Source organism: Tistrella bauzanensis (assembly GCF_014636235.1).
Classification (GTDB): Bacteria; Pseudomonadota; Alphaproteobacteria; order Tistrellales; family Tistrellaceae; genus Tistrella; species Tistrella bauzanensis.
This window is the reverse complement of sequence record NZ_BMDZ01000027.1, coordinates 1-57671: the sequence shown is the minus strand read 5'-3', so window position 1 is coordinate 57671 and position 57671 is coordinate 1. Positions and strand designations below refer to the sequence as shown.

Annotated in this window: 38 protein-coding genes and 2 pseudogenes (1 of these 40 running past the window's edge); 11 read left to right on the top strand and 29 right to left on the bottom strand. The window is 66.7% G+C overall.

Annotation, left to right across the window (positions count from 1 at the left end; genetic code table 11):
* Positions 1 to 1073 carry the 3' portion of a M20 family metallo-hydrolase gene (locus tag IEW15_RS12470; RefSeq protein ID WP_229708055.1) on the top strand. 310 nt of this gene lie to the left of the window's left edge, so only the last 1073 of its 1383 coding nucleotides appear in the window; its start codon lies beyond the left edge, outside the window; it ends in the stop codon at positions 1071 to 1073.
* A 36-nt stretch (positions 1074 to 1109) separates the two neighbouring features.
* Here the strand turns inward: IEW15_RS12470 and IEW15_RS12465 are convergent, their stop codons facing one another.
* The 10 genes and pseudogenes from IEW15_RS12465 to IEW15_RS12420 form a co-directional block, all read right to left on the bottom strand.
* A complete protein-coding gene (locus IEW15_RS12465) occupies positions 1110 to 1253 on the bottom strand; it encodes a hypothetical protein (protein WP_188578313.1) in 144 nt (47 codons plus the stop codon).
* Positions 1253 to 2260 carry a cytochrome d ubiquinol oxidase subunit II gene (gene cydB, locus IEW15_RS12460; protein ID WP_188578311.1) on the bottom strand — a complete coding sequence of 336 codons (1008 nt, stop codon included), beginning with the start codon at positions 2258 to 2260 and terminating at the stop codon, positions 1253 to 1255. Before cydB ends, IEW15_RS12465 begins: the two co-directional genes overlap by 1 nt.
* Positions 2257 to 3714 carry a cytochrome ubiquinol oxidase subunit I gene (locus tag IEW15_RS12455; protein ID WP_188578309.1) on the bottom strand — a complete coding sequence of 486 codons (1458 nt, stop codon included), beginning with the start codon at positions 3712 to 3714 and terminating at the stop codon, positions 2257 to 2259. The genes cydB and IEW15_RS12455 overlap by 4 nt, the downstream gene beginning before the upstream one ends.
* 501 nt (positions 3715 to 4215) lie before the next feature.
* Positions 4216 to 4565: pseudogene (locus IEW15_RS12450) on the bottom strand (YnfA family protein).
* On the bottom strand, positions 4562 to 5620 hold the full coding sequence (locus tag IEW15_RS12445; protein ID WP_188578307.1) for an AraC family transcriptional regulator: 1059 nt from the start codon (positions 5618 to 5620) through the stop codon (positions 4562 to 4564). The pseudogene IEW15_RS12450 and the gene IEW15_RS12445 overlap by 4 nt, the downstream one beginning before the upstream one ends.
* A gap of 196 nt (positions 5621 to 5816) precedes the next feature.
* The gene (gene fhuF, locus IEW15_RS12440; protein WP_188578305.1) at positions 5817 to 6572 is read right to left on the bottom strand and encodes a siderophore-iron reductase FhuF; all 756 of its coding nucleotides are present in this window, start codon (positions 6570 to 6572) and stop codon (positions 5817 to 5819) included.
* A gap of 107 nt (positions 6573 to 6679) precedes the next feature.
* Entirely contained in the window at positions 6680 to 7114 is a 435-nt protein-coding gene (locus tag IEW15_RS12435; protein WP_188578343.1) for a DUF427 domain-containing protein, read from the bottom strand.
* Positions 7115 to 7158: 44 nt separating this feature from the next.
* Positions 7159 to 8595: pseudogene (locus IEW15_RS12430) on the bottom strand (NAD-dependent succinate-semialdehyde dehydrogenase).
* Positions 8596 to 8660: 65 nt separating this feature from the next.
* Positions 8661 to 10115 carry a diguanylate cyclase gene (locus IEW15_RS12425; RefSeq protein ID WP_229708053.1) on the bottom strand — a complete coding sequence of 485 codons (1455 nt, stop codon included), beginning with the start codon at positions 10113 to 10115 and terminating at the stop codon, positions 8661 to 8663.
* A 138-nt stretch (positions 10116 to 10253) separates the two neighbouring features.
* Positions 10254 to 10940, bottom strand: a complete 687-nt coding sequence (locus IEW15_RS12420; RefSeq protein ID WP_188578301.1) for an FMN-dependent NADH-azoreductase — start codon at positions 10938 to 10940, stop codon at positions 10254 to 10256.
* A gap of 154 nt (positions 10941 to 11094) precedes the next feature.
* Here IEW15_RS12420 and IEW15_RS12415 point away from each other — a divergent pair, with 154 nt between their 5' ends.
* Positions 11095 to 12015, top strand: a complete 921-nt coding sequence (locus IEW15_RS12415; protein ID WP_229708052.1) for a LysR substrate-binding domain-containing protein — start codon at positions 11095 to 11097, stop codon at positions 12013 to 12015.
* A 30-nt stretch (positions 12016 to 12045) separates the two neighbouring features.
* Here the strand turns inward: IEW15_RS12415 and IEW15_RS12410 are convergent, their stop codons facing one another.
* On the bottom strand, positions 12046 to 12261 hold the full coding sequence (locus IEW15_RS12410) for a hypothetical protein (RefSeq protein WP_188578298.1): 216 nt from the start codon (positions 12259 to 12261) through the stop codon (positions 12046 to 12048).
* A 297-nt stretch (positions 12262 to 12558) separates the two neighbouring features.
* On the opposite strand from IEW15_RS12410, the gene IEW15_RS12405 reads away from it, so the two are divergent.
* A complete protein-coding gene (locus IEW15_RS12405) occupies positions 12559 to 13104 on the top strand; it encodes a B12-binding domain-containing radical SAM protein (RefSeq protein WP_188578296.1) in 546 nt (181 codons plus the stop codon).
* Between the two features lie 41 nt (positions 13105 to 13145).
* Positions 13146 to 14126: a B12-binding domain-containing radical SAM protein gene (locus tag IEW15_RS12400; RefSeq protein WP_188578294.1), complete on the top strand. Its 981-nt coding sequence runs from the start codon at positions 13146 to 13148 to the stop codon at positions 14124 to 14126.
* 18 nt (positions 14127 to 14144) lie between these two features.
* On the opposite strand, the gene IEW15_RS12395 is transcribed toward IEW15_RS12400, so the two are convergent.
* Entirely contained in the window at positions 14145 to 16097 is a 1953-nt protein-coding gene (locus tag IEW15_RS12395) for an HAD-IIIC family phosphatase (protein ID WP_188578292.1), read from the bottom strand.
* 110 nt (positions 16098 to 16207) lie between these two features.
* Between IEW15_RS12395 and IEW15_RS12390 the strand changes: the two genes are divergently transcribed.
* Positions 16208 to 17155, top strand: coding sequence for a class I SAM-dependent methyltransferase (locus tag IEW15_RS12390; RefSeq protein ID WP_229708051.1), 948 nt, complete (start codon positions 16208 to 16210; stop codon positions 17153 to 17155).
* Positions 17156 to 17208: 53 nt separating this feature from the next.
* Here IEW15_RS12390 and IEW15_RS12385 read toward each other — a convergent pair whose 3' ends face one another.
* The gene (locus tag IEW15_RS12385; RefSeq protein ID WP_229708050.1) at positions 17209 to 17484 is read right to left on the bottom strand and encodes an acyl carrier protein; all 276 of its coding nucleotides are present in this window, start codon (positions 17482 to 17484) and stop codon (positions 17209 to 17211) included.
* 68 nt (positions 17485 to 17552) lie between these two features.
* Here IEW15_RS12385 and IEW15_RS12380 point away from each other — a divergent pair, with 68 nt between their 5' ends.
* The 6 genes from IEW15_RS12380 to IEW15_RS12355 all read left to right on the top strand — a co-directional run bounded on the left by IEW15_RS12380 (position 17553) and on the right by IEW15_RS12355 (position 21701).
* The gene (locus IEW15_RS12380; RefSeq protein WP_188578290.1) at positions 17553 to 19022 is read left to right on the top strand and encodes an MBOAT family O-acyltransferase; all 1470 of its coding nucleotides are present in this window, start codon (positions 17553 to 17555) and stop codon (positions 19020 to 19022) included.
* Positions 19009 to 19557, top strand: coding sequence for a hypothetical protein (locus IEW15_RS12375; protein WP_188578349.1), 549 nt, complete (start codon positions 19009 to 19011; stop codon positions 19555 to 19557). The genes IEW15_RS12380 and IEW15_RS12375 overlap by 14 nt, the downstream gene beginning before the upstream one ends.
* Positions 19554 to 20360, top strand: coding sequence for a response regulator (locus tag IEW15_RS12370; RefSeq protein WP_229708049.1), 807 nt, complete (start codon positions 19554 to 19556; stop codon positions 20358 to 20360). The genes IEW15_RS12375 and IEW15_RS12370 overlap by 4 nt, the downstream gene beginning before the upstream one ends.
* A 266-nt stretch (positions 20361 to 20626) precedes the next feature.
* Positions 20627 to 20809: a CsbD family protein gene (locus IEW15_RS12365; protein ID WP_188578288.1), complete on the top strand. Its 183-nt coding sequence runs from the start codon at positions 20627 to 20629 to the stop codon at positions 20807 to 20809.
* Between the two features lie 144 nt (positions 20810 to 20953).
* Positions 20954 to 21427, top strand: coding sequence for an SRPBCC family protein (locus IEW15_RS12360; RefSeq protein ID WP_229708048.1), 474 nt, complete (start codon positions 20954 to 20956; stop codon positions 21425 to 21427).
* A 121-nt stretch (positions 21428 to 21548) separates the two neighbouring features.
* Positions 21549 to 21701: a hypothetical protein gene (locus IEW15_RS12355; protein ID WP_188578286.1), complete on the top strand. Its 153-nt coding sequence runs from the start codon at positions 21549 to 21551 to the stop codon at positions 21699 to 21701.
* A 125-nt stretch (positions 21702 to 21826) separates the two neighbouring features.
* Here the strand turns inward: IEW15_RS12355 and IEW15_RS12350 are convergent, their stop codons facing one another.
* The 16 genes from IEW15_RS12350 to IEW15_RS12280 all read right to left on the bottom strand — a co-directional run bounded on the left by IEW15_RS12350 (position 21827) and on the right by IEW15_RS12280 (position 57224).
* Complete coding sequence (locus IEW15_RS12350; protein WP_188578283.1) at positions 21827 to 23011, bottom strand: GIY-YIG nuclease family protein; 1185 nt, start codon at positions 23009 to 23011, stop codon at positions 21827 to 21829.
* Positions 23004 to 25130 (bottom strand): DEAD/DEAH box helicase, encoded by a 2127-nt coding sequence (locus tag IEW15_RS12345; protein ID WP_188578281.1) that lies wholly within the window; start codon positions 25128 to 25130, stop codon positions 23004 to 23006. The genes IEW15_RS12350 and IEW15_RS12345 overlap by 8 nt, the downstream gene beginning before the upstream one ends.
* On the bottom strand, positions 25127 to 27889 hold the full coding sequence (locus tag IEW15_RS12340; protein WP_188578279.1) for a class I SAM-dependent DNA methyltransferase: 2763 nt from the start codon (positions 27887 to 27889) through the stop codon (positions 25127 to 25129). Before IEW15_RS12340 ends, IEW15_RS12345 begins: the two co-directional genes overlap by 4 nt.
* 173 nt (positions 27890 to 28062) lie before the next feature.
* Positions 28063 to 28374, bottom strand: a complete 312-nt coding sequence (locus tag IEW15_RS12335) for a type II toxin-antitoxin system RelE/ParE family toxin (RefSeq protein WP_188578277.1) — start codon at positions 28372 to 28374, stop codon at positions 28063 to 28065.
* On the bottom strand, positions 28371 to 28631 hold the full coding sequence (locus IEW15_RS12330) for a ribbon-helix-helix domain-containing protein (protein WP_188578275.1): 261 nt from the start codon (positions 28629 to 28631) through the stop codon (positions 28371 to 28373). The genes IEW15_RS12335 and IEW15_RS12330 overlap by 4 nt, the downstream gene beginning before the upstream one ends.
* 172 nt (positions 28632 to 28803) lie before the next feature.
* Positions 28804 to 33324: a hypothetical protein gene (locus IEW15_RS12325; RefSeq protein ID WP_188578273.1), complete on the bottom strand. Its 4521-nt coding sequence runs from the start codon at positions 33322 to 33324 to the stop codon at positions 28804 to 28806.
* Complete coding sequence (locus IEW15_RS12320; protein ID WP_188578271.1) at positions 33324 to 40970, bottom strand: tail protein X; 7647 nt, start codon at positions 40968 to 40970, stop codon at positions 33324 to 33326. Before IEW15_RS12320 ends, IEW15_RS12325 begins: the two co-directional genes overlap by 1 nt.
* A gap of 21 nt (positions 40971 to 40991) precedes the next feature.
* On the bottom strand, positions 40992 to 42350 hold the full coding sequence (locus tag IEW15_RS12315; RefSeq protein WP_188578269.1) for an MBL fold metallo-hydrolase: 1359 nt from the start codon (positions 42348 to 42350) through the stop codon (positions 40992 to 40994).
* Positions 42347 to 43801 (bottom strand): ComEC/Rec2 family competence protein, encoded by a 1455-nt coding sequence (locus tag IEW15_RS12310; RefSeq protein WP_188578267.1) that lies wholly within the window; start codon positions 43799 to 43801, stop codon positions 42347 to 42349. The genes IEW15_RS12315 and IEW15_RS12310 overlap by 4 nt, the downstream gene beginning before the upstream one ends.
* On the bottom strand, positions 43777 to 45126 hold the full coding sequence (locus tag IEW15_RS12305; protein WP_188578265.1) for a ComEC/Rec2 family competence protein: 1350 nt from the start codon (positions 45124 to 45126) through the stop codon (positions 43777 to 43779). Before IEW15_RS12305 ends, IEW15_RS12310 begins: the two co-directional genes overlap by 25 nt.
* A gap of 50 nt (positions 45127 to 45176) precedes the next feature.
* A complete protein-coding gene (locus tag IEW15_RS26350; RefSeq protein WP_268237160.1) occupies positions 45177 to 45305 on the bottom strand; it encodes a hypothetical protein in 129 nt (42 codons plus the stop codon).
* Positions 45302 to 46768: a ComEC/Rec2 family competence protein gene (locus IEW15_RS12300; protein WP_188578263.1), complete on the bottom strand. Its 1467-nt coding sequence runs from the start codon at positions 46766 to 46768 to the stop codon at positions 45302 to 45304. The genes IEW15_RS26350 and IEW15_RS12300 overlap by 4 nt, the downstream gene beginning before the upstream one ends.
* On the bottom strand, positions 46768 to 50697 hold the full coding sequence (locus IEW15_RS12295; RefSeq protein WP_188578261.1) for a hemagglutinin protein: 3930 nt from the start codon (positions 50695 to 50697) through the stop codon (positions 46768 to 46770). The genes IEW15_RS12300 and IEW15_RS12295 overlap by 1 nt, the downstream gene beginning before the upstream one ends.
* Positions 50694 to 53852, bottom strand: a complete 3159-nt coding sequence (locus IEW15_RS12290) for a hypothetical protein (RefSeq protein WP_188578259.1) — start codon at positions 53850 to 53852, stop codon at positions 50694 to 50696. The genes IEW15_RS12295 and IEW15_RS12290 overlap by 4 nt, the downstream gene beginning before the upstream one ends.
* A 188-nt stretch (positions 53853 to 54040) precedes the next feature.
* Positions 54041 to 55777 carry a Hint domain-containing protein gene (locus tag IEW15_RS12285; protein WP_229708047.1) on the bottom strand — a complete coding sequence of 579 codons (1737 nt, stop codon included), beginning with the start codon at positions 55775 to 55777 and terminating at the stop codon, positions 54041 to 54043.
* 292 nt (positions 55778 to 56069) lie between these two features.
* Positions 56070 to 57224, bottom strand: coding sequence for an MFS transporter (locus IEW15_RS12280; protein WP_229708046.1), 1155 nt, complete (start codon positions 57222 to 57224; stop codon positions 56070 to 56072).
* Between the last annotated feature and the right edge of the window lie 447 nt (positions 57225 to 57671).

Sequence of the window (57671 nt, the reverse complement as noted above, 5' to 3'; positions counted from 1 at the left end):
TGGGCGTCGCGACCGATCCGGCCGGCAATCTGTTTATTCGGCTGGCGGGCCGCGAACCGCATCTGCCGCCGGTTCTGTCGGGCTCGCATATCGACAGCCAGCCCACCGGCGGCCGGTTCGACGGCATCTTCGGCGTGCTGGCGGCCCTGGAGGTTCTGGAAGCGCTCCGCGACAGCGGCCATCAGCCCCGGCGCAGCATCGAGGCGGTGGCCTGGATGAACGAGGAAGGCTCGCGCTTCGCCCCGGGCATGATGGGCTCGGAAGCCTTTGCCGGCGTGCGACCGCTGGACGAAATTCTGGCAGTGGCTGATGCCGATGGTTGCAGCGTCGCCGAGGCGCTGGCACAGGTGAACGCGGCCTTCCCCGATGTGCCGGTGCGCGAGCTGGGCATGCCGGTCGAAGCTTATGTCGAAGCCCATATCGAACAGGGGCCGGTGCTGGAGGCGCAAGGCCGCGCCATCGGCGCCGTCACCGGCATTCAGGGCAAGCAGACCTTCCGCGTCACCGTGACCGGAGAGGAGGCCCATGCCGGCACGAAACCCATGGCCGAACGCCGCGATGCGCTGATCGCCGCCAGCGCCATGGTCCAGCGGCTGCACGGCATCGCGCGCGCGGCCGATGATGCGCTGATGTTCACGGTCGGCCGGTTCATCGTCTCACCCAACGCGCCCTCTGTGGTGCCGGCACGGGTGGTGTTCTCGATCGATCTGCGTCATTTCGACAGCGCCGTGGTGCGGCGCTTCGGCGATGCCGTCGCCGGCCTTTGTGCCGAACTGGCCCAGGGCTGTACGGTGCAGGTGGAACGGCTGGTCGATGCGCCGTCGCTGATCTTTCCCGACAGCCTCCGCCGCCGCACCCGCGACATCGCCGCCGTGCTCGGCCATGCCGCCATGGATCTGCCATCGGCGGCGGGGCACGATGCCCGCCATCTGAATGCGGTCGCCCCCTCGGCGATGATCTTCATCCCCTGTCACCAGGGGATCAGCCATCACCCCACCGAGCGGGCGGCGCCGGCGGATATCCACGCCGGCGCCCGGGTGCTGGCGGCCCTGCTGGTGGAGCTTGCAGGGTAGGAGGCAGGAGGCAGGGCGGCGTGGCGGGGCAGGGGATCAGGCCAGCCACGCCTTGATCACCAGCCCCACCGCCATGGTCACACCCACACCGGCGGCCCACAACCCCACGAACCACATCCATTGCCGTGCGCGGGGCCATTGCCGCGCATGTGGCCAGTGGCGCGTTTTCCTGTCGGCCATCAATGATACCCCTCATGGCCGGTCTTGCCGCGGAATACCCAATAGGCATAGCCGGTATAGGCCAGGATGATCGGGATCAGCACCACCGCGCCGACCAGCATGAAGATCAGGCTGTCATCGGGGGCGGCGGCCTGCCAGATGGTCACCGCCTGCGGTACCACATGCGGGAAGATGCTCACCCCCAGCCCGATCAGCCCCAGGGTGAAGAAGGCCAGCGCCATCAGGAACGGCATGAATTCCCAGCCGCGCCGCAGACCGATGAAGAACACCACCGTGCAGATCAGCACCAGCAGCGGCACCTGCGCCGTGAACAGCACCCGCGGCCACGCGAACCACGCCTCGTAATAGGCGCCCGACAGGAAGGGGGTCGCGGCGCTGACCGTGGCCATGCAGATCAGGGTCACGATGCCCAGATTGCGGGCGAGCGTATAGCATTTCAACTGCAGCACGCCGTCGGTCTTCATGATCAGCCATGTGGCGCCCAGCAGGGCATAGCCGATAACCAGGCTTGCCCCCACCAGCAGGCTGAACGGGGTCAGCCAGTCCCACCAGCCGCCGGCATAGGCGCGGCCTTCCACGGCGATGCCCTGCAACAGCGCGCCCAGTGTCACGCCCTGCGCGAAGGTCGCCACGATCGATCCGGCGGTGAAGGCGATGTCCCAGGTGCGGCGATGGCGGGGGTCGCGCCAGCGGAACTCAAAGGCGACGCCCCGGAAGATCAGCCCCAGCAGCATGGCGATGATCGGCGCATACAGGGCCGGCAGCACGATGGCATAGGCCAGCGGGAAGGCGGCCATCAGCCCGCCGCCGCCCAGGACCAGCCAGGTTTCGTTGCCGTCCCAGACGGGGGCCACCGTGTTCATCACCCGGCTGCGCTCCGGCCCCGGCTTGAAGCCGGGGAACAGGATGCCAAGGCCCAGATCGAAGCCATCCATCACCACATAGGCGAACACCGCGAAGGCGATGACGAAGGCCCAGATGGTCGGCAGGTCGAAGAAACCGGTCATCGCCGTGGCCCTCCCTCATGGGTTCCATGCTGGCCGCCGATCGCCCGGCCGGTGCTGACCGAACTGGCTGGCGTGATGCCGGCCGCGCGTACCGGTGGCTGGGCGTCGTCTTCCATGTCGCCGGCGGGGCCGGTGATCTGCGGCGGCTTGGCCATCAGCTTCAGGATATAAATCGTGCCGGCGCCGAAGACGATGAAATAGACCAGGATGAAAGCCAGCAGCGACGCCGCCACCGCCGGCGCATCCAGTGGCGAGGCCGATTGCGCGGTTCTCAACAGGCCATAGACCGTGAAGGGCTGGCGGCCGACTTCCGTGGTCACCCAGCCCGCGATCACCGCCACGAAACCGGCCGGCCCCATCAGCAGCGCGAAGCGGTGCAGGGGCCGCGACTGATGCAGATTGCCGCGCAGCCGCGCCAGCAGGCCGAAGCCGCCCAGGGCCAGCATCAGGAAGCCCAGCCCGACCATGATCCGGAACGACCAGAACACGATCGGCACATAGGGCCAGTCCGCCCGGTCGACCGTCTCCAGCCCGTCGAGCGGCGCATTCAGATCGTGCTTCAGGATCAGCGACGACGCCTTGGGGATCGAGATTTCATAGTCGACCGTCGCCCGTTCCTGATCGGGAATGCCGAACAGGATCAGCGGCGCGCCGTCGGGATGGCTCTGGAAATGGCCCTCCATGGCCATCACCTTGGCCGGCTGATGCTCCAGCGTGTTCAGGCCGTGCATGTCGCCGGCGAAGATCTGGATCGGCGCCGCCACCATCACCAGCCCCATGGCCATCGAGAACATCACCCGAGCGCCCTCATTGGCCCGATCGCGGAGCAGATGCCAGGCACCCACGGCGCCCACCACCAGGGCCGTGGTCAGATAGGCGGCCAGAACCGTGTGCACCAGACGATAGGGGAAAGACGGGTTGAAGATGATCTCCAGCCAGCTTTCGGGCACGAACTGGCCGACCTCGTTGATCGAGAACCCGGCCGGCGTCTGCATCCAGCTATTGGCCGACAGGATCCAGAAGGCCGAAATGAAGGTGCCGACGGCCACGGCCAGGGTTGCTGCGAAATGCAGCCCGCGTCCCACCCGGTTCATGCCGAACAGCATCACGCCCAGGAAGCCGGCTTCCAGGAAGAAGGCGGTCATCACCTCATAGGCCATCAGTGGCCCGATCACCGGCCCGGCCTTGTCGGAAAACACCGACCAGTTGGTGCCGAACTGGTACGACATCACGATGCCCGAGACAACGCCCATGCCGAAGGCCAGGGCGAAGATCTTCAGCCAGTATTTGAACAGCCCCAGATAGACGTCGCGGCCGGTCTTCAGCCACAGCGCCTCCAGCACCGCCAGATAGCTGGCAAGGCCGATCGAGAAGGCCGGAAAGATGAAATGGAACGACACGGTGAACGCGAACTGGATGCGGGCCAGCAGCACAGCGTCTGCCTGTTCAAACATCGCGCGCGCCTCCCCATCGGCCGGCCGGCGTGGCGCGGCGGCGCCGTTTCCGGTCCTCCGGGCTGGCTGATGTGGCTGCCATGGCTCATCTCCTCGGACACAGTTTCCGGTGCAGGTGTCTTGGGCGACCTGTCGGACGATCTCGGTGGTTTATGGACGCAGCAGGAACAACCACCTGACGCGGGTTAAGGTTGCGCGCGTCAGCGTTCCGGCAATGGCGACAACTCCGCGCATCCGGTTGCGGCCATGCAACCACTGCCGGGGCGCGGGCTCAAGCGTTCCAGTGTCGCAGGATCGAACCCCGGTTACCGATCGCCTGCGCGCGCATGCCGATATGGCCCGTCGCGGCGATTGGCGCGTAAGCCCTTCTCTTGGCCGGGGATCAGCGCGTGCAATGCGGCACGATATCGCCAAGGAGCGCCACCGGGGGCCATGGTCCCGGTGCGACATGGGTGTGCGTCCTGCGGCAGAAGGCCGCGCGCGCTCAGGCGTCGTGCGCGCTCAGGGGCCGCGCGGTGCGAACAGGATGATCGCCGCGCCGGCCAGACACATGGCACCGCCCGTCACATCCCAGCGGTCGGGGCGCGATCCTTCCGCCACCCACATCCAGATCAGTGACGACAGGATATAGATCCCGCCATAAGCGGCATAGGCGCGCCCGGCGAAAGCGGCGTCGACCCGGGTCAGCAGCCATGCGAAGGCGATCAGGCTGATCTCGCCCGGCACCAGCCACAGCGCGCTGCGATCCAGCGCCCCCCGTCCAGCCGCGTCCCCCGTGCCCATGTCCAGAAGGCGAAGCAGCCGGCAATCTCGGCCATGGCGGCCAGGGCATAGATCAGGATGGCCTTCATATGGCCTCTGTGCCGCCATCGCGCCGATAGCGGCCGGGGCTGACCCCGGTCCATTTGCGGAAGGCGCGATGGAAGGACGAGGGATCGGCGAAACCGGCGGCGGCGGCGGCATCGGCGACGCTGGCCGCCGGGTCGCGCAGCACCTCTGTGGCGATGTCCAGGCGCAGCGCGTCCTTGATGCTGCGATAGCTCTGGCCTTCCGCCGCCAGCCGGCGATGCAGGGTCGCCGTCGACACGCCGAAATCGGCCGCCAGCCGGTCGATATCCGGCCAGTCGTCGGGGTGGCGGTCGCGCAACTGGTGGCGCACCCGCACCAGCCAGGCATCGGCGTTACGATAACGCACCAGAATATTGCCCGGCGCCTGCTTCAGAAACCGGGTCAGCGAGCGGCGCGACCGGTCGACCGGCATCTCCAGCAGGCTGGCGGCGAACACCAGCCGGCTGACCGGCTGGCCGAAGCGCAGGTCATCGCAGAACAGCCGCCGGTAATCGTCGATATAGACCGGCGCCTTCGCCCGGATGTCGACGTGCTGGATGGCGATCCGCCGGCCGATCAGCCAGCAGGCGGCGCCATGCAGCATCAGCCAGATGGTGAAATCGGCGAAGGCACGCGGCGGGCCGGCATCGGTGGGCTGTGCCGACGCCGTCGCGGCTGCCATTGCCGACGGACGCCGGCCGCGCATCACCAGCTCGGCCTGATCGCCATGGCGCAGCAGGCGCAGATCCACGCCGTCGAAGGCCAGCATCAGAAACCGGGTCATGATCCGGAAGGCGGCGGCCAGATCGGGTGCCTTGCGCGCGGCGGCGCACATGAAGCCAAAACTGCCGCGTTTCAGCCGCCTTGGGTTCATCGCGAAGAATTCATCATCCAGCAGCAGGGTCAGGCCACGCCACAGCATGGCATACTGATCGGTCGTCACGCGGGCGCCGGGCCGCGTCAACGCCACCGGATCGATGCCGGCGGCCCGCAGAACCGGCCCCGTGTCCAGCCGCCGCAGATGGGCGCCGGCCAGGGCCTCGGCCACCAGATAGGCCGAAATGCTGCCGGGCGGCACAGCGGCCGGCTTCCCGCCCGGGCCCCCGGTCTTTCGCCCATCCGCCTCCCGCCCCTCGGTCGCCCACATCCTGGTCATGCGCCGCCATTCATCTGCCCCGTTCAGGGCATAAACCGAACCGCGCGCGCCGTAAAGGTCGATGATCGATGCGCGATGCGGTCAGGCGACCGGAGCGGCAAAATGGCGTTGCCGTCGCTCAGCCGCGATTGCGTGGCAGCGGGCAGGTCTCGCCGCAATCCGCCACCCCGGGCATCAGATAGCGCAGGCAGCAGACCTTGCGGGCATAGCTGGCGGTTGCGCCGCTGGACGGCTGCAACAGCATGTCGAACATCGGATTGGCAGCGCCAGAGGGCAAAGTGGGGGTTTCGATCAGCAGCCGGCGCGTCGCCTGTGCGATGCTGGCAATGTCGGCGGTGTCGTTGACGGCGGTGTCGTTGGCGGCCTCGGCCGCGGTTTCCATCGCCCAGATCAGCCGCACGGCCGCGTTGCACCACAGCAGCCTGGGTGCCAGCCGGACCGTATGGCTGACGGTGTCGACCAGCGGTGTCATATGGTTTTCGATCAACTCGACGATCACGCCCGAGGGGTCGCGATCGGGCAGGGCGGCGCCCGGATCGTCCAGCCGCATCGCCACCGGCAGGCCGTTATCGCCGATCACCCAGCGCACGTCATCCAGCCCCACCGCCAGCCGCCGCCCGGCCAGCATGGCGCCGGCCACCACCGGCACGGCGATGATCGCGAAATAGAATTGCGACCACAGCGATGCCGCACCCCGCCGGGCCGCCGGTGCCGCAGCACTGCCGCCGGCGCGGCGGATCATCATCTCGCCCAGATCCTCGCCCGCGATCAGCGCCCGGGCGCTCACTGCCGGGCGCGTGTCCTCCGGCCCCGCGACCATGCCGCGGAAACGGTCGAACGGTCCGCTGAAGGCGGGGTCCAGGGCTGGATGCATCGGCCGTGATCCTTGGGCGGCGACAGAACATCCATATTGATATTGATAATCACTCGCAATATCAACGGCAAAACCGGCGACTGCACGGGTTGCCATGCGATCATGGTTCAGTCCGTGGCATCATCCCGCAGGCTGATCGCGTCGACCCGGTCGGGATAGAACGCCAGATGATCCCTGATTGCTGCAACCGCGTCATGGGGCGCTTCATAGCTCCAGACCGCATTGGTCGCGGCGGTACCGCCGGCGGGGATGCTGTAATAGGACGCCTCACCCTTGTAAGGGCACCAGGTGGTGTGGTCGGTGCGGCTGAGTGCCGCCATGTCGACATCGGCGCGCGGCACATACAGCACCGCCGGATAGCCGGCTTCCCGCAGCGACAACGCCTTGCGGCTGTCGGCGACCACCTGGCCCGCAATGGTGACGACCGCCCGGCCGGCGGCGGGCGCGATGGTGATCGGATGGTCGGGACCGGGCTGAAGAACGGTACGATCGGTTATGACGGCACGACTTCCGGTTGAAGGGGGTGGTGTGATGCCAGACATGGCGGGCATCACGCCGGATCGCCGCCCCGCGGGGCGCGGCGGCCTTAGAACGCGGTGTTGTGGGCCACGAACTTGGTGTTGAGATAAGCCTCGATCGCCTCGCTGCCACCTTCGGACCCGTGACCACTTTCCTTGATCCCGCCGAACGGCACTTCCGGCAGCGCCAGCGCACCCTGATTGATCGAAATCATCCCGCTTTCGATATCGGCCGACAGATTGGCGGCGGTGCGCGCCGAGCTGGTATAGGCGTAAGCGGCCAGCCCATAAGGCAGGCGGTTGGCCTCGGCGATCAGCGCGTCGTAGTCGCTGAAGGTGGTCACCGGCACCACCGGGCCGAAGGGTTCCTCGTTCATGATCCGGGCTGAGAGCGGCACCCCGGTCAGCACGGTGGGCTTGAAGAAATAGCCGGTATTGCCAATGCGCTCGCCGCCGGTGCGCAGCGTGGCGCCACTGGCCAGCGCGTCGGCGACCAGCGCCTCCATGGCGTCGACCCGGCGGCTGTTGGCCAGCGGCCCCATCTGCACGCCGTCATCCAGGCCGTTGCCGACCTGGAGTGCGGCGGTGGCCTGGGTGAAATCGTCGACGAAACGGTCGGCCACCGCCTCGTGGACCAGGAAGCGGGTCGGCGACACGCAGACCTGACCGGCATTGCGGAATTTCTGCGCGGCCAGCGCCCTGGCGGCGCGGCTGGCATCGACATCGTCGAACACGATCGCCGGGGCATGGCCGCCCAGTTCCATGGTGGCAAGCTTCATATGCTGGCCGGCCAGCGCCGCCAGTTGCTTGCCGACCGCGGTCGAGCCGGTGAACGAGATCTTGCGGATCACCGGATGCGGGATCAGATAGGCCGAAATCTCGGCCGGCACGCCATAGACCAGATTGACCACGCCTGCCGGCAGCCCGGCATCGACATAGGCGCGGACCAGTTCGGCGCAGCTTGCCGGGGTTTCCTCAGGGCCCTTGACGATGATGGTGCAGCCGGCGGCCAGCGCCGCCGAAACCTTGCGCACCACCTGGTTGATCGGGAAATTTCACGGCGTGAAGGCCGCCACCGGCCCCACCGGCTCCCGCGTCACCAATTGCTGGGTGCCGGCGAAACGGGGCGGCACGATCCGGCCATAGGCGCGGCGGGCTTCCTCGGCGAACCACTCGATGATGTCGGCGGCGGCCATGGTCTCGGCCTTGGCCTCGGCCAGCGGCTTGCCCTGTTCCAGGGTCATGATCCGGGCGATGCTGTCGGCGCGATCGCGCAGCAGGCCGGCGGCCTTGCGCATCAGCTTCGACCGGTCATAGGCCGGAACCTTGCGCCAGGTCTTGAACGCGCGGTCGGCCGCCTCCAGCGCCCGGTCCAGATCGGCGGTGGTCGCATGGGCGACCCGGCCGATTTCCGCGGCCGTCGCCGGGTTCAGAACCGCCTCGTCGAAGCCGGTGCTGCCGGCGGTCCAGGCGCCGTCGATGTGGAGGCTGGTATTCGGGTACATGGGTCAGGTCGCTCCTTGGGGCGGGACGGGTCCGGGGGAATGATGGTGTGCGGGATCGGGGCAGGTCAGCCGGTGGTGACCGGTGCCGGTTCAGGACAGGTGAGACTGGTTGGGGCCGAGACAACCCGGTTGCGGCCACCATGCTTGGCATTATACATCGCCCGGTCGGCGGCATCGATCAGCCGGCCGTAATCGGGATGGCCATCGAACACCGCGATCCCGATCGACGCGGTGATCGTGATATGGGCGCCGCCGCTCAGGGTGACATCGGTCGCGGCGATGGCCGCGCGCAGGCGTTCGGCCATCTCGCGCGCGGCGGCATCATCGGTCTCGACCGCCACCACCAGAAATTCCTCGCCACCATAGCGGAACACGATGTCGCTGCCACGGCATGTGCCCAATATCGTCTCGGCCGCGCGGCGCAGGGCGGCGTCGCCGGCGCTGTGGCCATGGGCGTCGTTGATCGCCTTGAAATGATCCAGATCGATCATGATCAGCGCGAAGGGGCGCTTGCGGCGCAGCGCCAGGGCGATCTCACGGTTCAGGATCGCGGGCAGGAAGCGCCGGTTCAGGGTGCGGGTCAGGGCGTCGCGGCCGGCCTCGATGCCGATCAGCCCCTCGAAGGCCTGTTTCAGCACGAACTGGATCTCGCCCACCGCTCCTTGCAGGGCGCCGAGCCCGGCCGCGATATCGCCGGCGGTGGCGCGCGCGTCATCGATCTCCGGCAGAATCCGGCCGTCGATGGCCTGCATCAGCCGGGCCACCTGGTCCAGAACCGGCAGGCCCTCGAACATGATGCTGCCGCGATGATGGAACCACAGGCCGAATTCCGACCGGCCGATCGCGGGCAGGGCGGCACCCGTCGCGGCACCGGCGACATGGGCGCCGCCGGCCAGCGCCAGAAGCACGGTCTGATTCCATTCCAGCAGAGCGGCGCGCTGGCTCTCCCGCTCAAGGGTCAGATCCTGGCTCAGAAAGAACAGCCGATAGGCTTCCTCATTGCGCGTCTCGCGCTTCAGGTCGGATACGAAGGCGGTGTTCATCAGCTCGATGGCGATATCCATCACCGTCTCGATATGGACCAGCGCCTGAACCAGCCGGTCGCGATCGTCCAGCGACGCCGCCAGCCGGCCCGCCAGCCCGGCCTTGATCAGTCGCGCGCCGCGCCCGACCAGATGGATCGGCACGCGGACCCGGGCATGGACCTCGCCGATATGGCGCTGGATCGCGGCCATGGTGTCGAAATCGGGCAGGGGCTCGGCCGCGAACAGGCGGCACAGCCAGCCGGCCAGCGAGGCGCGCAGCCGCGTGCGGACCAGATCATGCGACAGCAACGGGGCTGCTTCCGGATCGGCCAGCAGCACGCGATAGAAATCACCGGCCAGATCGTCGGCCGCATCCGCCACCAACTCCGCCAGATGAAGGCGCAAATCGCCGTCGAATGCCGCCTGCGCCCGCCGCCAGTCGCGGCCGCCGGCGGCTGACGGGCCGTCGCGGTCGCCGGCCGGGGTGCCGGTCATGTCAGGTATGGGATCGTCCATTTGGGCGCGGACCGCCTCCTCAACGCCATCGGTCGCGGGCCGTTCTGGCTCCGGACCGGCGCATGATGGGACGGGACAGCGCCGACGGCAAGCCCTGGCTGGGTCTGGTCGGAAGGCTCAGGGCGTATCGTTGGCCATCCGGTCGGCCAGCCGGTTGGCCAGATCGTCGATCGCCGCCTCGGCGCGGGTGAGCGACGCGCGCAGCCGGTCATCGCCGAATTCGTCATACTCCACCGCCACACCGGCGGTATCGGTCAGGCCGATATAGCCGAGCGGCGCCGCCAGCCCGCCCTCGACATGGTTCAGATGGGCGATCCGCTCGCCGGGGTCATAGCCGAAATCCCCGCGCGCGCTGACGATCACCAGCCGCTTGCCGGGGGGCAGCATCGGCCAATAGGGCTCCGCGCCCCGGCCGCGATCGAAGCCGAAGGTGACGCCGACCCGCACGATATTGTCGATCCAGGCCTTCAGTGTCGCGGGCAGACCGAAATTATACATCGGCGCGCCGATCACCAGAACATCGGCGGCCAGCAGCTCGGCGACCAGCCGGTCGCTTTCGGCCAGCGCGTCGCGCATCGCGGCGGTGCGGGTGGCAGGTGGCGTGAAGGCGGCGGCCACCCAGGCGCCATCCACCGGCCGGGGCGGTTCTGCCGCGACATCGCGGTAGCGCAGGGTGTCCTTGGCCCGGCTGGCCTGCCAGCGGGCGGCAAAACGCGCGGTCAGCCGGCGGGTGTGGGAGCCATGCGGGTCTATACCCGAGCGACCGGCGCGGGCGCTGGCGTCGATCTGAAGCAGGGTTGCCATGACAGGGGGCCTTTCCGTGAGGGTGATGGCCGCGCATGGATGTGACAGGATCAGTCATCCCGATGCGGCGGCGGCTTCACGGGCAAGCAATAGGCTGATAGAACCGGTCCGGCAAAATCGGATCCCTCACCCGACGGATGAGACAGGCTCAGCCATGACCAGCCGCCCGGAACCGCCGGCACCGATGCCGCGCAAGCTGCCACCGCTGGGCGCCCTGCGCGCCTTCGAGGCTGCGGCCCGCCGGCTGAGTTTCCAGAAGGCCGCCGATGAACTGGCCGTCACGCCCACCGCGATCAGCCATCAGATCCGCCTGCTGGAAGACAGCCTGGGCGTGGCGCTGTTCATCCGCCATGTCCGGCGGGTGTCGTTGACCATGGCCGGGCTGACGCTGTTTCCGGCGGTGCGCGACGGGCTGGACGGCATGGCGACGGCGGTTGCCGCCCTGCGGCCGCCGCCCGTGACACATCCCGTGCTGACCCTGTCGGCGACCACCCTGTTCACCGGGCGGCGGCTGATCCCGGCCCTGGCCCGCTTCCGCGCCCGCCACCCCGACATCGATCTGCGCCTGCACGCGACCGAGGCGATCGCCGATCTTGAGGCGGGTGCCGCCGATGCGGCGGTGCGCTATGGCACCGGGCCGTTTCCGGGGCTGGTATCGCTGCATCTGTGCGACGATGCCTTCGGCGTGCTGGCAAGCCCGAGGCTGGGGCTGCGGTGCCCGCGCGATCTCGCCGGCACCACGCTGTTGCATGTCGACTGGCATCACCGGAGCCCCGATGCCCCCGGCTGGTCGCATTGGCGGCGGCTGGCCGGGGCATCATGGCTCGACACCGGCCGGGGGCTTCGCTTCACAGATGACGGCCATGCCCTTCAACTGGCCATCGCGGGTGAGGGCGCGCTGATCGGCAGTCTGGTTCTGTTGCGCGACGAGCTGGCGAGCGGCGTGCTGGTCCAGCCCTTCGGCCCGTTGATCCCCGGCGCCGGCTATCATCTGGTGGCGACACCGGCGCGCATGGCATCACCAGAGGTTCAGGCGCTGCGCGACTGGCTGAGCGCCGCTTGCACCGCCGCGTGACCCCGGGCGGGGCTGGCCGCCTGTGCCGTGTCAGACATGGCCATCGACAATGCCGATCACGCGCATCAGATGATGCAGCCGGCCGGCGATGCCCGATGCGGTCTCCACCGGCACACCGACCATATGGCGGTATTCCCAGGGGTGGATCACCGTCAGCGATTCCTGAAGGCAGGCGTGGATCACACACAGTTCCTGCTCGGACAATGCCAGGGTGAGCGTGCCTTCAGTGGCGCGGGACAACTCCATGGCGGGCCTCCCTATTTTGGCGCGGGCGGCCCGATATGACAGCCGCATCACCAGCCTAGCACCACCAGTGCCGCTGTCCACGGCACCCGATCCCGCGATGGCGCCAAATCGGCAGCCGCTTCGATTTGTCACGGCCCGGCCCGTGGCTCGTGGCCGACGCCAATAACGAAACAGGTTTCGTGCAGGCCGCCTGTCGCAAAATCACTAACGGTATCCGGCTATACAGCCTAGGCTTACCCAAAATATAGTAAGCCGGTTTTGCCGGCGTGGGGCGCACCGTAAAGGGAATTGCATACCATGATCCGTCGCATCCTCCTCGTTGCAGCCGATGCATCCGAAGAGTCGTTTCAGGCCAGCCGCTGGGGTAGCCACCCCCTGGGTCTGATGTACATTGCCGCGGCGGCGCGCGAAGCCTTTCCCGAGACCGAGATCCGGATCTTTCAGACGCTGACCAGCCGCGACTATGAAACGGCGTTGCCGCAGGTTCTGCGTGAGTTTCAGCCGGATCTGATCGGCTTGCGGGCGCTGTCGTTCTTCCGTGACCAGTTCACGGCGCTGAGCCGGATCATCAGGCACACGCTGCCCGGGCGACCGATCATTGGTGGTGGGCCACATGTGTCCTCGGCCTATGATCAATTGCTTGAGGCGGGCGAGATCGATCTTGCGGTGATCGGCGAGGGCGAGGAGACGTTTTCGGCCCTGCTCACCATCCTGAACCGTGGTGAGCCGATGCCGGTCGATCTGGTCGGCACCGCGGCCCTGGTCGACGGCAAGGTGCTGCGGAACGAGAAGCGGGTCCGGATCAGGGATCTGGACGCGGTGCCCCTGCCGGCTATGACCTGATCGATCTTGATCAGTACCGCGGGATCAGCAACGCGGCCCACGTGCCGCCATCGCATTGCGGCTATATCGAAACGTCGCGCGGCTGCCCGTATCGCTGTTTCTATTGCCATATCGCGGCGGAGAAGGCGACGCATCAGCGCTCACCCGACTCTGTGGTCCACGAGATGCGCAAGCGCCGCGATGACCACGGTATCACGTCGTTCATGTTCGTCGACGACATCTTCAACTTCCCGCAGCCCCGCGCCAAGGCGGTGCTGCGCAAGATCGCGGCCGAGCTGCCGGGCATGCGCTTGCACTTCCCGATCGGGCTGCGCGCCGATCAGATGGACGAGGAGATGCTGGATCTGTTCGAGGCAGCCGGCACGGTGATGATGTCGCTGGCCGTCGAGACGGTCACGCCCCGGCTGCAACGCTTCATCGGCAAGAACCTGAAGATCGACCGCGCGCAGAAGATGATCGATGCCGCGTCCAGGCGTTTCATCTGCACGACCTTCTTTATGGCCGGGTTCCCCTCCGAGACAAAGGAAGAGATGCGGGCGACGATCGATTATGCCGCATCCTTCGATCATTTGTGCGATCCGACATTGAATATTGTGCGTGTGTTCCGCGATACCTTGCTGTGGACGCATCTGGATCCCACGCCGGAACAGGCGCGGCGTCTGGATGGACAAACCAGCATGCGCACCACGCCGCGCATGTTCACCACGGATCCGTTCGTGTTCTATGGCGATATCTTCGATCGGGACAAGGTTCCCCTGACGTCCGACGATATCGCCGAACTGCGGATTGAATGGTTGCAGAAGGTCCAGTTCAATCCACAGCGGATCGTCAACAGTTACGAGATGATGCGACGCTTCCTTGATGAGGAGGATGTCGCGCGCACCTATCAGTCATGGCTGAATGACGAGCGCTTCACCATGCGCAAGATGCAGCGTATGCTTGAATTCGGCCGGGCGCAGATCAACAGGAATCCACCCGCGATCCGTCAGCCGGCGCCGACGCGGTTGAAGATGACCGCGTGATGTCGATCCGGCTGACGGTCATCCGGCGATCGTGATCGGGAAGTCGGGTGGCGTGACATGATCCGCCACCCGCAGTCGCCAGACGGTTGCATCGGCCGGAAGGTCCGGGGCGCCGGCTGCCAGGGGCCATGCATCATGGGGCGCGGCCGTGAAACCGAGCGCGGCGTAGTGGCCGGCGACCATGGCGTTGCGACCTGAGGGCAGGTACAGACCTGTGAGCGTGGTGATGTGTCGCGCGCGCGCGCATGCGGCGAGCTTCGCCAGGACCGCCATCTCGACCTGACGGTTCAGCACCCGGCAGCTCATCAGCCAGGTGTCGATCGCCCAGATCCGGTCGATATCACCGCGGGTGTGGGCGCGGCAGATCACGACCGAGATGATACCGGCGTCGCCAAAGGTGTCGCGCAGGCGAATACAGAAGGCCGTCGTGTCCCCTGCCGCTTCCATTGCGGCGAGCGCTGCCGCGTCATAGCGCCGTGTCGTCAGATTGAACTGGTTCGACCGGCTGATAAGCTGCGCCGCGCGTCCACGTGATGCGGCATCGACAACTGTCATCTCGATCCGCGTGTCCAATGCGCGCAGATAGGCTTGAAAATCGCCGAGCCTGAGATGGCCCGACCGCGCCATGCGGGTATAGTGCCCGGCCCGGATGTGATCCTCCTCGGACACGGTGACCGCCTCGAAATAGCCGGCGGCGAGCAGGCGGTCGGGGACCGAGGCCGGATCGTCGGGCAGCTCGGGCACGGCAACCTGGGGCAAGGCCTCGCGCACCTGCCGACGCTCCGCCGGATTGTCGTCGAGCAGGACGAGCGCATCGACGCCCCATTCCAGGCGGGCGGCGATGTCCTCGACCTGTGTGGCCTTGTCGCGCCGGTCGGCGACGAAAACAGCGATGTCGCTCTCGCGCAGCAGCATGTCGGGATGATCGCGAAACGCCTTGCGGGCGACATGTTCATCATTCTTGCTCGACACGGCCAGCACCACGCCGCGCCGGCGCAGGTCCAATGCCAGCCGCTGCACCGACAGGAAGGCCTCGCCCACGGGGTCACCCTGACCGATCACGATCGCCTCTGGCCCGTCGTCGCCGATCACGCCGCCCCACAGCGTGTCGTCGAGGTCAAGGATCAGGCATCGTCGGGCAAGGCCGGCACGGGCGGCGGCGATCCGCGCGACGTGATCGGCATAGAGCGGCAGCATCGTGGTTGAGATGGCGCTTTTCGACCAGTGCCATTGGCGCGGGTCGTGCCAATTGGCGGTGCCCACGGTCTCGGCCAACGCCGCCAGGTCGAACAGAACGGCATTATTGGCCTCGGCCCAGTCAATGAGCCACTGGTTGACCTGATCGATGCGCCGGCGCGCCGACAACGCCGTCCGCCGATCGAAATGACCGAAGAGTGCCGCGGGCATCTGCGGCAGTGTCTGGACCATGATCGTGGCACCGGTCGTGGCGGCGGCGCGATCATGCAGCATCGCCAGATGCGCCAGAACCAGATCAAGCGCGTGGCCCGATGTGTCGGGGGCGCCGTCCTCGGGCCAGTGGGGCAGTCGCCGCCGGTCCAGCGACAGCAGAACCAGGTCCGGGGCCGCGCGGAACACGGCGGCTCCCGGATCATTCAGCGTGGCTGGTATCTGGTTGTCGGGCGCGACGCTCACCCTGATGTCGAGGCCATGACGCAGACCCGCGACCCGGATCGCATCGGGCAGGAATGCGCTGGTGGTGTCGGACAGGATGGCGAGCCGCAGCGCGCGGAAGGCGGGTGCCGGATCGTCGTCACCGATCAGCCGGTCGGCCAGACGGGCAAGCGGCGCCATCTGGGGCAGGGACAGGCGGTGGGTGGCAAGCCGGCGCAGCGCAAGCAGCCCTTCCGCCCGTGAACGGCCGGCGGCAGCGTCGACCAATGCCAGTTCCGGCCGCAGGCGACCGGGCAGGGCCGGAAGCCATGGCAGGGCGTCGAGGGTGTCGCTGGTCATCCTCCATCCTTCTGTGTCGAGGCCTTCTGTGTCGAGGCCTTCTGTGTCGAGGCCTTCTGTGTCGGGAGCCGGTATCCTATGATCGGGTGACGCAGCACCGGACCGATTGGATGTCGAACGCGATGAACCTAGCCCAGCTTGCCACCATCTCGCCTGCCCTCGCGGATATCGTCGATGCCGTGCTGGTGGTCTGGCCTGAGCATGAGGCGTTCCTGCATCGGCGCTTTCGCGGAGAGACGCCGGAGCGCATCGCCGCGCTGGACCCGGTCGCGACGGCGATCCGCGCGATCTGTGGCGCCTCGCTCGGCGGCTTTGCCGATGGTTATCGCCGGATGTGCGGGATGATCAACGATGAGGAGCTTCATTTCCGCCGGACAGGTGGCTACCGTTTGCAGCGTTTCGCCGAGGTCGAGGCGCTTATCTATGCTGATCCTGAAGAGATGCGTCCGTATCTGGATGGCATCCTGTTGTCGCAGGTGTTGTGGCGCAATCATGCCGATGCGATCGTGCTCTATCGCGCGGTTTTCCTGGCGGGGAGCCGACCGGGCTGTCGCCACCTGGAGATCGGACCCGGACACGGGTTGCTGCTGGCGCTGGCGGCGGCCGATCCGGCATGCGGCGCCATCTCGGGTTGGGATGTCAGCCCGACCAGCCTTGCCCGCAGCGCCCAGGCGCTTGAATGCCTGGGTCTGGCAAAACCGGTGGAGCTTGTGACCGTGGATATCGGCGACCCGGACGCGCGGCCGGATGCGGGCTTTGACAACATCGTGCTGAGCGAGGTTCTGGAGCATCTGGAACGGCCCGATCTGGCGCTGGAGACGATCCGCGATCTTCTGGCGCCTGGAGGGCGGGCATTCCTGAATGTTCCGGTCAACAGCCCGGCACCGGATCATATCTATCTGTTCGAGACCCCTGAGGCGGTGGTCGAGATGACGGCCGCCGCCGGCCTCGATGTGACCCGTGTGGATCTTCTGCCCGCGACCGGTGTGGCCCTCGATCGGGCGCGGCGGATCAGGGCGACCATCTCGACCGTGATCATCGCGACCCGGTCCCCCTGATGGCCATGGATGGCCGGTCTCATCTGCCAGCCGGTCTCATCTGCTCGCCGGTCTCATCTGCCAGCCTTGGCGTCGATCGTGGCCATCAGGTCACCGATATTACGCATGCCGGCGATTTCCTTGGTCGTGAATTTCATCATGTATTCATCTTCGATCGCCACGATGAAACGGATGTGATTAAGGCTGTCCCATTCATCCACATCCGCCGCCGATAGTTCCGGCGTGACGGTGAGGTCTTCGACGTCGAGCGTTTCTTCAAGGATTTCCTTGATGCGTGCAAGGCGGGACATGATGTCGACGTCTCCATCTGGACTGGTTTCGGCCGGCATGATAAAGCTCCGCGAATGGTCCGGCAACAATACAGACAGGGCCGCGTGACCGGTCAGGGTGTGGGTCTATGCTTTTCGTCGAGCCTGTCTTCCTGGCTCTGGCTGCCCTGTTCACAGGGCTGGCCGCCATTCCGATGCGGTCCGGCCACTTCAAGCTGGTTCTGGCGGCCACCAGCATCATCTTTCTGGCCCTGTCTCTGGATCCCGCCCGGTTATGGCTTCTGGCCGGGTTCGTTGCGACCGGCTTTATGGCAACGCTGGCGGCACGTCGGTTCGGCTGGTATGGGGCGGTGCCGGGCCTGATCGTGCTGCTGGCCGAATTCGTGGCGGTCCATGCCGGCGGCATTCTGCTGGTCGATCCTGACCTGATGGGCATCGTCGGCATTCTGGGGCTGGCCTATGTGCTGTCGCGGATGATCCACATCCTGGTGGACGTGGCCGTGGATCCAAAGGGCATGCCAAGGGTGACGGGTCTCGACTACCTGAATGTCAACCTGTCTTTCCTGACCTTCCTGTCGGGGCCGCTGCAACGCTTTCCCGACCATCTCGACGCCATTGAACGGCGTGCGCCCGCCCAGGGTGGGGCACGTGTCGCCGCACTGGGGCGGATCGCCACCGGATATGCCAAGATCCTGATCGCGCTGCCGCTGATCGATCTGGCGCAGGACTGGCTGATGAAACAGGCGGCTGACGGCACTGTCATCGGCGTCGACCTGGCGGCGATGGCCGGTGTGGCCGTGGGCCGCGACGGGCCGGCGCTGGTGACGATAACGTTCCAGGTGTTGGCCGCGACATTGTTCCCGATCCGTCTCTATCTGAATTTCGCGGCCTATATGGATATTGTGATCGGTCTGGGCAGGCTCGCGGGGCTGTCTCTGCCCGAGAACTTCCGACACCCCTTCCGGGCCAACGCGCTGCTCGATTACTGGTCGCGCTGGCACATCACGATGTCGGACTGGTACAGGGACTATATCTTCACCCCCATTGTCACGGCGTTGTGCCGGCGCTGGCCATCGGCCCGCGCCATGGAGGTCCACGCCATGATCGGCCTGCTGGTCACCTTCGTGGTGGTTGGATTGTGGCACGACGTCAGCCTGGGCTTTGTGGCGATCGGGCTGTTGATTGGCGCTGGCATGATCTGGAACCGCGCCTGGCGCTGGGGCCTGAAATCGGCGTTGGGTTCCTCGGCCTGGACGCGGTTGAAAGGGCGGTCCTGGTATCGGGCCGGATCGGCCGTCGCGTGCTATCTGTTCCTGACCAGCTTCGTTGCCATCTACATGTGGCTCTATGGCGATGCGCCGCCGCCGGCGCTGGCCCCACGCCCGGTCTTTCTGCTGGTCCTGCTGCCGGTGGTGCCGGCGATCTTCCTGGGTGGGCTCGTCTGGCGGCATCTGTCGATCCGGGCCGAAGGGCTGACGGCGCGGATCGATGCCGACTGGCGGTCGTGCCTGGGGCTTGCCGCGGCGATCTGCGTGCTGCTTCTGATCGCATCGATCCGCACGGATGTGATCCCGGAGTTCGCCTATGCGCGGTTCTAGGGCGCCGCGCCGGCCTGTCCGGCACCCGGTGATGGTGGTGGCCATTGCCACGGGCCTGTTCTGGCTGATGCTGGCCGTGGTTGCTGGCATGATCCGTGTGCTGCCGGTCGACACCTCGGCCGACCGCTTTCTCGATACCCGCGAATATGTCGCCCAGTCGCTCTACTGGCTGTGCACCGATCATGGCCGCCGGGATCAGTTGATCGTGCTGGGCGCATCGGGTGCCGCGGCCTACAAGCCGGCGGACCGGGCGGCCATGGCGCCGATGGTCGACCAGCACCTCATTCACCTGTCCGGAACGCGGGCCTCCGAGCTTGCCGTCGTCGTCGATCTGCTGGCGAACTGCCTGACACCGGAACGGGCGGCGCGGACCCGGCTGGTGGTGGCCAGTATCTATGCCTTGTATCTTCCACCCTTCAAACCGTCCGATGTTCTGACCCTGCCGCGCCATCTGGCGGCGACCGGTGCTTTCGTCGAGGGCGCGGAGGGCTGGCAACTCGCGCCTCGCTACGCAGATCCGCGGACAGGCGGGTGACGCCCGACATCGTGCTGATGGATGCGGTGATGCCCGGCATGGACGGCTTCGAGACCTGCCGCCGCCTGAAGGCCCGGCCGCATGTCGCCCATGTGCCGGTGATCTTCATGACCGGGCTGGCCGAAACCGAGGATGTGGTGCGCGGCTTTGCCGCCGGCGGGGTGGATTATGTCGCCAAGCCGATCGTGCCCGACGAGTTGATCGCCCGCATCCGCACCCATCTGGCCAATGCCCGGCTGGCACAGAGCGCGCGGGCGGCGCTGGATGCCACCGGCCGCCATCTGCTGGCGGTGGATGGCAATGCCCGGCTGCTGTGGTCGACGCCGCAGGCCGAGGCGCGGCTGGCGGCAGCTTTCCCCACCTGTGCCGGCAATGCCGCGCCGGGGCAGGGGCCGGCCGCGGGGCTCGCGGCCGGCTTCCGCCTGGGGCCCGAGGCAGCCACCTGGCTGGCGGTGCCGGGTGCCGCCGAGGCGGCGCCGCTGACGCTGGCGGTGGAGGCGGGCGGCGCCGTTCAGTTGACCCTGATCGGCCGGCTTGGCCCCGACGAAATCCTGCTGCGCCTGACCGAGGGCCGGCTGGTGCGCGACGAGGATCTGCTGCGCGAGGCCTTCGGCTTGACGGCGCGGGAATCCGAGGTGCTGCTGTGGGTGGCGAATGGCAAGCCCAACCGGGTGATCGCCGAGATCCTGGAACTGGGCGCGCGCACGGTCGACAAGCATGTGGAACGGATCTTCGCCAAGCTGGGGGTGGAGAACCGCACCGCCGCCGCCGCTCAGGCGTTGAAGGTTCTAGGCGGGCGTTGAAGGTTTTGAGCGGGCGCTGAGGGTGCTGGGCGCGCGCTGACGGGGGCGTGGCCGTGGCTTAATTCGGACGTATCCTGCGTTTTGCGATGCGGTTGTGACAGGACAGGGGGCGCTTCGTGGCTTCGTCCGTCACCCGCTTGCGCATTGGCTCTCCCTTGCCGACCTTGTGGTGGGAAGCGGGACGAGCCGTCCGACCGGGCGGTTCATCCGACGCTCCCACCGGCCCGGCCACCAAGGGCGGGCCCCACAAACTGGAGAGTCTGATCATGGACAAGGATCGTATCGAAGGCGGCGTTCGCGAAGCCAAGGGCAAGGTGAAGGAAGTTGCCGGCCGTGTGACCGGCGACCGCCAGACCGAGGCCGAGGGCCGCGTCGAGAAGACTGCCGGCCGTGTGCAGGGCGAATACGGCAAGGCCAAGGACGCCGTGCGCGACGGCCTGCGCAAGTAACCGGTTCCTGCCTGGCCGGGCAGAGACCGGCCATGGGCAGGCCAGGGTGACGGGGGCACGGGCGGCGCAGCGCTGCGCGCCCCCGCCCGCCGCATCTGCGACACCCTCGACGCCTGCCGCGCCATCAGCCCGGAGGTCATATTCGTGACGGTTTCCGACAAGACCATACGATTGAAAACAGATCTGCCCGTCGCCCCGGCCCGTGTCTGGGACGTGCTTACCGGTGCGCGCCATATCGAGGCATGGTGGGGTCGCCACGTGGCGCTGACCCAGCGTGCCGGCGGCGGCGTGCTGATCCGTGCCGACGGCAGCGACCGTGGCCGCGATATCCGCGGCCGGGTGCTGCGCTGGTCGCCGCCATCGGCGCTGGAACTGGCGCTTGCCGATGAAGCCTGGGCCAGCCAGACGCGGGTGAACATCCGCCTGGAGTCCACCGGCGACGGCACCCGTCTGTTGCTGGACCATGTGGGCTGGGACGGCCACGACGACACCGCCCGCCACCAGATCATGGTGGCCTGGGACCGCGACTGGACCAGCCGCCTGGCCCGCCTGCGCGCCTATATCACCCGCACCTCCGACGGTGGCGCCGCACCAGCCCCTCAGGCGGTGGCGTCCTGATCGGTCGGGCCTGACTTAACAGGATCGTGTCCGGTTCGTCACAAAGCCAAAGACCCTGCTATCGTATGATGATAAATATCGCTCGGCAGACAATCCGCCACTGTCGAGAAAGCGTGATATCATGACCGCGACCGATGCTCTGGTATATCACCCCGGTACACCTCTGGCCGCCACCGATCGCCGTATCTGGCACAAGCCCGCGCTCGACAGCCTGGCCGTCGATGACACCGCATTGGATGTCGACGGCATTGATGATAGCGGCGGCTTTTCGTGATCGGGCCGGTGATGTGATCCAGATCTGTGACGGTCGGGCGCCGACACTGATCCTGCCTGATGTGCCGCCCCGTTTGTTGTGGTGACGGCGAGGCGGCGATTGTCCCTAGTCGTGATTGGCCCCAGTCAGGATGCCGTGGCGACCAGTCGGGCCATGTCCGGATCATAGACCACATCGGTGATCGAGCCGTCGCGGATGCGGCCCACGGCATCGTCGATCACCGGCAGTGGCACCAGAAACCATTCCCGTGGCCGCACCGGGTTGCCGAAGCGGTCGGCGATCGTCAGGTCCAGTTGCGCCGGGGCGAAAATGCGGTGCAGCAGGTTTTCCAGCCGGCGCCGATCGACCCGGCCCAGCCGATAGGTGGCGACAATCTCCACGGCGGCCAGCAGATAGGTGGCGTCGCGCGCCGCATCGGCGATGCGGTCTTCCACCCGGCCACCGGTGACGCCGATCTTGTGGATGAGCGCCCGGTTTTCGGCGATGAATGGATGATCCGACAGGCTGCGCAACACATAGATCGTGCCGCTTTCGATGTCGTCTTCCTGCCAGGTTCCGCCGAACAGCGGGCCGGCGGCGGTCCCGGTCAGCCGCCGCCCGGTCTCGTCCTTGTACAGCGCGCGTTGCAGCGACCGGCGCAGCAGATTGCTTTCGGTGCCATTGCCATAGATCACCCGCAGCCGGGCATCGGTCTTGCCGGCCGGTTGACGGAGTTCCGCGCCGGTTTCCGCGACATAGACCATCTGCCCGCCCAGAATGAACATGTCGCCGGTGTCGATGCGGGCATCGCGCCCGAAGGGCCGGGTCTGGCGGATGCCGGCGGTCAGTTCCCGGTCCGCCAGATCGAACAGCGGCTTGAAGCGGTCGAAATCGGGGCAGGGGGTGCGGTTGGCGATGTCGTCGGCGGCGCGGCGGTCTTCCCGCGTGGCAACGTGTTTCAGAACCGTGATGTCGTCATCGGCGGGCGTGTCGCCGCCCAGGGCGGCCAGCAGCGCGTCATCATCCACGGCCGTGTCCACGGGCCCCGTATCTGCGCCCGCCGTCAGCAGGCCGGGCGTATCCAGCGGTGCCAGCAGCGCGCAGGCATCGGGCAGGCCGCGCAGCCGGTCGAGCCGCACGGCATAGAGCCGCTCGAAGATGTCGCGGTCATCGCCATGCATCGGCGGCCGGCCATGACGGGCATGAAAGGCCAGAATATCCTCGAAGCCGGCGATGATGCGCTCCTCACGCGGGGTGTGCGCCCGCGCCGGCCTGGCCTCGGTCACAGCATCCAGTGCCGCCAGGAGATCGTCGTCGGAAAGCTCAGCCATTCTTTGCCTGCTGCTGCGCGCGATAGCGGGCCAGGGCGGCGACGCCCTCGGCCATGCGTCGTTCCCAGGCATCCTGTGCGGTGATGTCGGGCACCCTGCCGCGTTCCTGTTTGAATTTCAACGCCCGCAAGGCCAATTCGCGGGCCTCGTCATATGGAATGCTCACCCGCCGGGCGCGGATCACTGCCTGCACCTGCCGCAGCGTCGCCTCGTCCATCGCCTTGGCCAGCACGGCATAGGCGGCATCGAACGGGTTGATCCGGTCGATCAGGTCGATATCCAGGTCGCGCACATCCATGGCGATCAGGCGCACGCCGTCGATCAGCGCGGTGTTGGCGCGGGTGGCGTCGCTGGCGGTGCCGCGTTCGGCCAGCGCCTTGCCGTGCTGGGTCAGGTTCAGCGCGGCGATGGCGTGCTGGCGGATCGCTTCATGATCCTCGCCGTCCAGATCGGGATAGCGGTCGCGGACGATCTTGCCCATCCGGGCCTGGGTCAGTTCCTCGGGCAGGGTGTCGTCGCGATCGAACAGGCCGCGTTCCAGCGCGGTCTTGTCCTGCACGAAGGCGGTGATCACCTCGTTCAGATCCTCACGGCAGATCCGGGTCGCCTCGGGGCTGCGCGGTGTGATCAGGCCGTTGATCTCGAAATGGAACTGGCCCGATGCCTCGCTGAAGCCGATATTAGTGCGGCCCTCGACATAGCCGCCGGGGCCATAGTCGAAATCCTCCCGGGCACCGGCATTTTTGGGCGTGAATTCAAAACGCGGCGCCAGCACCTGTTCCATCAGCAGGCTGGCGGCGATCGCCTTCAGCGTGTCGTTGATCGCGTCGGCCACCAGGGTTTCATCGGCATCGGGTTCGGCGATCAGATTGGTGAAGCGGGCATGGGTCTTGCCCGGCGCGTCGCGGGTGGCGCGGCCGATGATCTGGATGATCTCGGTCAGGCTGGACCGATAGCCCACCGTCAGCGCGTGTTCGCACCAGATCCAGTCGAAGCCTTCCTTGGCCATGCCCAGGGCGATGATGATGTCGACAAAGTCGCGGTCCTGGCGCGCGGCCGGGCTTTTCAGCGCCGCCGCCACCTTGTCGCGCTTGGCCGGATCGTCATCGACCAGATCGGCCACCTTGATCATCCGGCCATCCGGCCGTTCGATCAGATGAAAGCCGGTTGCCGGGTCGAGCCCCTTCCAGGTGCCCAGCGCCTCCATGATCGCGTCGACCTCGCGGTGCTTGTCGCGGGTGCTTTCGCGCGAATTGACGCTGGGAATATGAACGATGGTCTTCAGCGCCGGGTCCAGAACCCGGGTGATCGCGTCGAGATAGCGGCCGGTGTAGAAGAAATAGCCGATATCCAGCGCCTTCAGATAGTCATAGCCGTTCAACTGTTCGTAATAGGTATAGGTGACGGTCTCGAAGCGGGCCTCGTCCTGGGGCGCCAGCACCGCCACGGCATCGCCACGGAAATAGGATCCGGTCATCGCCACCAGATGCACCCGGTCCCGGGCGATGAAGGCGCCAAGCTGCTGGCCCAGCACATTGTCGGGATTGCTGCTGACATGGTGGAATTCATCCACCGCGATCAGCCGGTCGTCGAAGGCGGCGATGCCCAGTTCCTCCACCGCGAAGCGGAAGGTGGCATGGGTGCAGACCAGCACCGCATCGCCGCTGGCCAGAAACGCCGCCACCGCCTTGACCTTGCTTTTCGCCACCCGTGCCTCATCGATGCCGGGGGCGTTGCACAGATTCCATTGCGGCCGCACCACCCAGTCGGCCCAGAAGCCATATCGGGTCAGCGGTTCGTCGGCGAAGCTGCCGCCGATCGACCGTTCCGGCACAACGATGATCGCCTGCCGCAGCCCCTGATTGCGCAGCTTGTCGAGCGCTATGAACATCAAGGCCCGCGACTTGCCCGAGGCCGGCGGCGATTTGATCAGCAGATATTGTTCGCCGCGATGGGCATAAACCCGCTCCTGCATCGGCCGCATGCCCATCTCATTGGCGCGGGTCGACACGCCGGTCTGGGCGGTGGTGATCGACACCGCCGGCAGGCTGCGCCGGTTGGTGGGGTTGGCGTCGTCGGCGATGGCGGCGGCGATGCCGGTGATCGTCCCGGTGCTCATGCGGCGCTGCTCCCTTTGGTCTTCTTCTTCGGCCGCGGCGTATCGGCGGTCATTTTCGTATACAGATCGAACAGCTTTTCCAGCCGCTCGGTGTCGTTGCGGAACCGGCGGCCGATATAGATCCGCTCCAGCACCTCGTCATTCTCGTCATGCGCCCGGCGCAGATCATCGGGCATCTTCTCCGGATCATACAACTCGGCGATGGTCGCGGGGAAATGCCCCTCGCGAACCAGCAGGATATTCTCAGCACAGCGCGTGAGATCGGCCTTGTTCTGCTCGGTGAGCTTGGGGACCGGGAAGGTGTTCCAGCCGAGGGTGTTGGAGTAGCGGAAGTCGGTTTTCATCTTGCCGCAGACGGTGGCGATCCAGACGAGGTGTACACGTGATACAATGATTGCCAAATTCCATTGTGGACCATCGTAAATTCCAAATGCTTCGGTAATTATTGCCCTATCTGTCAAGAGTCCGGCGGGTAAATAGGCCCTCTCTTCTGAACTTACGCGAGGAATTATTATCGCGCGTCTGTATTGCGGCGACCGAATCTCTACGAATCGATGTGGGCGATCGCCCCACGCTACAGTCTCTCTTTTTGAGCTATTTCTTCGCGTCTCAGATACTTTACGAAGGCGATCGGCGATCAATGGGCTTTTGACTGCTGTATTTACCATAAGGTCATCAATCCAGAAACAGTACCTTTTTAGTCCTCGAATGAATTCTTGGGCTCCAAATATAGGTCTTATAAATTTAGCTGCAATTAAATCTAAAGTAGGCAAGCTGTCATGCCCTACGAGTAGATGTCCACCATCTTTGGCGAAATTTCCTAAAAGCATCTCCGAGACCATGGATATTGGCTTTGATCTAGCCTCAACATAGACGGAAGGGCCGGCTGTGAGATAGGGTGAGATGTTTTCTACTTCTCGTGATATCTCTCCGTCAAATATCTGTATTTTGTTCCTCACGGAATGCGCAGATAGGCCAACGATAACACAGGTAACGCCAGCGTTATTTGAAGCCAAATTTGACCATTTGAAAGATAAAACAGCAAAGGAAATACGGATGCGATCGAGTACTAGGGGCCAAAACTGCGCAACCTGCATTCCTTGGCAGATAGAATTAGTGGAAACAAGAGCAGACGAGGAAAAATCACAAACAGAAGTATAGTTTGCAGCACTGAATATAAATCCTGCGATATAATCAAACGATCTCCATCGATTTGTTCTATGGGAGAACAGAAATCCCATGTCGGATTTCTGGAGGGCGGATTGCTTTTTGTCGCCAACGTAAGGCGGATTCCCACAAATATAAGTCTCCACCTCGCCACCATCCGCCAGGCCGTTATCCTCCAAGGCCAACCGCCCGGTCGGTCCCGCCAGATCCTGCTCCACCACCACCGTCTTCGCCGGCGGCGGGCAGACCTCCAGCCAGTTCATGCGCAGGGCGTTGCCGGCGTGGATCTGGCCGGTGCGGTGCAGGGGCAGCACCATGGCGCGGGCCTCGTGCTGGCTGATATAGACGCAATCGGCCTGGAATTCGGCGATCAGCAGTGCCAGACGGGCGATTTCGACCGCGAAGTTCTTGATCTCGATGCCGAAGAAGTTCTCAAGCCGGATCACGCTTTTCGGCGCGTCGCCGGTGCGTTGGACGATCTGGTGCTCGATCGCCCGCATCTCCTTATAGGCGATGACCAGAAAATTGCCGGAACCGCAGGCGGGATCGAACACCCGGATGCGGGCAAGGCGCCGGCGCAGGTTGCGCAGCTTGCGGGTGTTGTCGGCCGCGGCGGCAAGCTGGTCGCGCAGATCGTCCAGGAACAGCGGGTTCAGCACCTTCAGGATATTGGGCACGCTGGTGTAATGCATGCCCAGCGCGCCACGCTCGGCATCATCGGCCACCGCCTGGATCATCGATCCAAAGATATCGGGGTTGATCTCCTGCCAGTTCAATTCGCCGGCGCGCAGCAGATAAGACCGCGCCAGCCGGCTGAAGCGCGGCACATCGGTGGCATCGGTGAACAGCCCGCCATTCACGTAAGGGAACTGGTCGGCCCAGGGCCGGAAGCGGCCGGCGGCGCGCCGCGCGGGCGGGGTGTCCATGGCGCGGAACAGCTCGGCCAGCACCTCATGGGTGTTGCCAGAGCGGCTGTCGCTCATCTGTTCGATGGTGCGGGTGAACAATTGCGGCAGGAAGATGCCGGTATCCTCGGCGAAGAAGCAGAAGATCAGCCGCGCCATCAACTGGTTCAGCGCCGGGCGCCGCGCGTCCAGCGCCCAGTCGGGATTGTCCTTCAGCAGTTCCAGATACAGCTTGTTCAGCCGCCCGGTCGCCTTCACGTCGACCGGGTTGTTGCGGATCTCCTTGACCGTCGAAATCCCGGCCAGCGGCAGGAAGAAGGCGAAATGCTCGGCGAGTTTCGGATAGTCGGGGGCGATGGTCTCGCCGCTGATCAGATCTTCGGCCGCAACCGTCTGGCCATCGGTCGCCAGAATGAATTTCGCCCGCGCCGAGGTGGTCTTCGGGCTGTGGCGCAGCGCCTGGAAGGTGGCGTCCACCATACCGGCCGCACAGGTCGCGATGTGAATATTGTTGCGCTGAAGCACGCCACCGGCCACGTCGGATGCGTTGGAATCGCCCTTGCGCAGCCGCTTGATCGTGGTCTCCTTCATGCCGAAGGCCTGAAGGAAGGCGAAGGGGAATTCCGTGGCGTCAAACGGTGCGCCGGCCAGTTCCGATACCGCTTCCTCGATCTCGACCGCGTTCATGCAACCCCTCCAACCCTGACAGACATACCGGCACCGTATGGGTGGCGCCCTATGGGCCGCCTGTTCTGCTACATGATCCGGGGCGGGTTGTCATGGGCTGAGTTGGCATGATGGTGAAAGCGCCGAGACATCTTCTCGCGGCGATCCATGCCGACCTCGCCGCCAGCCATCAGCTATTCCGGCGCATCATCCTTGAAGCGCGCCATCTGGTGCATGCGTTCATGCAGGATCGTCACGATGCCGATATCGCCATTGCGCAGCCGCCGCCAATACACGACATGTCGTTCATACCGGAAATAATAGCCGTCGACGCCGAATTCCGCCGGCACCGGTCTTGAGCGGACGCCATGGCGCTCGATCGCCTCAAAAGCCTGGAACATACCGGTGATATAGTGATCCGCCTGCGCCTTGCCCCACCGGCTTCGTGTATAGCGGTATATGTCGTCGAGCCGGAGGGATGCCGCCTCCTGGATGCGGACCGTCATTCGGCGGTCTGGTTGCGCGCGATGACATCGGCGGCGCTGAGCGGCTTGTAGCTCTCGTCCGGGGCCGCGAAGACGTGGGTCAGTTCCGCCTTCAGGCGGTCGAAGGCGGCCGCTTCCGCGCGCTCCTTGTCACGCCGGATCAGATCGCGGACATATTCGCTGATATTCTCATACGATCCGTCCTCGCCGACATTCGCCGCGACGAAATCGCTCAACGCGCCGCTGAGCCGGACGGTCATGGTTGTGGTGCGAGACATGGCATAGGCTCCAGACAAGGCATCTGTCTTCAATATAATCAATAAATCCGACAATGCCAGAGACATCCGGTCGATCCGCCGGAGTGCCGCGCGAGCCTGGTGGGGGATATGAGGGAGCCACACCGCGCCGGCCGGCACGGTGTGGCGTCCTCAATGTGTGCCGCCCGCCGGCTCACGCGATCGGCGAGACCAGCCGTTGCAGTTCCAGCAGCGGCCGGTCGAGCGCCGGGTCGGTGCTGGAATACATGCTGATGCCGAAGCCCCACAAGCCGCCGGTGGTGACCGGCTGGGCGGCGCTGGCCCAGCTTTCCACCGCGGTGATGATGCCCTGAACCGTGGTTGCCTGATCATAGGTATAGCGCGGGTGCAGGGCCACCGGCAGGAAGGTTTCGATCGGTGTCTCGCCCGGCACCAGCGCATAGCCATAGCGCGCGGCCACCGCGATTTCGCGGCCGGCCGGGTCGTTGTCGAACATGGCGTTGAACACCGCCGTCAGCGGGTTGGTGGCGGGATCGGTGGTCCAGGTGCCGATGGCCAGGCGCTTGTCGATGGTGATCAGCGGCACCAGCGGTTCGGGGAAGCCAAGCTGCGGCGTGCGATAGATGAAGGCGGAACAGGTATCCGGCCCGCCGGTGCCCAGCAATTGCGCATTGCGGATCACCGACACCCCGGCATTGGCGTTCTGGTAATGGGCGATGTGCAGGCCGCCGATGGTGTAGCGGAAGCCGAGCCGGGTGAAGGCCGGCACCAGCTTGTCGGGGTCGTCGGTCGGGAAGCTGTAGACCCGGCTGGTGGCGCCGGGCTCGGCACCGGTCAGCGCCACCGCCACGCCGTCGTCGCGGATCACGGTGATCTCCGGCCAGGCGATGCTGCCATCGGCATCGAGCTGTTGCAGGGTCAGGGTCAGATAGACGTCGATATCCACGCCCTGAACCGTCACCACCCCGGCATCGAGCGTCGCCAGATAGTGATAGAATTCATGCGGCGCGCCGACGGTGAGCGCCTCATCCGCGCCCGTCGCCGCATCCATGCCATTGGCGGCGCGGATCTGTGCCGCCAGACGCCGGGCGCCGGCGGCGGTGCGCGACGGATGCACCAGCCCGGTATTGGCCGGCCGGATGGCGCCCTGTGCCGCGACCATCTCGTCACAACTGCCGACACCCCACCAGGCCGACCACAGCCCGGAAATCCGTGTCGCCAGATCGGCATAGGTGCCGAGCGTGTTGGCGAGCACCGTGTTCGCCGCGGTCGCGTCCGGCCCCTGAAGCCCGGCCAGGATCTGCCACAGCGTATCGCTCGCCGAACCATACTGGGCCAGTGCCGCGAACAGCGTGTCGTCGTCGATGCCCATCCGCAGGGCCATTTCGGGCTGGCGGTTGAATTCCAGCTCGATATGGATCTGGTCCTGCGCGGCGCTCTGATGGGTGTAGGTGAAGACATAGGACCAGTGCACCGCAGCCTCGACCGTGGTCGGGTTGTCGGCGGTCAACGCCTGCTGCGAGACCAGCGCCGGCAGGTCCGGATAGGCGCGCAGCGGCACCGGCACCAGCGGCGCGCCCAGATCGGCGGTGAAGGCGTCGGGCGGGTGCTGGTCGAACACCCGCACGAAGCTCAACCAGTTCGACTTGTCATAGCCCGCAACCACCGGGCTGATGTCGAATTCAATCTCGTTGACGGCATAGCGCGGGTCCAGCGCCACGGCGCGATGCCGCGCCGGCTGGGCCACATCCAGCGGGAACGACACCGTGCCGCTGGTGGTATCGGCAAGCCAGGTCTTGGCATTGCCAAGCTGCGACACCCGCCAGGCATCGGGGTCGTCGCCGGCGGCGGCGCGCTGCCGGCGGGCCGCCTCGTTCAGCGGATCCAGCCGGCCGGCGCCCGACAGCCGGGCGGTGGCGGCCTCTGTCGGTGCCGTGACCGTGGCGGTGAACTGAAGGATCGCCGTGGTGTCATAGGCGGGGCCAAGCTGGTTCAGCAGCCGCTGATACAGCACCTCGCGCGCGGCCGTCCAGGCGGCGCCGCCGATCTCGCCGCCATTTTCCTCCTGCTCCACCAGCACCGGCGACAGCCCGTCGGCGACAGCACAGGCCAGCAGCTTCTTGGCCGCCAGCAGTTGTTCCAGCGCCGACGGCGCCACCCGATAGGCCGGGGCGGCATAGGGTGCCGTGCAGATCAGGTCCATCCCGCTCAACCACGCCCGTGCCCAGACCTCAAGGTCGACGCCCTGATAATCCAGGATCCTGGTATCGCCCCACTGGCCGGTCGCGGGGTCCAGGGTGCGGATCTCGACCCCGCTTTCGGCTTCCAGCGTGTTCGACAGCGGCCGCAGCGCGAAGCTGAACGGCTGCTTGCCCTCAACTCCCTCAAGCTCGCTGGTGGGGGCGATGTCGACCTGGGTGATGCCACCCGGATCGATGAACGACACCGCCCAGATATCGGTGGGCGACGGGTCGCGTTCGGCCGAGAGCACCCGGCCGGTGGCGAGTTTCAGCCCCTCGATCACCTCCTCGATCGCGGCCGCGAAGACATCGAGGGTGACGGCGCCGTTTTCCTGGCGTTCCGGCGTGGCGCTGCGGGCGGCGGCCAGCGGACTCGCCTCCTGCACCACCGGGCCGGGGACGGCATCGGTGCCGCGAAAGGCGGGGTCGACCAGATCGGGATTGCGCGCGAGCGTCACCCAGCTCCGCAGCGGGAAGATCACCCCCGGCACCTGCCAGCCACCCTCACCGAAGGCTGCCGTCAGGGTCGTGTCGACAGGCGGCAGCAGCAGTTGCGCGCCAGCGGCCAGGAAGGCGGTGTCGGGATTGCCCTGTACGACATCGCCGATGGTGACCGCGATCCCAGCGGCGGCGAAGCGGTGCAGGATGGCGTTCATGCTGTCGGCCGCGGCCGTGACGATGGTCGGCGTGTCGGCAACCGGCGAAGGCTTCAAGGTCACACCGGCGGCGATCACGCCCGGCGTCGCGGCATTGGCGCTGAGCACCAGCGTTGCGTCGACGCCATAGCGTGCAACCAGATCGGCGGGCGTTGCCGGCCCGGCCGCGTCCAGCACGGCGGGCGGGCATAGCAGCAATCCGCCCGCCGCCAGCGCCAGCGGATCATCGGCGATGGCGTCGGCGAAATCGATGATGGTCACCGGCGGATCGGCGCGGGCGATGACGTCGTCGAAACTGTCGCCGGCCTCGGTTGCCAGCGGCTGGCCTGAAACGGTGATCGTGCGCCCGCCGGCAACCGTGCCGGGCAGGGCGCGGTTGGCCTGGGTCAGCGCCTGTTCGGGCGTGATGCCGTCGGCGGTGCTGGCTGCCAGGAACAGGGCCGCGATGGCGGTCATGGTCTGGCCGCCGGGGATGCGATAGGGGATGCGCAGATCCGCCGGATCGAGGCTCCAGGCGGCGAGGCCCGCCACCGGCAGCCCGGCGCTGCCATCGGGCGCGGGCGTCATGGGGGCGAGACCGGCATTGTGGCGCAGCAGGTCGCCGGGCTCGATCGCATAGGCGCGGGCGGTGGCGCCGAGCGGGGCGGTGTCGAGCCCGGTCACCGCATCGGCCTTCAGGAACAGCGGCACACCGGCCGGGAACAGGTCGATGGTGGCGGTGTTCAGCCCGGCCAGGGTGGTGGCGTCGATGGTGGTGGTGTTGGTGGCGAGCGTCCAGCCGGCGGCGATGATCTGGCGATCGACGGTCAGGGTCACGCCACTGCGGAACATGCCCAGTGTCTCGGCGCTGGAACCCGCCGCCATCACCGCATCGAACGGCACGCCGTTTTCGGTGAAGGCGAGGGCGATGTCCTCAAACGTCGCATCGGCGCCGGGCTCACCCGTGGCCGGCACCTCGACCTCGATGCCCTGCGCCGAGAACACGAAGCCCGGCGCCAGCAGGCCCGGCCGGTCGGCATTGGCGGTGACCAGGCTGGCGAGCGTGATGTTCAGGGCCAGGGCCAGATCGGCCAACGGCAAGCCGTCTTCGGGCTGTGCCCGTTCGGCCGATGGCACCACCAGCTCGGAACCGGGGTTCAGCGGCAGCACGATATTGTCGTCGTCGCCCAGCACGGCTGCCGGGTCCAGCGGCGCCGGCACCAGTGCCGCCACGGTGCCGCCGGCCTGGAACACCGCGAAAGACGGCACCAGCAGCCCGCTTTCCGGCAGCACCAGCAGGCTGCCCAGCAGGCGCTCGCCCGCGGCCAGACCCAGCGCCTGCCAGTCGAGGCCGTAATGGTCGACCACATCGGCCAGCGTCGCGGTCACCGCCGGGTCGGCGAAGGCGGCGGCAAAGCTTGCGGCGGCGGCCGAGAAGGCATAGCAGCCCGAGACATGGGCGCGCAGGCCGCTGATCGTGGTCGGTAGCGCCACAGGATCGCCGCCGGCCGGCTGGTTGAGCGCGGTGGACAACACCACCTGCATATCCGGCTGCATCACCTGATACCACACCGCGCCAAAGCGGCTGGCGATATCGGTGGCGGTGGCTGCGGCGGCATCACCGGCCGCCACCGGTGGCGGCACCAGCCCGCCGGGCTGCATCGCCACCCGCATCGCCAGCACGGCGCCGCTCTGGCCTTCGGCCGGCGGCTGGATCGCCCAGGATGCCGTGGTCACCGGCCAGGCGGCCACGCCGATCACCGGATCGGTGTAGCCAACGGTCATGTCGACGCTGCCGGGCATGGCCGCGTCGGCCGTAACGGTCATCGCGGCGCTCATCACGCGTCTCCTTCTGCGACCGGTTCCACGCCTTGCGTGGCGGCCGGGCTCGTGCTGTTGCCGAAGATGTCATGGAAGCCCAGCGTCACGGTGGCCGTGGGGGGCGCCGTGCGGCCGGGGGCCGAGATACCGGCATAGGGGTCGCCGGCCGCGGGCGGCAGGCCGGGGATGGTCGGCACGCTCGCCGATTTGGCATAGCGGTGGATGGGGATGATCTGGGCCACGGTCTGGTTGTCGTCGGTGGCATCCTCGGCACGGACGCGCTTCTGCATCCGCAGCGCGTCGATCGGCGCGGTGCCGTCATCGACCTGCCCGTTCACCGGCTGGCCGTCATTGCTGGCCGCGAACACGGCGGTGTCGATCAGATGATAGCCCGTCAGATTATACAGCCGCCGCGCGGTCAGCTCGGGGCTGTCGCCGGTATCGGGCGGGTTGGTCAGCCCCATGGTGAAGCCGACATTGCCCTGTGCCACGGTGGCGCGCCGCACCTGATCGCGATCGTCGGGGGCGGCCACGAACAGGGCGGTCGCCGAGGTGTCGACCGGGTCGGCGACCAGGGCCGCCGTGTTGAAACTGTGCAGCCGCCGCGCCGGGTCGGCACCCGACTGGCTGTCGAGCACCGCCATGATCGTGAACACCGCATTGCCGTCGGGGCCCCAGATCTCGTCGCTGAAGCCCTGGCCGTCGGCATCGGTCATGTCCAGCCAATAGCCGCCGCCGCCGACGACGCTCGCTTCCCAAAGCAGGGTGAGGAAGCCCAGCGCATTCGACAGGGGCGCGAAATACGGTCCCGATGGCGGTGTGTCGCCATCGGCCAGCGCCAGACTGCGCGCGCTGCTGACATTGCCCGACCGGGTCTCGGTCGACAGATTGGTGCGCACCAGATAGGTGGCGTTGCGGTCGATGGTGGGCGATGCCAGCCCGCCGGCCAGACCGGCCGCCGGCGACAACTGGAATCCGAAGAACAGGCTGGCATCGTCGGTGGCGGCGTTGGCCTCCAAGTACTGCCACAATTCCAGCAGCAACTGCCGGCCCGCCGTATCGGCGCCGATCACCTCCACGGTGTGCGGCCGGCCGGGCACGCGGTTGATGGTGATATCCACCAGCGTCGCCCAGGTGAAGCGTTTCATCGCGATCGCCGGCGCGTCGGGGCCTTGTTCCGGGTCTGCCCGGTACAGTTGCCAGGGGCCGGTGTCGGTGCTGGCGGCAAGGCTGGCGAGGTTCGACGTGAACGGCCAGAACGACGGCATGCCGACGGCGGCGGCACCATTGCCAGCACCAAGCGCCGGCAGGTCGGGCCGTGCCGCCACCTGCCACATCACCATCTGCGGCAGGCCGTGGCGGACGGGCACGTCCTGCCACAATTGCAGCGCGGTGGGCGGCGCATACAGAACCGGGGTCAGGGTCGTCGAGGGATAGCCGTCGCCCAGCATCTTTTCGGTCACGGTGATGACCAGATTGTCGGCGTCGTCGACCTCCAGGATCATGCCCGGGCGCAGATGGCCGGCGGCGGCGGCCGGGTTGCGGGCGGCGAAATCCGCGCGGCCGGCGGTCAGCATCGCCATATCGGCATCCGGTGGCGCGGTCTCGGTCGCGACCAGCGTCAGCCAGGGCGTGTCGACGGTCTCGGTGATGGTGACGGTCAGTCGTGCCGTCTCGGGCGGCTGTTCGGTATCAGGGGCGGGGCCGGTGACCTGCTGGCCGACCAGATCATAGAGGCCGCCAAGCACATCGTCATCGTCACTGCCCGGCACCGGCAGGCGCTGGCCATGAAGCATGAACCGCGACACCTGCCCCGCCACGTCGCGCACCGGCGCGTCGGCTGTCAGCGCCGGCATCAGCGTGTCCAGCGTCACCGCCGCCAGCGTCGGCACGATCAGCGGCTTGTCGGCAACTGGCCGGATCAGCCCGGCGACGTCGGCGCCGATGCGGCCGACGGTTTCGATCGCCAGATCATAGGTGGTGGCGAAATCGCGCAGGGTCTGATCGTCAGCCGTGGTCAGCGTGCAGTTGGTCACGGTCACGTCGGCCAGCGGCGCCAGAATATCGGCCGGCGCGACCAGCCCGCGGAATCCGGCGGTCGGAACCGCCGGGTCGGCGGTCGGGTCGGCGACCATCAGCAGGCGCGCGGCCAGCGCCCGCAGGGCTTCATCGGGTTGCAGCGCGGTGTCGGCGGCGGGAATGATCACCGCACCGGTGGTGTAGCCGGGGTTCAGGGCCTGAACGCTGGCAAGCCAGGCGGCGAACAGCGGATCGGCTGTGGGGTTCTGCCACAGCGCGGTCACGGCGGCCAGCAGCGGCAATGTGTCGCCGGCAAGCCGGGTCCAGCTCACCGGATCGGTCAATGTGTCATAGGCAGATGGCAGCATCACGATCGCGGGCAGGCTGCCATCGGCGCCAATGCTGTCGCCGGTCAATTGAACGATGGCCTCGCCATACCAGGCGGATTCGGGCACGGCGGCAACCGCCAGCGTGCCGGCATTGACGCGGACATAGAACAGGGCTGCGGCTTGCGTCAGGGTCAGCGCGGTGGGGTTGGGGAAGCTCGCCTGCGGCAGCGCCAGTGGCGCGCCGGCGCGGGTGATGGTCGGCACATCGAGGGCGGCGATGGTCGCCAGCCAGTCATCGACCACAGCGCCCACCCGGGCGCACAGACCGGCCGCGGTCTCGCCATCCAGGATCTGGGTGTCGAGGGCGGCGGCATGAATGGTCTTGGCGGCGGTCAGCAACCGCTCCGGATTGGCGGCGGCGATGCTCTCAGGGGTCACACCCAGGATGATCGGCAGGATCTGGCCCGGCACCGCCGTATCCAGGGTGTCGGCCAGACCCGGGTTCAGCGCCAGCAGCTCGGCCGTGCCATAGCCATAGGTGGCGGCCACCTGATCGACCGTATCGCCCAGATGCATGACATAGGGCACGGTGATGGTGGGGAAGCCGTCGGCAATCCCGGCCAAAGTGGATGTGTCGTCGATCTCGACGGGGAAGCGCGCGAACAGGTTCTCCGCCGCCTGGACCATGGATTTGGCGATCAGCAGCATGTATTCGCGGAAGATCACCGACGACAGCGGCTCGTTGTCGTCGATCCCGCCGCCGCCATCGCCGCCGTCGGTGCCCATGGGCTGGGGCGACAGTTTGCGGAAATAGGTGGCGATGCGGGCGGCATACGCATTGTCGACCGGCTGCCAGTTGGCGAAGTTGCGGTCGTTTTCGGGCGGCGGCAGGTCGGGGCTGGTCCAGCCCAGCACCGGCGGCATCGGGAAGCTGACACCGCCGATGACATCCGGGTCGTCGCCGGCGGGGATGCCCGACAGCCGGACATCGACATTGTTGGCAAGGAAGCCGTTCAGATTGGTGAACGAGAAACCCTCGGCGAAGGTCTGCGGGCAATCCATCTGGGCGGCGAGTTCCGCCAGATCGCCGGCGGTGAGGGTGGCGGTCTGCGGATCCAGCCCGATGGCCGAAATCGCCCAGCGGAACAGGCCCTCGGCCAGGACTGCGAACGACGTCTCCTGCTGTTCGGCGGCGCGCGCGGTCGCGGTGATGGCGCCGGTGCGGGCCATCAGCAGGGTCTCCGCCTCGACCGGCTGCGGCCCGTCGATCGACAGCATCAGCACGACCTTATAGGCCGGATCGGCGTCGCCAGTGACCGGATCGGCCGAGGGCCAGTCGACCGGCAGATCGGCGATGGTGAAGCCCGGCACCATCCGCACGTCCAGGCGCTCGATCGCGCCGTCGGGATAGACCTTGGCATCGGCCGAGAAGTTCAGCCGGTAGCTGCCATCGGCGCAAGGATCGGTCGCCAGCGTGATGCCGTTGTCGTCGGCCAGCATCGACATCATCCGGGTCAGCGGATGGTCGAGGTCACGCATGTCGCCACCGGCCCGGCGCGCGGCCGCCAGCCGGGCGCGGGTCAGGGTGCGGGTGATCCGGGTCATATCGGCCGGACGGCGGCGATAGCGCGCGCCGACACTGCGCGAGGCATTGCCCAGCGGCGTGATGCCCAGAGCGTCGTACAGCCCGGCATTCCGCCCCAGCGCCGCGCCGCCGGTGCCGCTCGCCGCGTTCAGATTGCGGCCCGACTGGTCGGCCGACAGCACCCAGGGCGTGGTCGAAGCCGAGCCGATGGTGAACGACACGTCCAGGCTGGTCGAGAACGAGAACGAGATCTTGACGAACACGATCTTGATCGACGCCTTGACCCGCACCCCCACGCTCATGCTGATCAGCGTCGGTTTATAGGCGGCCATGGTCAGGGTTGCCGCCGCATAGGCCTCGAAGCTGACATCGATCGAGATGACTTTGAAGTCGACCTTGCCATAGACCTTGCCGACCAGGGCGGCGGTGCCCTGCGCCCAGAAATACATCGCCTTCGAGGCGGCGGCGTCGTTGGGGTGGAACCAGGCGAGCACGCCTTCGAACACCACCTCGACCTGAAGATACAGGCCGGCCTTCAGCGGTCCCTTGTTGAACTCGCGCCCGATACCGACCGCAAGCCCCAGGCCCAGTTCCAGCACCGGCGAGAAGGTGCCGTTGGTGATGGCCGGCACGCGGGTCGAGGTGGCGCCGTTCAGCAGGCCGAAATAGATGCCGCCCTTGCCCAGGAACGGCCCGTATTGCAGGCCGAAGCTGACCGAGAAATCGCGGGCATGGGGAAAGCCCAGATCGACCTTGAAATTGCCGTTGGTGAAGACGTCGACGGTGATGATACCCAGCGTGATCGCGACCACACCGAAATCGAGCTGGCGGAACATGTCCGGCACCTGCAGCCGGGCATGGAACACGCCGATGTCGTCGGTGACCTTCTTGTAGAGCAGTTCGAAACTGAAGCCCGAAAGGCCGCCGGCTTCGGGGCCGGCCAGCGCGATCAGCACGCCATAGAGATTGGGGTCGTTCATCACCAGCTTGACGGTGACGGTGCCCATCAGCGTGATGTCGAGCCCGATCAGCCACTGGCTGTTCTCGTCGAAATGCAGCGTGTTGCCGCTGGGCTGGTCCAGCGGGTTGCGGAACGGGTCGTCCATCGGCGTCAACTGCTGGCGCATCAGCTTGATGACGTCGGCAAGCGAGTCCGGCCGGGTCAGGCCGTCCAGCGTCACATGCTGGCCGAAGCCCATATAGCGCAGGTCGACCAGCGAGTTGCCGGCGCCCGGCACCGCGGGTGGGCTGTCGTTCAGCGCGTCCCATCCCAGCGGCGACATCCCCGGCTCGCGGCCATAATCCTTGCCGAGGAAATTGCCGGTGATCTCGATATTGACCTGCGGCTCGCCCGTCGATCGGTCATAGCGGATGCCGACCGTTTTGATGGTGATGAAACCGAGCTTCAGATTGACGGTGTAGTTCAGCGTCACCGTCTGTTCGGTGGGGTCGATGACCAGGGTGAAATGGCCGAGATTGATGCTGTTCAGGAAGGTCCAGGGCGATTCCAGGCGATAATTGGCGTTGGGATTGGCCAGTGCCGCAAAGCTCTCGATCATCGCGCCCAGCGTGACGCCCTGCATCTCGACCGTCAGCACCTGATGGCGCTTGTCGCCGGTGCCGGTCCATGAGGTGCGGGCCTCCAGGGTGAACTTGTCGAGTTGCAGGCGGAACAGCCAGGTCATCTCGGCCGACAGGAACGACAGCCCGACGGTGACGATCAGGTTGTTCAGCTCGAACGAGCCCTTGACCGACCCTTCATAGATCATCACCGGTGCATCGCCATCGGCCGCGTCGGTGATGACGAGGCTGTGCAGGCGTGGCCGGTTGATTGCCAGACCATCGAGGCGCAGCACATCGCGCGCGGCCTGCATGGTGGGGCCGGTCGCCTTTGGCCGCCGCTTGATATCGGCTTCGGCAATCAGCGCCAGCTTCACGCCCAGGATCTCAGGATCCCAGCGCACCGCCACCGCCGCCGACACCGCATAGGGGTTGCCCGCGGATGTGGAATAGCTGGCCCACAGCCGGGTGAGTTCCAGATCGGGCAGCCAGTCGGGCGCGGTCTGGCCCAGGAAGGCATAGACGAATTCGGTCAGGTTCAGCGTGCCGACCGCCAGCCCGCCCTGAAAGGTCCAACTGCCATCGCCCGGATAATAGGCGCCGGCCGACAGGATGGTCATCTGCTCGCCGCCGACATAGACCCCGGCCATGCCGGCAAGCCCGCCCCAGATCTTCGACGGGCTGACCGTCACCTCGAAGGTGACGTTGTCGAGCGTGAAGGTGACGTCGCCGATCGGGATTTCCCAATCGCCATGGGCGACCAGCGTCGCACCATAGGTCTTGGCGGGCAGCGACGCGCCCATGGTGATCCGGTCGATGATCAGCGAGGCGCTGACCGATGGCTGCGTGCCGGGGAAGAAGACCGACATCGCCGCCGCAAGGTCCAGCTCGATGGCGCCGCGCGTGGTCGCCTCGACCGTCAGATCGGGCAGGCCGACCACCACATCCAGATAGACCGGGTTACCCGAATTATCGGTGACCTCCTGGCCGGGCGGCACCTCGCCGTCGCCGGTCTTGGAGCCGAAGCGCATGGTGCCGAACAGGCTGCCGCTCCAGCGGCTTTTCGGCGTGCCCCACAGCACCAGCCAGCTCGCACCCACCTCCTCGATGCGGATGAACGGGATCGGCAGATCCCAAGGGCTGGTCGAGACGATGGTGGCACCGGTATAGGAAATGCCGGTCGGCAGCGGCAGGTCGCCGCCGGTGGTCTCGATGCCGAAGCGCAGATTAGATAAACCGAAGGCGTCGAGTGCCGCCACACCGGCCGGCAGGCTGAAGGTATCGGGCGTGGTGCCGGGAAAAAGCTGCAACAGCGCGATGATGCCGTCCGACAGGGTCAGCGGCGGATCGATGTTGCCGTCGATGTCCCACAGCGTGTCCGACTGAAGCAGGGGCACCGTCACCACCACGTCATGCGGCCGGCCGGTGTTCACCGTCAGCACCAGAACCAGCAGCACCGCCGAGATCAGCGCCGGCGGCTCGTCCAGGCTGTAGACATCGGTATAATCGGTGGTCAGCGACAGCGAGACCTGTTCCACCCCCATCTTCGGCCAGTCGGTCGAAGCGGTGGGCGAAACCGCGATCAGCTTCACTTTATCGGCGATCGCGGCATCGGCGCGCGGATCGATGGTGCCGTTCAGGTTCAACTGGGTGGCACCCAGCACCGCCGCATAGGGCGCAAGCTTGGTGCCGGTCAGCACCAGATTGCCCGAGAGCACCACCGGCGGCACATCGGCGGTGCCGTCATCGACCGCGGTCACCAGAACGCCGGCCTGTTCCGGCCCCAGATCGCCGATGATCGACGGCCCCAGCATCAGCGTGCCGCCGACATCGGGCGAGGGGATGCGCGAGGTGGGCAGGTCGGGGACCAGCGTCGACAGCACCACCTTGCCACTGGCGGTGCGGGCCAGAAGGCTCATCTCCAGCACGTCGCGCCGGTCGTCGTCGACCGTGCCGACCAGGGTCAGCGTCCACGAGGTGCCATCGGCCCAGGTGATCTTGCCGGTCAGGCGGGCCGCTGCCGACAGACGGACGGGGTCGCCGTCGGTCAGGGGCAGCGCCGTCACCCCCAGCGCCGTGGTCAGCTTGCCCATCAGCGGCAGAATGGTGGCGCTGATCGTGCCCTGGGCGGTGGCCCGGACGAAGGCGTCATACAGGGAGGCGACAGACATGGCGCGGGTCTCCGGGCTTCGTCAGCGGGCGGGGGCAGGGGCTGGAGCAGAGGTGGCGGCGGCGAGGCAGGCGGGCACAACCCGGCGGGGCGGCGGCAGATAGCGTCCGATGGTGAGGCGGGCGGCGATGGGGCGGGTGGTGGCTGCAAACCGGGCAAGGCGTCGCGTGTCGCCCGACAGGCTGCCATCGCCGCCGTCATCCTTGGATTCTTCGTCCATGGCGGTCGACATGGCACTGCCCAGCACCTGCACCTGCGTGCTGGGCACGCTGACGATCGCCTTGCTGGGGCCAAGGAAGCCGAAGGCTTCGGTGAAGAAGCCGAAGGCGCTGCGCGTGAACAGATAATCGGCCACCTCGACCGGCGAGGTCAGGCTGATGACGGTGGTGTAGATGTTCTTGGTGATGTCGCTATAAAGCTGCCAGTCCGAGGTATCGATGCGATAGACCACCACCTTGTGCGGTCCCAGCGCATTCTTGCCGGCATATTTGCCGAGCACCTTCAGGATGATCAGATACGGGTGCTTGAACGAGTTGCCATAGCCGGCCGAGGCAACCACCGCCTCGGGCCGCACCAGATCGGTGAAGGTGGTCAACTGTTCCAGATTGCTGTCGGTGCCCTCGTTCTTGGGCGTCATGGTGGCGAGCGATCCGTGATGCGGCGCCGAGATCACCCTCACCGGCTGCACCGGGCTCGCGGTCCAGGCGCCGAGCAGGGTGTTGGCGGCGGCCAGCGTCTCCCAGGTCGCGTCACCGGGCAGGATCATGCGCTCGGCCATATAGTCGATCACCACCACCGCCGAGGTGCCGTTCTTGCGCAGGGCGGCACTGCTCGATTTGGCGATCGGGGCATTGGCGATCAGAATGCGCAGCACCACGTCGCCGATCGTCACCAGGCTGCCGACGGTGCCGTTGGCATCGGCGTAATCGGTGACATTGCTCTTCAGCACCGTGATCGGCGCGGTACCGCCGACACCATAGGTCGCCAGCCGGTTGACGGTGGCCAGGGCGCCGGCGCCCCAGTCGCTGCCGCCATAGATGATCGCGCCCACCTTCATCGGCAGTTCGATCTCGTCGACCGCATCCATCAGATAATTGAGCAGCGACCAGTGGTCGGTGTCCTGATGAGTGATCAGCACATAATCCAGCTTGGGCTCCAGCCCCGCCTGCTGCTGAAGGAACAGCGCCTCGACCACCTTGGTGACGGCGGGTGCCGACAGGTTGAGCTTCAGCACCGAGGATTTGAACATCGTCTCGGCGCCGAAATCGATCAGCACGATCTGGCTGGGCGCCTGGGCATCGATGGTGTCGTACATCTGCAGCATGTGCGCCATGCCCTGGTCGCACCAGAGCGCCGACATGGTCATGCGGGCTGTGGTCATCGCGCCAATTCCTCCGATGAACCCGATCCGCCGGCACGCCCACCTGGAGCATGGGTGGCCGGCCGCACGCGGCGGGGCGGCGGCAGCGGCGCGCCGGCCGGGCCGGTCAGGTGTATATTGCGCGGCAGGGCGATGCGGCCGCGTGCATCGACGCGGCTGTCCAGGATGCTGGCCGGGCGGACGGTGAAGCCGCGTTCAATGCCGGGCAGAACATCGCGGGCCAGCAGCAGCGGCGGCGGAGTGTCGTCATCGCCGCCGCCGCCACCACCGCCCTCGTCCACCATTTCGGTGGCGTTGGTCTGCGGCACGCCGATGATCGCCTGAACCCCGGCCTCGAAGAAGCGCGCGCTGGTGCCGAAATGGCCCTGGTCGTTGATGTCGAACAGCCAGTCGGCGGTCGGCAGCGGGTCGGTCAGGCCGGTCAGCGTGGTGTAGACATTCTGAACGGAATCCTCCAGCAGAAGCCATCTGTCCTGGCCACCGTCATAGGCGATCACGTCATGCGGGTCGGGAAATTCATGGGATCCGGCATACTTGGCCAGGGTGGTCAGAATGATCAGATACGGGTGCTTGTGCGAATTGAACACGCCGGCGCTGGCGAAGACGGAATAGGGCCGGGTCAGGTCGACGAACTCGATCAGCTCGCCGAGATCGCTGTTGTCGCCGTCCTTCTTCTTGGTCATGGTGGTCAGCGCGCCGTGATGCGGCGCCGACATCATGTAGACCGAGGGCAGTGGCGTCGAAGGCCATGCCTTCAGCTTGGTGTTGGCCATGGCGAGGGTCTGAAAGGTGGCATCCCCCGGCAGGACATAGCCAAGCCCGCCAAGCTGAACCACCACCACCGCCGAGGTGCCGTTCTTCTTGCTGACCGTCGATGGCGTGTTGGCGATGATGGTGCGGACCAGAACATCGTCCAGCGCGATCGTCGTGGTGGCACCGGTCAGCGGGTCGCCATAATCGGTGGCGTTGGTGAAATAATACTGAGCCTGCGGGTTCTCCCCCGGTATCAGATCGACCAGCCGCTTGATCGCGGCCTTGGCGCCAGAGCCCCATTCGGTGCCGCCGGCAATCACCCGCCCCACCTCAAGCGGGATGTCGCGCGCCTTCACCTGATCGAGCATTTCGTTGATCAGGGTCCAGTGGTCTTCGTCCTGATGGCTAAGCAGCACTAGATCCAGGCGCGGGGTCTTGCCCTGCGCCTGTTGCAGCGCCAGCGCGTCGACGATGGTCTTGACCGGGGGGGTGACCCCAAGGGTCTCCTTCGACTCGCTCAGGCCATAACCGCGATTGCCGGCGTCGAACAGCGCGATCATGTTCGCCGCCGTCGTTGCCGGGTTGTCATAGCGATGACCATACAGCCGCAGCAGATGCGCCATACCTTGGCCGCACCACAACCCGTCCATGGACGCCCGCCCCACCGCCATGATCAGCCGGCCTTTCGTGTCGCGCACGGGCGCACGCGCCGGATTGGCGCCATGGTCCTGCTGAAGCGGCTGTGGATCTGATCGGCCATGGCGCCGACACCGGACGGTGTCTCAGGCGACCTGGCATCCAGCCGCGACATGGCATTCAGCCGCGACAGGCCGTCCTCCATGTCGTTGTCGTGCGGCTGTTTGGCATTGATCAGATCGGCGACCAGGGTCATCGGATCGGTGTCGGGCACGTTCAGGATGCCGGGGGCGCCGGCATCGAAGGGCCGTACTTCAGTGCTGTGGCTGTTCAGCGTCATCTCGAACAGCCAGTCGGCGGTCAGGCCGGGCGTGGTCAGGTTCAGCACGGTGGTATAGACGTTCTGCCGCACACGGTCGATGACCCGCCATTCGCTGTCGGTCTCGACCGGCATGGGAAAGCGATCCTCGGCCAGTTCACCATAGGTCACCAGCGGATGCGGCGGAAACTCGTCGAAGCCGGCATAGCGGACCATCTTCAGGATGATGATCGATCGGGGGTGGCGGTGGTTGTTCTTGGTGCCGGCGCTGGCGATCACCGAATAGGGCCGGGTATAGGCGATGAAGGCATCGAGCGCCGCCAGATCGACCTCGCCCGCCCTGGTGCTGGCATTCATCGTGGCCAGCGCGCCGTGATGGGGCGCGGACATCATGTAGATCCAGGGCAATGGCGAGCCATAGGGCTGCCATTGTGCGAGAACGGCGTTGCATTGGGCCAGCGTCTCGAAGGTCGCATCGCCGGGCAGGATCATCGCCAGCCGGTCGAGCTGAAGCAGGGCCACCGTCGAGGCGCAATTGCGCCGGATGCTCGGGCTTGTCTTGGCGCTCGCGACGTTCGAGATCATCGTTCGAACCTTCAGGTCGCCAAGCGCGAAGGTGTCGACGACATTGCCGCCGGCGACGGCATAGCTGGACTGATTGGTGGTGAAATAGGTGAGATCCGTATCGGCATCTGCCGTATAGCGCGCCAGCCGGGTGATCACGGCGCTGGCATCAGGCGCCCACAGCGTGCCGCCTTTCAGGATGTGGCCCACCACCAGCGGAATCGCCAGCGCCTCGACCTGGTTCATCAACTCGGTCAGCAGCAGCCAGTGGTCGCCGTCCTGATGGCTGACCAGCACCAGATCCAGCCGCGGCGTGCTGCCGGCCGCCATCTGGCGCTGAAGCTGCGCGATCACCGAGGCCACCGGCGGTGACATGCCATGGGCGTCGCGTGCCATGGTCAGCGCGCGGCCGCCGCTGCCGAAGTCGAACAGCGCCAGACCATCGGCCGGCGCGGTCGCAGGATCGGTTCCTGCATCGGCATAGAGCCGGAGCAGATGCGCCATACCCTGGCCGCACCACAACCCGTCCATGGACGCCCGCCCCACCGCCATGATCAGCCGGCCTTTCGTGTCGCAAGGGGATGCACGCGCCCGCTCGGTGCCATGGTCGACGCGCGGCCAGCGCTGCCGGGCTTGAACGATGCCGTCATATCCGGCCGGAACGTGATGTCGATGCGCATCATCCGGCCCTCGCTATGACCGGTTGCACGCGGCGTGGCGGCACCATGCGCGGTCGTGTGGATGTGGCGAAGCGGCTGTCATCGGCCGGTGTCGCCATCCTGGCCAGCCGTCCGCCGCCCTGGATCGCGAAGGCTGGCAGCCCCCGCGCCGGCCGTGCCGCGCGCTGGCGCGCGATCACACCGCCGGCGGTGCCATGGCTGGCGCGGCGGGTGAGGTTGTGGCTGTCGATCACGATCGGCGTCGCCTCGTCCTCGTCATCCTCGATCAGCATCTCGATGAGGTTGGATTCGGTGTCTGGCACGCTGACCAGGGCCTTGCAGGCACCATAAAAGCCGGTGGCGTTGACCACCGTCTGATGGGTGGGCGTGACAGTGAAATGCCAGTTGGCCACCAGCACCGGCGCCGTCAGGCCCAGAACTGTGGTGTACAGATTGGCGCCAACCTCGTCCTGGCGTTTGAATTCCGCGTCGACCAGATCGTAATAGACCACCGGATGCGCCGGGAAAGCATAGCTTCCGGCATATTTGATCAGCTTCTTCAGCACGATCGCATGCGGATGCTTGTGTGATGTCGCGATCCCGGCGCTGGCGATCACCGAATATGGCCGGGTCAGCTCGGTGAAGGCGATCAGCTCGCTGAGGTCGCTGTCATTGCCGGCATCATTGCTCTGGGTCGCCGTGTTCAGCGAGCCATGATGCGGCGCCGACATCGCGGTCACCGGCTGCACCGGGCTGGTGGTCCAGGCGGCGAGGATCTTGTTCATCGCGGCCATGGTTTCCCAGGTCGCGTCGCCCGGCAGAATGATCCGCTCGCCGGCATAATCGATCACCATCACGGCTGATGAGCCGTTCTTGCGCTCCTTGCTCTTGGCCTTGAATTTACTGGGCGTGTTGGCGGCCAGGGTGCGGATGACGATGTTGCCGAAATTCTTCATCTGGCCCAGCGTGCCGTTCGCCGGTTTGTAGCTTGAGGTGACGGTGTTGAAATAGACCAGATCGGTGTCGGCATCGGCGGTCTTGGTCGCCAGCCGGGTCAGAACGTTCAAGGCGCTCTGGCCCCAGTCCGACCCGGCATAGACGATCTTGCCGACCGTATAGGGCAGCTCGATGCGCTCCAGCTCGTCCATCAGATAGGTCAGCAGGCGCCAGTGATCGTCGTCCTGATGGCTGACCATCACCAGATCGAGCTTGGGCACGCGGTCGCCGATCCGCTGGCTCTGCAGGGCCTCGACCACCGATTTCACCGCCGGCGCCGCGATCGCCGGCTTCAGAACGCTGGTGATGAAGTTCAGCGTCGCCCCGAAATCGAACAGCGCGATCACGTCGGGGATGAACTCGTCCTCATGCTCATTGGCCAGCAGCATGTGCGCCATGCCCTGGTCGCACCACAACGCATTCAGCGTCACCCGCGCGGCGGCGGTGATGTCGAATGTCCAGTCGGTCTGGTCGGTCGGCGTCATCGTCATCAGGCGGCGGTCCCATCGCTGGAACCGTCGTCGACGGATGTCTCCTCGCAGGGTGGGGCGGCGGCGATGCGCGCCGGCCTGGCCGCGCGGATCATCTGGCGGGCCTCGTCGGTGGGCAGCCGTCGGCGGGGCAGGCGTGCCGCGGTGGTGCCGCGCGGCGCGGGCAGGGCGGCGGCGTTGGCGGCGGTCTTGTTCCCCTCGTCCTTGCCCTTGCCGTTATCGTAAGCCGCATACCAGCCGAGCTTGGTGTTCGATGTCTGGTCGGGGTTGCCGAACAGGGTGATGTCGTTATGGCCGGGCGGGAACGACAGGCCCAGGACATGCAGGCCGAAATCCCGCAGCCGCATCAGATACTGGCGGCGGTTCTGCCCGTCGGTATAGGTGGTGAACTGGATGGTCCGGAAGCCGATATCCAGAATGCCCTGCAAGGGCAGGCTGACGCCCAGCATCCGCTCCACGCCCGGCAGGGCCACACCGAAATAGATCGCGGGCAGGCCCTTCTCGCCACCGGCCGGGCTCCACGCCGCCAGCAGCCGCACGGTCAGCCCCACCGATCCGGCAAGCGCGCCCAGCGTGCCCAGTTCCACCTCGTAAACCAGCCCGTACCAGGGCTGGGTCAGCTTGCCCTGCTGAATGGGGGCGGAAATCGAGACGAAGCCGGCCGCGTCGGGGTCGCGGGTCGATGGCGGTCCGCCGGTCACCGCCGGGTCGGGGGTGGCCATCAGCCCGGTCAGCCGCAGGGGGAAGCGCGCGAACAGCGAATTCTCCCGCGCCACACTGTTGGCGGTGTCGAGTGCCATGTTGCTGTCAGCGACCGTGAAGATCACGGTCGAGGGGTCCGACAGCGAGAAGCTCATGGTGATCGCATAATTGGAATAGGCGAGGCCCAGGCTGCTGGCATCGGCTTCGGCTTCGTCGACGGCGGCCATCGCGGCGGTGAACGCGTCCACACCGCCGCTATCGGTGGCGGCGGGCGGCCCCCAGCAGAACGGGTCGAAATTGGCGGGTTCCGCGAAGCGCAGCCGGCCGGTCATCTGGAAGGCGGCGCTGACCGTGGTGTTGCCGCTGGCCGGGTCGGCGGCGCGCAGGGTGACCAGCCGGGTCTGGTCGACGCCCACCTCCATCAACTGGCCAAGGGCGAGTTGGAAGGCGCCGGCATCGCGCATCGCGAAGACATAGGTGTCGCGCGACGACCCGCCATCATTGCGTTCCGACTGATAGACGCCGTCGAGGATGATGTTGTTGCCGTGTTCGCTGGGGAACAGCCGGGTTTCGGTGCCGAACAGCCGGTTGACCATCAACTGCGCCGAACTGGTGAAGCTGGCCAGCTTGCCGTTCTCGAAGCCCACGGTGAGCTGTTGCACCCGGAAGGCGAAGGCGATGTCGCTGGAGAAATACTGATCGATCGGATTCTGATAGTCGATCAGACCGAAGCTCGACGTGATGTCGAAATCGATCCGGCCGCCCTCGGAGGTGAACGAGGTCGCGGTCAGGCCCAGATGATGGGCATAGAACCCGCCGGGGTCGATGCCGGCGGCAAGCGGCTGCAAGGGTTCCGGCAGGGTGTCGAGCGGCACCTCGACCGACAGCGCCAGCACGCCCGCCCAGTATGGATCGTCGATCACCTCGACGAAGCGGTCATAGGGCGAGGCGATCTTCTTCTCGCGCGCGATTGCCACCGATTGCCGCGCGGTGCGGATGATGCTCTGGATGTCGTCACGGGCGGTCGCGGCCTTGCCGTCGTCCGACGAGGCTTCGGGCCAGCTCCAACCCGAGGTGTCGGCGACCAGATCCGCCAGGCTGCGGCCGCTGACGAATTTGAAGATCAACCGGGCATTCTTCGGCCCTTCGCGATCGGGGGCCGCCCAGTTGCGCGGGCTCAACCGGAACAGCCAGTCGCCGATCGCCGGCGACAACAGGCCGGCGAAGCGCTGGAAGACCAGCATCTGTTCGGTGGTGATGGTGGGGGCGGCGCCGGTCAGCATGGCGTTGAACGCGGTTTCGGTGGGATAGACCGGATAGCCGGCGGCGCGCACCGCATTGGCGATGGCGGTATAGATATCGGCCGGCACACCCTTTTCCGGCGGCAGCGCCTGGATCAGGCCCAGAGAGGCGGGGGTGAGCTGATAGGCGACCGAGCCGTTGGCCAGCACGGTGTCGGCCGAGCCCAGCACCATGAACAGGCGGTTGGTCAGCAGCGCCTGACGGAAGGCGCCATCCACTGCCGTGAACCGCAGATCTGGCAACCCGTCGGGCGAGGTGCCGGTGTTGCCGACCGCGAGCCAGGCCCAGGGCACGTCGTCGCCAGCATAGCCGATGGCGAGGCCCGGCGGCGACACCGCCGGGATGGTGGTCTCCGGCAGTTGCAGGGGCGCGCCGCGCAGGGCCGCTGGCAGCCACTGGGTGCCGGTCAAGAGGCCGATCTGGCGCCGGCGTTCGGGGGCGACGCCGCGCGCCTCGATCTCGGTTGCGAATGCGGCCTGGGCCTCGTCGAGCCCGGCATAGCCGACCATGGGAAAGCAGGGTTCGGGATCGTCGGTGGTGAGCGTCGCGGCCGAGATTTCCAGGTAATTGAGAAAGCCGGCGCTGCCGCCGGTATAGAACGGCGCGTCTTCCGGCTGGGCGTAATAGCGCGCGGCGCTGGTGCCGCTGATCCAGCTCCAGGCTGTGGTGCCAAGGCCGGTCAGCGCCGGTGGTGCGGCCTCGTCGAGGTCCATGGCGCGGACGATGTCGAGCATCGGCGACAGAAACGGCGGCGCATAGGCGGGCCTGCCGGCGCGGAAGCTCATCACCGTGCCGCTGCTCTGGGCCAGTCCGACATAATCGAGCCCGGTGGTGCCGCAGAGCAGGCGTTCGGCCGGTGCCGCGTCCAGATCGTCGCGGCCCAGCGCGTCGAGCGAGGCGGTGACGATCTGGCCGTCGGTGTTGACCGGTGTCAGATCGAAATCGCCGTCGGGGGTCAGGTAATACACCACCGGCACGTCGGCGAAGGGTCCGTCGACCACGCCGGTGACCAGCGGCTGTATCGCCATCACGAAGCCCGGCGGTGTTGCGCTGGCGGTGTTGCGCGGCGCCAGCGTCACGCCATAGCCGCGCGCGGTGACGTAACCGGTGGCGAAGGACGGCACCGTGGTGGCGGCGGCGCCGAACGGCAGCAGGCCGAACCGGGTGCGGGCCGGATCGAGCGGTGCCAGCGGATCGACCGAGCAATGCAGCGTGAAGGCCTGGCTCTGGCGCAACGGCTGCACCGCCAGCACCCTGACCGTGCCATCGCCCGCGACCGGATCGGGGCCGAAGAAGCGCAGGCTGGCGCCAAGCTGGTCGATGCCGGTAGCGGTGTCGCCATCGGGTGCCGGCAGATCCAGCGTCCACATCACGCAGCCGACATGGCCCGGAACATAGGCGAGGCCGGCCCAGCCCTGTGATGCATCGAACAGGCCCTCGCCGGTGACGAAACTGAGCGCGGGATTGCCGGCCAGTTTCAGGATCCAGCCCTGTTCGGCATCGGAATTCACCGTCACCGTGCTGCCGGCGCCCAGCACCAGGCGGATGCCGCCCAACTCGATGATCGTGCCGGTGACGACGGCGGTGGTGTCGCCGCTGCGCACCATCGACAACTGGCTCGACCGCCAGTCCTCAAAGCCATGGGCGGCGCCGCTGATCCAGATCGTGCGCGGTCCGCGTGCCGGCGGCAGCAGGCCCAGATAGATATCGAGGGCGGTGGCGAAGGCTGCGTCGTCGCCCGGATCCGCATCCAGCCAGAACCACAGGCCCATGCCGTCGGTCCAGCTTTCGGTCAGGGTGATGCTGGCAGCGAAGCTGGTGGTGGCCGAGGCACGGAACCCCGCGCGCCGGTCACCGCCGTTCAGCCAGTAGATCTCGGACCCGGCCGCCGCCTGGTCGAAGACGGGTTCGGCCGGGGTGGTCATGCCACACCCCCGCCGCCATTGGAGGTGCCAAGGGTGATGCGGTCGCCGTTCAGCAGGGGCAGGACGGCGATGCCGGCATTGGCCGACGGCGCCCAGTCCAGCCGCACCGGATTGGCGGTGCCGGCGTCATAGCTGGCGGGCGACCCGGCCGGTGCCGGCCCCACACCGCGCAACAGGCTGATCCCGGTCAGCGGCAGCCCGGCCGATGATGGTTCCATGCCGCGTTCGGCCAGGATCTCGTTGGCCGTGGTGCCGACCGGAACCAGTTGCTCCACCCCGTTCACCCACACCCGGATCTGCGGCACCAGCGTGGTCCGGCCGCGGAAATACAGCACCCCCACATTGGCGCCGGCATCCCGGCCGCTGCGGATATTGGCGGTGGCGGTGGTCAGATCCGACAGTTTGGCGGCCGCCAGCAGCAGGGCGTTGAATTCGGGGTAGGGCGTGCCGGTCTGGGCGGTCGACGGGAAGCTTGGCGGATAGACCAGCCGCAGGAAGGGCTGCTGCATCTGCGGATAGCCGCCGTCGATCAGGCCGCCGCCGCCCGCCTGCTTGCGATTGGTGGTGGGCGGCTGGGTCACCGCCGTGCCGCCTTGCGCCACCAGCCAGCCGATGAAGGCATCCAGCGTGGTGATGCCGGTGGCGTTGGCGGCCGAGCGGCTGATCTGGTAGTTGGCGACGGCACTGGTGATGAAGCCGTTCAGATAGCCCTGGTCCGGCACCGCCGAGCCCATGGTCTGATAGCTCTCATATTCCGCGCGCAGCACCATGCCCGGCCGCAGATCCACCCAGCCATTGCCGCCGGTGAAACCATAGGCATAGAGCAGCGTTTCCACATAAGTCTGCGGCATGGTGCGCGAGATCGCCATCTGCACCGTCTGTAGCCCGATCGCGGTGGCACCCAGCGTTTCCAGATCGGCCAGGAAGGTGCCGTATGCGGTATACAGATCGGCGCGGACGGCGTCGGCGGTGAAGCTCCAGGGCAGCGCGCCGGCCGTGCCGTCGATGGTCAGCGTATAGGCATAAGGGGCTGTGCCCTCGGTCAGCACGAAGGGCGCCACGCTCGGCAGATCGGCGGCGGCGGGGGCGCTGGTGAAGATCTGCGGCAGGCCGATCGCGATCGCATAGGGCGCCATCGACGGCTGGGTGGCGGGGATGACCGCCGGCGCGGTGTCGACCGCGAATTGCGGGTAGATGCCGGCCTGGAACACGGCGGCGGTGGCGGCGGGGCCGGTGCAACCGCCAACGATCGGCTGAACCGCCAGACTGTATGACTTGGCCGCGTCGAAGGTGAGCGCCTTGGTGCTGCTGGTGCCCGAGACGATCCAGGCGGTTCCGCTTTCGGCGCCGCCCTCCAGCAGGACCAGCCGATAGGCCTGGGCGCCGTCCACGGCATCCCAGCCGGCGCTGAGGGTCGCGCCGTCATAGCTGGTCGTCAGGCCGGACGCGGCGACATAGGTTACGCCTGCGAACGGGCTCCACGGTCCCTGAACCACAGGGCTTGCCGCCGTTGCGCGCGCTCTGACCGCATAGAGGCCCGCCGTGGTGAAGTTCGCGCCGGGGATCGCGATCGTGGGGGCGGCACCACTGACACTGACCACCATCGCGCCATCCCGCCACAACTCCACCGTATAGGCATCGACTGTCTGGCTGACGGCCTGGATCGACACCTGAAGGCCGGTCGCGGTGGTCGAGAAGCTCGACGCGGCCACCACCGGCGCCTGATTGATGACGCTGACCGCTGCGGCTGGCGGGCCCGACGTATTATTGCCGACCGACCGGGCGGAGAGCTGAAGGACCGTGCCGGCCATGCCCGGCGGCAGGGCGGGAATTTCAAGGCTGCCACTCGCGATCGGGGTCGGGAAGATCGCCGTGGCGACCACGGTGTCGCCGGCCGTGACCGTGACCTGGTTTCCGGTCAGGCCGGTATCGGCCACGATCGGCCAGGCGGTGGTCAGGATCTGTCCGTCGACCGCGGTCTGGCCCATGCCATATATGTTGGTGAGCAGAGGCGTCTTGCTGGTGAACGGCCCGGTCGACGAGCCGCGCGTGATCGCGGCCGTCAGGGTATAGGCATCACCGCCGGTCACGCCGATCAGGCTTCCGCTCCGCGTCATGCCGAGACCCGAATAGCTGCCGCCGTCACTGCCGTCGGGCTTGTACATCTTGATCGCCGAGCCGGTCGCCCCCCAGTTGCCCGCCGGCGGCGCAATGATGGCGGTGATGACGTAATTGGCGGCAAGGCTCGACACGACAGTCTCGGGCGCCACCAGGATCAACCCCATGCCGATGCCCTGCGGGCCGGTGGCGGTGCCGGCCGTGGCCGACGACTGGGCCAGCGCCACCTGATAGTCGAAGGCCAGATCGACGGTGACCGCGAAGCTTGCGGTGAGGGTATAGCTGCCGCCACCGGCATCGGTGCCGGCGATGGGCGCCGTGCTGGCGATGGCGGCGCCGTTCTGGAGCAGTGTCGCCACGAATGACGGCGAGGTGCCGGTGATCCCCGATCCGCCCGCGGTGATGGCCAGGGTCAGCGGCGATCCCACGGCGGTGACCGCGACGGCGGTCACGGCGGGTGCTCCGGCATAGACCACCGCCGGATCGGTGGCCGGCCCTGAACAGATGCCGAATTGCGGCGTCAGGGTGACCGACCAGTCGCCGCCGGACGATCGCAGGTTCGGCGCCACGACCATCTGCCCGAAACCGGAACTGGTGACCTGAACGGCCTGGATGCCGGCCGGGGTCATCAGCAGGATCTCGGTCTGGCTGGTCGGCGTCGCCGAGGCGGCATTGGTCCAGGTCACCGTCAGCAGCGCGCCGTCGAAGGCGGTCGCCACATTGGTCGGGCTGGCGAACAGCAACTGCACCTTGTCGCTGATGATGCCCTCATTCCCCGACACCGCCACCTGAAGGTAATAGGTGTCGGTGGTGGCGTTCATCGTGTCGGTGGCGGTCCAGGTGCCGCCATTGGCGCTGAGCGAACTGCCGGTGCCGGCCACGGCCGTGCCGTCGCTCTTCGTGACCACGATCACGAACGGGCCGGTATAGCCCTGCTGGGGCTGCCAGATCACCTGAAAGACCGGCAGGGTTCCGCCCGTGGTGCAGGTGACGGAGGTGATGACCGGTGCGGCCGGCGTGGACGAGAGGGTCGTCATGGAGCTGTTCCCCAATGCGGACGGACAGATGCGGGCGGACGGACAGATGCGGGCGGACGGACAGATGCGGGCGGACGGGCAGATGCGGGCAGGGTCTGTGGGCGCGGGCGGCAGGCCGGGAATGACGCAACCGGAGCCCGGGCGGATGAGGCGCAGGCTCCGGCGTTCAGTGCGTCATCTGGTACCGATCAGTTGGTCAGGCGCTCGATCAGCGACAGACCGGCGGCCATGCGGCGGCTGTTCAGGATGTCGAGCCGCCATTCGGTGCCCAGACTGTCGAGCGGATCGGCGGTCGTGCCGGCCATGGCCTGCCGGTTCAGCACGCCCTGCATGCGGTTGTCGCCCACCATGATGCCGCCGGCGTCAAAGGCGGTGACGGTGTCGTCATCGATGTCGGTCAGGGCGTCCACACCATCGGGCAGCAGGTCCAGGTTCAGCACCGCGCCGTCATGCGACACGGTTTCCACCAGGGCCAGCGCCACCGGACCGCCGGCGGTCTCGACGATCATGCCGGGCCGCAGATCGGCCGCCGCCATCACACCGGCCGCGGTCGGCACCGGATGGCCGTCGGTCACCAGAACCTCGGCGCCGCAGGCGGTGACCAGCCGGTAGAGCGGCTTGTCTTCATGGCCGCGCCAGATTTCGGCGATGCGCAGGCTGGTGCCGTTGGCCCCGGCCACCCGTTCCCCGGCGCTCAGGCTCTCGATCGGCCGCCGGCCGCCATCGGCCATGCGCACCAGCGTGCCGGTGGCGACGCAGCCCCACACGAACTGCATCGGCGCAACGGTGGCGATGTTGGTGGGGGGTGTGGTCACGCCCTGCGGCACGCTGGTCACACGCACGAAGGTGCTGCCGCCGGGGGTGATGCTGAAGTTCAGCACGAAATCCAGGTCGATGGTGTTGCCCTGGTCCCATGGCGCGCCCTGGAACCAGTCGGGGCCGATATTCCAGCTCACGGCACTGCCCGATCCGTTGCACAGGCCCGGGATCTGATCTTCCGGGAAGGCCAGCGTGGCGCCGTCGCCGGTGCCCGACCGGCGCATCAGCACGCAGGAGCCGTTGAAATTTGGGTTGGCGGCCACGGTATAGCCATTGACCAGTTGGGCCGAGCCGTTGACCTGAAGGCCCACGATCGGCTTCGAGCCGTCGGTGCCGTAATTGTAGTAATAATCGCAGTCACCGACCTGTCCCGGCGTGCGGTTCAGCGCGACCTTGATGTAGTCGCGGTCCGGATGGCTGTCGTGATTGGGGTTCAGAACCGTGATCGACTGAACCGCATTGGCGCCGACGATGGATGCGGTGGCAACCGACATGTCCGCCAGCGTGCCGCCGGCCGGCAGGTACATCGCGGTCAGGGTCGCGGTGACGTTCAGGTCGCCCCCCTCGTCGGGCGCCACGCCGCTGACCTCGATGATCTGGGTGGTGCTGTTGTACTGCTGAGGGATGCTGGAGGATGCGATCTGCGCGCCGGTCGCATCGTCGGTCAGAACCAGATTGGCGGCGATCACCGTGGCGGTGCCGGTCAATGTGACCACGCCCTGGGCGGTCACGACGCGGTTCTCGCGTTCGACACCGATATAGCTGACATTCACCATCGACTGCCATTCGCCGACCGTGGGCTCGTCCATCTCCAGCAGCGTCTGGCGCGGCGGCTTGCCGGTGGCCAGCCGGGTGCGACGGGTGGTCTCGATCAGATGGCGCGCGGTCGGGAAATAGCGTTCCATGAAGTCGTCGCCGCCGAAACGGTCGAGCACGAAGCGCCGGTGAACGTCGTTGGTCATGTCCAGGCTCATGACCCCACGCTTCGTGGCTGCGGCCTGATCCTTCACCGCATGAAACACGGCGTGCTCATCGGCGGTCATCGGCTGAACCACGCGCCCGAAGGCGTCGAACAGCGGGCTTGGCTGCCCCTTCATCGTCGGCATCTTCTGATCCCCTTCCCCATCTCTTCTGATATGTCGGTCTTGTCTTGACCTGAGGGTCGCAAACGGCCGCCCGTGCCGCACCGCAGGGTGCCGCCACGCCATTCATCGCCACTCACGTCTTGGATTATTGCGTGAAAGGGTAGGAGTGTGCCTGTTGGGTGTCAATCGCAGTTCCAAGAAAACCAACAGTCGTTAATCTGTTGCAATCTGGTGTTGTGGTGATGATAGTTTCAACCATAACGTGTATTGCATCGATTGCCGGCGATTGCATTCATGTTCTGGACGGGGGCGTTCAGCGGCGCTCCACCCGGTGCCGGTGGGCGGCCATCGCGGCGCCGGCCAGCGACACCAGACCGAAGCACAGAAAGCTGTTGGCGTAAGACCCGACCAGGCCGTGGAGTGCGGCAAAGCTGGCCGGTCCGATCACCACACCGGCAAAGGTGAAGATCAGCACGCCGCCGGTGATGGTGCCGACCAGCCCTTCGGGGGCGCGGCGGGCGCTTTCGGCCAGCATGATGCCGTTCCAGCCATTGGTGGCATTGCCGATCACGCACAGCAGCGCGATCTGGGCCACAGGCCCGATATCGCCGGCGGCACCGATCAGCAGCGCGCCGGCCCCCGAGATCGCGCCCACCATCGCCAGCACCAGAAAGCCGGCCCGCAGCCGGTCGGCGACGAAACCCCACAGCACGCGGCCGACCGCGCCGGATGCCTGAACCAGCGCCAGCGCGCTGCCGGCGGCGATCGGCGTCCAGCCCTGTTCGGTCACCAGCATGGCGACGGTGAAGGTCGACAGCGACAATTGCAGCATGGAATACAGCAGGCCCAGCAGGCTGAGCGCGCGCAAGGGGGCAAGCTTCATGGCCAGCCGCGCGCCCAGGGTCCAGTCCTGGCCAATCCGCGCCTCAGGCATGCGGTCGGCATCCCAGCTCGGCCGCAGGCGGGCCAGCAGCACGATCAGCAGCATGGGCATCAGGGCCGCCAGCCACAGCCCCGCCTGCCACGAGATCAGGGCGGCCAGCGCCGGAAAGCAAAGGCCCGCCGCTACCCCGCCCAGCGGCACGCCGGCCTGTTTGATCGAGAACACGGTGTTGCGCCGCGCGGGCGGTGTCACTCGGATCAGGATATGCGACGCGGCCGGATTGTTCAGGCCATAGCCCAGGCCGCACAGTGCTGCCCCCATGGCCATCAGCGCCAGATGGCCCGATCCGAAGCACAGCAGCGCCACCACGAATGTCGCCATGCTGGCCTGCGAGACCCGGGCCGCGCCGAATTTGCGCACCATGCCGCCGGCGGTCACCGAACTGATCGCCGCCGTCAGATAGATCAGGCTGACCTGATAGCCGATCAGTTCAGGGTTGACCCCAAGCGCCGCCGCCACGGTGGGCGCCATGGTCGACAGCGCCAGCACACCGCCGGTCGCGATCATCTGGATGGCCATGGTCATGGCCAGGGCGGTGCCGAAGCCGGGTGGGGCGGGGCGGGGCGGGCATCGGGGCGGCAGGGATCTGGCGGGGCTGGGATCCGGCGCCGTCGGCATGGGGTCTGTGGTCACGATGATCGGATGCCTGGATGCGGAGGAGGTGTGCGGTAAATGTACGGACAAATTATCTCCACCGTCCATGCCCGCCGACGCAATGCAGGCATGCTCCACAGGGCCCGCTCATGCCCTGTCGGCCGCCGGCCCGGCGGCGGCGGCAAGTCTCCGCTCATTCTGGTTGGGGGGAAGCATCCGCAGACGTCATAATGTGTACTGGTATGTGCGGCGACGATGAGAAATGGCCTCAGGCAAGAGGTATCTTGCTGCTGGTGAGGGGATGTCCCGCCCGATGTTGAAAAGGGCTCGGCGGACGTCGCTGGTTGATGAGGCTATGCAGCCTCGCAGACGGGGTCA

What these genes read in the sequence shown, in the direction of transcription:
- IEW15_RS12465 (WP_188578313.1), bottom strand. Translation starts at nt 1,253, where the DNA reads ATGGCCGACAGGAAAACGCGCCACTGGCCACATGCGCGGCAATGGCCC.
- cydB (WP_188578311.1), bottom strand. Translation starts at nt 2,260, where the DNA reads ATGACCGGTTTCTTCGACCTGCCGACCATCTGGGCCTTCGTCATCGCC.
- IEW15_RS12455 (WP_188578309.1), bottom strand. Translation starts at nt 3,714, where the DNA reads ATGTTTGAACAGGCAGACGCTGTGCTGCTGGCCCGCATCCAGTTCGCG.
- fhuF (WP_188578305.1), bottom strand. Translation starts at nt 6,572, where the DNA reads ATGCATCCAGCCCTGGACCCCGCCTTCAGCGGACCGTTCGACCGTTTC.
- IEW15_RS12435 (WP_188578343.1), bottom strand. Translation starts at nt 7,114, where the DNA reads ATGTCTGGCATCACACCACCCCCTTCAACCGGAAGTCGTGCCGTCATA.
- IEW15_RS12425 (WP_229708053.1), bottom strand. Translation starts at nt 10,115, where the DNA reads ATGACCGGCACCCCGGCCGGCGACCGCGACGGCCCGTCAGCCGCCGGC.
- IEW15_RS12420 (WP_188578301.1), bottom strand. Translation starts at nt 10,940, where the DNA reads ATGGCAACCCTGCTTCAGATCGACGCCAGCGCCCGCGCCGGTCGCTCG.
- IEW15_RS12415 (WP_229708052.1), top strand. Translation starts at nt 11,095, where the DNA reads ATGACCAGCCGCCCGGAACCGCCGGCACCGATGCCGCGCAAGCTGCCA.
- IEW15_RS12410 (WP_188578298.1), bottom strand. Translation starts at nt 12,261, where the DNA reads ATGGAGTTGTCCCGCGCCACTGAAGGCACGCTCACCCTGGCATTGTCC.
- IEW15_RS12405 (WP_188578296.1), top strand. Translation starts at nt 12,559, where the DNA reads ATGATCCGTCGCATCCTCCTCGTTGCAGCCGATGCATCCGAAGAGTCG.
- IEW15_RS12395 (WP_188578292.1), bottom strand. Translation starts at nt 16,097, where the DNA reads ATGACCAGCGACACCCTCGACGCCCTGCCATGGCTTCCGGCCCTGCCC.
- IEW15_RS12390 (WP_229708051.1), top strand. Translation starts at nt 16,208, where the DNA reads ATGTCGAACGCGATGAACCTAGCCCAGCTTGCCACCATCTCGCCTGCC.
- IEW15_RS12385 (WP_229708050.1), bottom strand. Translation starts at nt 17,484, where the DNA reads ATGCCGGCCGAAACCAGTCCAGATGGAGACGTCGACATCATGTCCCGC.
- IEW15_RS12380 (WP_188578290.1), top strand. Translation starts at nt 17,553, where the DNA reads ATGCTTTTCGTCGAGCCTGTCTTCCTGGCTCTGGCTGCCCTGTTCACA.
- IEW15_RS12375 (WP_188578349.1), top strand. Translation starts at nt 19,009, where the DNA reads ATGCGCGGTTCTAGGGCGCCGCGCCGGCCTGTCCGGCACCCGGTGATG.
- IEW15_RS12365 (WP_188578288.1), top strand. Translation starts at nt 20,627, where the DNA reads ATGGACAAGGATCGTATCGAAGGCGGCGTTCGCGAAGCCAAGGGCAAG.
- IEW15_RS12355 (WP_188578286.1), top strand. Translation starts at nt 21,549, where the DNA reads ATGACCGCGACCGATGCTCTGGTATATCACCCCGGTACACCTCTGGCC.
- IEW15_RS12350 (WP_188578283.1), bottom strand. Translation starts at nt 23,011, where the DNA reads ATGGCTGAGCTTTCCGACGACGATCTCCTGGCGGCACTGGATGCTGTG.
- IEW15_RS12345 (WP_188578281.1), bottom strand. Translation starts at nt 25,130, where the DNA reads ATGAGCACCGGGACGATCACCGGCATCGCCGCCGCCATCGCCGACGAC.
- IEW15_RS12340 (WP_188578279.1), bottom strand. Translation starts at nt 27,889, where the DNA reads ATGAACGCGGTCGAGATCGAGGAAGCGGTATCGGAACTGGCCGGCGCA.
- IEW15_RS12335 (WP_188578277.1), bottom strand. Translation starts at nt 28,374, where the DNA reads ATGACGGTCCGCATCCAGGAGGCGGCATCCCTCCGGCTCGACGACATA.
- IEW15_RS12330 (WP_188578275.1), bottom strand. Translation starts at nt 28,631, where the DNA reads ATGTCTCGCACCACAACCATGACCGTCCGGCTCAGCGGCGCGTTGAGC.
- IEW15_RS12325 (WP_188578273.1), bottom strand. Translation starts at nt 33,324, where the DNA reads ATGAGCGCCGCGATGACCGTTACGGCCGACGCGGCCATGCCCGGCAGC.
- IEW15_RS12320 (WP_188578271.1), bottom strand. Translation starts at nt 40,970, where the DNA reads ATGTCTGTCGCCTCCCTGTATGACGCCTTCGTCCGGGCCACCGCCCAG.
- IEW15_RS12315 (WP_188578269.1), bottom strand. Translation starts at nt 42,350, where the DNA reads ATGACCACAGCCCGCATGACCATGTCGGCGCTCTGGTGCGACCAGGGC.
- IEW15_RS12305 (WP_188578265.1), bottom strand. Translation starts at nt 45,126, where the DNA reads ATGGCGCATCTGCTCCGGCTCTATGCCGATGCAGGAACCGATCCTGCG.
- IEW15_RS26350 (WP_268237160.1), bottom strand. Translation starts at nt 45,305, where the DNA reads ATGATGCGCATCGACATCACGTTCCGGCCGGATATGACGGCATCGTTC.
- IEW15_RS12300 (WP_188578263.1), bottom strand. Translation starts at nt 46,768, where the DNA reads ATGACGATGACGCCGACCGACCAGACCGACTGGACATTCGACATCACC.
- IEW15_RS12295 (WP_188578261.1), bottom strand. Translation starts at nt 50,697, where the DNA reads ATGACCACCCCGGCCGAACCCGTCTTCGACCAGGCGGCGGCCGGGTCC.
- IEW15_RS12290 (WP_188578259.1), bottom strand. Translation starts at nt 53,852, where the DNA reads ATGACGACCCTCTCGTCCACGCCGGCCGCACCGGTCATCACCTCCGTC.
- IEW15_RS12285 (WP_229708047.1), bottom strand. Translation starts at nt 55,777, where the DNA reads ATGCCGACGATGAAGGGGCAGCCAAGCCCGCTGTTCGACGCCTTCGGG.
- IEW15_RS12280 (WP_229708046.1), bottom strand. Translation starts at nt 57,224, where the DNA reads ATGACCATGGCCATCCAGATGATCGCGACCGGCGGTGTGCTGGCGCTG.